General features: G+C 61.4%; 55 protein-coding genes (1 of these 55 cut by a window edge). 27 read left to right on the top strand and 28 right to left on the bottom strand.

The window, feature by feature from the left end; all coding sequences use genetic code 11:
- The 3 genes from LU682_RS00275 to prlC form a co-directional block, all read right to left on the bottom strand.
- On the bottom strand, nt 1–946 hold the 5' portion of the coding sequence (locus tag LU682_RS00275; protein ID WP_010951502.1) for a PA0069 family radical SAM protein. 113 nt of this gene lie to the left of the window's left edge; the window shows 946 of its 1,059 coding nt (coding positions 1–946); it begins with the start codon at nt 944–946; its stop codon lies beyond the left edge, outside the window.
- Between the two features lie 331 nt (nt 947–1,277).
- Nucleotides 1,278–1,559, bottom strand: a complete 282-nt coding sequence (locus tag LU682_RS00270) for a YheV family putative zinc ribbon protein (RefSeq protein ID WP_010951500.1) — start codon at nt 1,557–1,559, stop codon at nt 1,278–1,280.
- Complete coding sequence (gene prlC / locus LU682_RS00265; RefSeq protein ID WP_049588422.1) at nt 1,556–3,643, bottom strand: oligopeptidase A; 2,088 nt, start codon at nt 3,641–3,643, stop codon at nt 1,556–1,558. The genes LU682_RS00270 and prlC overlap by 4 nt, the downstream gene beginning before the upstream one ends.
- A gap of 66 nt (nt 3,644–3,709) precedes the next feature.
- Here prlC and LU682_RS00260 point away from each other — a divergent pair, with 66 nt between their 5' ends.
- Nucleotides 3,710–4,258 carry a gamma carbonic anhydrase family protein gene (locus LU682_RS00260; protein ID WP_004575263.1) on the top strand — a complete coding sequence of 183 codons (549 nt, stop codon included), beginning with the start codon at nt 3,710–3,712 and terminating at the stop codon, nt 4,256–4,258.
- A 121-nt stretch (nt 4,259–4,379) separates the two neighbouring features.
- A complete protein-coding gene (locus tag LU682_RS00255; RefSeq protein WP_010951498.1) occupies nt 4,380–5,030 on the top strand; it encodes an HAD family hydrolase in 651 nt (216 codons plus the stop codon).
- A gap of 106 nt (nt 5,031–5,136) precedes the next feature.
- Here LU682_RS00255 and LU682_RS00250 read toward each other — a convergent pair whose 3' ends face one another.
- Nucleotides 5,137–6,213, bottom strand: a complete 1,077-nt coding sequence (locus LU682_RS00250; protein ID WP_060489466.1) for an aminopeptidase — start codon at nt 6,211–6,213, stop codon at nt 5,137–5,139.
- Between the two features lie 85 nt (nt 6,214–6,298).
- Here LU682_RS00250 and LU682_RS00245 point away from each other — a divergent pair, with 85 nt between their 5' ends.
- Nucleotides 6,299–6,712, top strand: a complete 414-nt coding sequence (locus LU682_RS00245; RefSeq protein WP_010951496.1) for a lipoprotein — start codon at nt 6,299–6,301, stop codon at nt 6,710–6,712.
- 55 nt (nt 6,713–6,767) lie between these two features.
- The gene (locus tag LU682_RS00240) at nt 6,768–7,181 is read left to right on the top strand and encodes a lipoprotein (protein ID WP_010951495.1); all 414 of its coding nucleotides are present in this window, start codon (nt 6,768–6,770) and stop codon (nt 7,179–7,181) included.
- 35 nt (nt 7,182–7,216) lie between these two features.
- Here the strand turns inward: LU682_RS00240 and LU682_RS00235 are convergent, their stop codons facing one another.
- Both LU682_RS00235 and LU682_RS00230 read right to left on the bottom strand, forming a co-directional pair.
- Entirely contained in the window at nt 7,217–7,450 is a 234-nt protein-coding gene (locus LU682_RS00235) for a DUF1161 domain-containing protein (protein ID WP_020191563.1), read from the bottom strand.
- A gap of 75 nt (nt 7,451–7,525) precedes the next feature.
- Nucleotides 7,526–7,951 carry an OsmC family protein gene (locus tag LU682_RS00230; protein ID WP_003253070.1) on the bottom strand — a complete coding sequence of 142 codons (426 nt, stop codon included), beginning with the start codon at nt 7,949–7,951 and terminating at the stop codon, nt 7,526–7,528.
- A gap of 152 nt (nt 7,952–8,103) precedes the next feature.
- Here LU682_RS00230 and LU682_RS00225 point away from each other — a divergent pair, with 152 nt between their 5' ends.
- Complete coding sequence (locus tag LU682_RS00225; protein ID WP_010951493.1) at nt 8,104–9,108, top strand: LLM class flavin-dependent oxidoreductase; 1,005 nt, start codon at nt 8,104–8,106, stop codon at nt 9,106–9,108.
- Nucleotides 9,109–9,179: 71 nt separating this feature from the next.
- Here LU682_RS00225 and LU682_RS00220 read toward each other — a convergent pair whose 3' ends face one another.
- Together LU682_RS00220 and LU682_RS00215 are read right to left on the bottom strand one after the other, a co-directional pair.
- Nucleotides 9,180–9,401 carry a DUF1161 domain-containing protein gene (locus tag LU682_RS00220; protein WP_049588427.1) on the bottom strand — a complete coding sequence of 74 codons (222 nt, stop codon included), beginning with the start codon at nt 9,399–9,401 and terminating at the stop codon, nt 9,180–9,182.
- A gap of 100 nt (nt 9,402–9,501) precedes the next feature.
- Nucleotides 9,502–9,717: a dodecin gene (locus LU682_RS00215; RefSeq protein ID WP_003253076.1), complete on the bottom strand. Its 216-nt coding sequence runs from the start codon at nt 9,715–9,717 to the stop codon at nt 9,502–9,504.
- 150 nt (nt 9,718–9,867) lie between these two features.
- Here LU682_RS00215 and LU682_RS00210 point away from each other — a divergent pair, with 150 nt between their 5' ends.
- Nucleotides 9,868–10,191 (top strand): ElaB/YgaM/YqjD family protein, encoded by a 324-nt coding sequence (locus LU682_RS00210; RefSeq protein ID WP_014589231.1) that lies wholly within the window; start codon nt 9,868–9,870, stop codon nt 10,189–10,191.
- Here the strand turns inward: LU682_RS00210 and LU682_RS00205 are convergent.
- Nucleotides 10,188–11,084: a LysR family transcriptional regulator gene (locus tag LU682_RS00205; protein WP_010951490.1), complete on the bottom strand. Its 897-nt coding sequence runs from the start codon at nt 11,082–11,084 to the stop codon at nt 10,188–10,190. The genes LU682_RS00210 and LU682_RS00205 overlap by 4 nt on opposite strands.
- Before the next feature lie 110 nt (nt 11,085–11,194).
- Between LU682_RS00205 and trpB the strand changes: the two genes are divergently transcribed.
- Nucleotides 11,195–12,412, top strand: coding sequence for a tryptophan synthase subunit beta (gene trpB / locus LU682_RS00200; protein WP_010951489.1), 1,218 nt, complete (start codon nt 11,195–11,197; stop codon nt 12,410–12,412).
- Nucleotides 12,409–13,218 (top strand): tryptophan synthase subunit alpha, encoded by an 810-nt coding sequence (gene trpA, locus LU682_RS00195; protein WP_010951488.1) that lies wholly within the window; start codon nt 12,409–12,411, stop codon nt 13,216–13,218. The genes trpB and trpA overlap by 4 nt, the downstream gene beginning before the upstream one ends.
- A 120-nt stretch (nt 13,219–13,338) precedes the next feature.
- Here trpA and LU682_RS00190 read toward each other — a convergent pair whose 3' ends face one another.
- Nucleotides 13,339–13,671 (bottom strand): DOPA 4,5-dioxygenase family protein, encoded by a 333-nt coding sequence (locus tag LU682_RS00190; protein ID WP_020189868.1) that lies wholly within the window; start codon nt 13,669–13,671, stop codon nt 13,339–13,341.
- A 52-nt stretch (nt 13,672–13,723) separates the two neighbouring features.
- Between LU682_RS00190 and LU682_RS00185 the strand changes: the two genes are divergently transcribed.
- Nucleotides 13,724–14,341 (top strand): NAD(P)H-binding protein, encoded by a 618-nt coding sequence (locus LU682_RS00185; protein ID WP_010951486.1) that lies wholly within the window; start codon nt 13,724–13,726, stop codon nt 14,339–14,341.
- Nucleotides 14,342–14,462: 121 nt separating this feature from the next.
- On the opposite strand, the gene LU682_RS00180 is transcribed toward LU682_RS00185, so the two are convergent.
- Nucleotides 14,463–15,362 (bottom strand): choline sulfate utilization transcriptional regulator, encoded by a 900-nt coding sequence (locus tag LU682_RS00180; RefSeq protein WP_010951485.1) that lies wholly within the window; start codon nt 15,360–15,362, stop codon nt 14,463–14,465.
- A gap of 108 nt (nt 15,363–15,470) precedes the next feature.
- On the opposite strand from LU682_RS00180, the gene betC reads away from it, so the two are divergent.
- The 4 genes from betC to LU682_RS00160 all read left to right on the top strand — a co-directional run bounded on the left by betC (nt 15,471) and on the right by LU682_RS00160 (nt 21,043).
- Nucleotides 15,471–16,988 (top strand): choline-sulfatase, encoded by a 1,518-nt coding sequence (gene betC, locus LU682_RS00175; protein ID WP_010951483.1) that lies wholly within the window; start codon nt 15,471–15,473, stop codon nt 16,986–16,988.
- 14 nt (nt 16,989–17,002) lie between these two features.
- Nucleotides 17,003–17,926, top strand: coding sequence for a choline ABC transporter substrate-binding protein (gene choX / locus LU682_RS00170; protein ID WP_049588430.1), 924 nt, complete (start codon nt 17,003–17,005; stop codon nt 17,924–17,926).
- Between the two features lie 144 nt (nt 17,927–18,070).
- Nucleotides 18,071–19,636 (top strand): SulP family inorganic anion transporter, encoded by a 1,566-nt coding sequence (locus LU682_RS00165; RefSeq protein WP_010951481.1) that lies wholly within the window; start codon nt 18,071–18,073, stop codon nt 19,634–19,636.
- A 159-nt stretch (nt 19,637–19,795) separates the two neighbouring features.
- Nucleotides 19,796–21,043 (top strand): IS256 family transposase, encoded by a 1,248-nt coding sequence (locus tag LU682_RS00160; RefSeq protein WP_060489951.1) that lies wholly within the window; start codon nt 19,796–19,798, stop codon nt 21,041–21,043.
- 92 nt (nt 21,044–21,135) lie between these two features.
- Here LU682_RS00160 and aroE read toward each other — a convergent pair whose 3' ends face one another.
- Both aroE and hemF read right to left on the bottom strand, forming a co-directional pair.
- The gene (gene aroE / locus LU682_RS00155; protein ID WP_010951480.1) at nt 21,136–21,960 is read right to left on the bottom strand and encodes a shikimate dehydrogenase; all 825 of its coding nucleotides are present in this window, start codon (nt 21,958–21,960) and stop codon (nt 21,136–21,138) included.
- 25 nt (nt 21,961–21,985) lie between these two features.
- Complete coding sequence (hemF, locus tag LU682_RS00150; RefSeq protein ID WP_010951479.1) at nt 21,986–22,897, bottom strand: oxygen-dependent coproporphyrinogen oxidase; 912 nt, start codon at nt 22,895–22,897, stop codon at nt 21,986–21,988.
- A 132-nt stretch (nt 22,898–23,029) separates the two neighbouring features.
- Between hemF and LU682_RS00145 the strand changes: the two genes are divergently transcribed.
- Nucleotides 23,030–24,007, top strand: coding sequence for an NADPH:quinone reductase (locus LU682_RS00145; protein WP_010951478.1), 978 nt, complete (start codon nt 23,030–23,032; stop codon nt 24,005–24,007).
- A 127-nt stretch (nt 24,008–24,134) separates the two neighbouring features.
- Here LU682_RS00145 and LU682_RS00140 read toward each other — a convergent pair whose 3' ends face one another.
- From LU682_RS00140 to dprA, 4 genes are all read right to left on the bottom strand, one after another.
- Nucleotides 24,135–24,449: a hypothetical protein gene (locus LU682_RS00140; protein ID WP_172835044.1), complete on the bottom strand. Its 315-nt coding sequence runs from the start codon at nt 24,447–24,449 to the stop codon at nt 24,135–24,137.
- Between the two features lie 431 nt (nt 24,450–24,880).
- Entirely contained in the window at nt 24,881–25,081 is a 201-nt protein-coding gene (locus tag LU682_RS00135) for a hypothetical protein (protein ID WP_003253106.1), read from the bottom strand.
- 133 nt (nt 25,082–25,214) lie between these two features.
- The gene (tsaC, locus tag LU682_RS00130) at nt 25,215–25,772 is read right to left on the bottom strand and encodes an L-threonylcarbamoyladenylate synthase type 1 TsaC (protein WP_010951476.1); all 558 of its coding nucleotides are present in this window, start codon (nt 25,770–25,772) and stop codon (nt 25,215–25,217) included.
- Nucleotides 25,773–25,814: 42 nt separating this feature from the next.
- Nucleotides 25,815–26,912 (bottom strand): DNA-processing protein DprA, encoded by a 1,098-nt coding sequence (gene dprA, locus LU682_RS00125; protein WP_232914937.1) that lies wholly within the window; start codon nt 26,910–26,912, stop codon nt 25,815–25,817.
- A gap of 1,235 nt (nt 26,913–28,147) precedes the next feature.
- Between dprA and ltrA the strand changes: the two genes are divergently transcribed.
- From ltrA to LU682_RS00095, 6 genes are all read left to right on the top strand, one after another.
- Complete coding sequence (gene ltrA / locus LU682_RS00120; RefSeq protein WP_054925521.1) at nt 28,148–29,854, top strand: group II intron reverse transcriptase/maturase; 1,707 nt, start codon at nt 28,148–28,150, stop codon at nt 29,852–29,854.
- Between the two features lie 107 nt (nt 29,855–29,961).
- Nucleotides 29,962–30,468: a peptide deformylase gene (gene def, locus LU682_RS00115; RefSeq protein WP_003253111.1), complete on the top strand. Its 507-nt coding sequence runs from the start codon at nt 29,962–29,964 to the stop codon at nt 30,466–30,468.
- A gap of 60 nt (nt 30,469–30,528) precedes the next feature.
- Nucleotides 30,529–31,461 carry a methionyl-tRNA formyltransferase gene (fmt, locus tag LU682_RS00110; protein ID WP_010951474.1) on the top strand — a complete coding sequence of 311 codons (933 nt, stop codon included), beginning with the start codon at nt 30,529–30,531 and terminating at the stop codon, nt 31,459–31,461.
- Complete coding sequence (rsmB, locus tag LU682_RS00105) at nt 31,458–32,768, top strand: 16S rRNA (cytosine(967)-C(5))-methyltransferase RsmB (protein ID WP_010951473.1); 1,311 nt, start codon at nt 31,458–31,460, stop codon at nt 32,766–32,768. The genes fmt and rsmB overlap by 4 nt, the downstream gene beginning before the upstream one ends.
- Nucleotides 32,769–32,791: 23 nt before the next feature.
- Nucleotides 32,792–34,165 (top strand): Trk system potassium transporter TrkA, encoded by a 1,374-nt coding sequence (gene trkA, locus LU682_RS00100; protein WP_010951472.1) that lies wholly within the window; start codon nt 32,792–32,794, stop codon nt 34,163–34,165.
- An 11-nt stretch (nt 34,166–34,176) separates the two neighbouring features.
- Nucleotides 34,177–34,491, top strand: coding sequence for a tetratricopeptide repeat protein (locus LU682_RS00095; protein ID WP_010951471.1), 315 nt, complete (start codon nt 34,177–34,179; stop codon nt 34,489–34,491).
- A 97-nt stretch (nt 34,492–34,588) separates the two neighbouring features.
- On the opposite strand, the gene LU682_RS00090 is transcribed toward LU682_RS00095, so the two are convergent.
- Both LU682_RS00090 and LU682_RS00085 read right to left on the bottom strand, forming a co-directional pair.
- A complete protein-coding gene (locus LU682_RS00090; protein ID WP_010951470.1) occupies nt 34,589–35,476 on the bottom strand; it encodes a lysophospholipid acyltransferase in 888 nt (295 codons plus the stop codon).
- Nucleotides 35,477–35,517: 41 nt separating this feature from the next.
- Entirely contained in the window at nt 35,518–36,069 is a 552-nt protein-coding gene (locus LU682_RS00085) for a DNA-3-methyladenine glycosylase I (RefSeq protein WP_010951469.1), read from the bottom strand.
- Between the two features lie 83 nt (nt 36,070–36,152).
- On the opposite strand from LU682_RS00085, the gene glyQ reads away from it, so the two are divergent.
- The 4 genes from glyQ to LU682_RS00065 are packed head-to-tail and all read left to right on the top strand — an operon-like array spanning nt 36,153 to nt 40,514.
- Entirely contained in the window at nt 36,153–37,100 is a 948-nt protein-coding gene (gene glyQ, locus LU682_RS00080; RefSeq protein ID WP_003253126.1) for a glycine--tRNA ligase subunit alpha, read from the top strand.
- Entirely contained in the window at nt 37,097–39,151 is a 2,055-nt protein-coding gene (gene glyS, locus LU682_RS00075) for a glycine--tRNA ligase subunit beta (RefSeq protein ID WP_010951468.1), read from the top strand. Before glyQ ends, glyS begins: the two co-directional genes overlap by 4 nt.
- Nucleotides 39,152–39,154: 3 nt before the next feature.
- A complete protein-coding gene (gmhB, locus tag LU682_RS00070) occupies nt 39,155–39,682 on the top strand; it encodes a D-glycero-beta-D-manno-heptose 1,7-bisphosphate 7-phosphatase (RefSeq protein ID WP_003253129.1) in 528 nt (175 codons plus the stop codon).
- A 46-nt stretch (nt 39,683–39,728) separates the two neighbouring features.
- On the top strand, nt 39,729–40,514 hold the full coding sequence (locus LU682_RS00065) for a lysophospholipid acyltransferase family protein (RefSeq protein ID WP_010951467.1): 786 nt from the start codon (nt 39,729–39,731) through the stop codon (nt 40,512–40,514).
- A gap of 174 nt (nt 40,515–40,688) precedes the next feature.
- Here LU682_RS00065 and LU682_RS00060 read toward each other — a convergent pair whose 3' ends face one another.
- Nucleotides 40,689–42,308 carry an MFS transporter gene (locus LU682_RS00060; protein WP_010951466.1) on the bottom strand — a complete coding sequence of 540 codons (1,620 nt, stop codon included), beginning with the start codon at nt 42,306–42,308 and terminating at the stop codon, nt 40,689–40,691.
- Nucleotides 42,309–42,405: 97 nt separating this feature from the next.
- The gene (locus LU682_RS00055; protein ID WP_049588436.1) at nt 42,406–44,052 is read right to left on the bottom strand and encodes a GMC family oxidoreductase; all 1,647 of its coding nucleotides are present in this window, start codon (nt 44,050–44,052) and stop codon (nt 42,406–42,408) included.
- A 233-nt stretch (nt 44,053–44,285) separates the two neighbouring features.
- On the opposite strand from LU682_RS00055, the gene LU682_RS00050 reads away from it, so the two are divergent.
- Nucleotides 44,286–45,173 (top strand): LysR family transcriptional regulator, encoded by an 888-nt coding sequence (locus tag LU682_RS00050; protein WP_010951464.1) that lies wholly within the window; start codon nt 44,286–44,288, stop codon nt 45,171–45,173.
- On the opposite strand, the gene LU682_RS00045 is transcribed toward LU682_RS00050, so the two are convergent.
- From LU682_RS00045 to LU682_RS00035, 3 genes are read right to left on the bottom strand one after another with little or no spacing between them, the layout of a single operon-like run.
- Nucleotides 45,162–45,980, bottom strand: coding sequence for a sulfite exporter TauE/SafE family protein (locus LU682_RS00045; protein ID WP_049588437.1), 819 nt, complete (start codon nt 45,978–45,980; stop codon nt 45,162–45,164). The two genes, LU682_RS00050 and LU682_RS00045, sit on opposite strands and share 12 nt — an antisense overlap.
- On the bottom strand, nt 45,977–47,245 hold the full coding sequence (locus LU682_RS00040) for an NAD(P)/FAD-dependent oxidoreductase (protein WP_010951462.1): 1,269 nt from the start codon (nt 47,243–47,245) through the stop codon (nt 45,977–45,979). Before LU682_RS00040 ends, LU682_RS00045 begins: the two co-directional genes overlap by 4 nt.
- A gap of 40 nt (nt 47,246–47,285) precedes the next feature.
- Entirely contained in the window at nt 47,286–48,170 is an 885-nt protein-coding gene (locus tag LU682_RS00035; RefSeq protein ID WP_010951461.1) for an MBL fold metallo-hydrolase, read from the bottom strand.
- A 222-nt stretch (nt 48,171–48,392) separates the two neighbouring features.
- On the opposite strand from LU682_RS00035, the gene LU682_RS00030 reads away from it, so the two are divergent.
- Both LU682_RS00030 and LU682_RS00025 read left to right on the top strand, forming a co-directional pair.
- Nucleotides 48,393–49,685, top strand: a complete 1,293-nt coding sequence (locus LU682_RS00030) for a sigma-54 interaction domain-containing protein (protein ID WP_003253147.1) — start codon at nt 48,393–48,395, stop codon at nt 49,683–49,685.
- Nucleotides 49,686–49,816: 131 nt separating this feature from the next.
- The gene (locus LU682_RS00025; RefSeq protein WP_010951459.1) at nt 49,817–50,224 is read left to right on the top strand and encodes an RcnB family protein; all 408 of its coding nucleotides are present in this window, start codon (nt 49,817–49,819) and stop codon (nt 50,222–50,224) included.
- 64 nt (nt 50,225–50,288) lie between these two features.
- Here the strand turns inward: LU682_RS00025 and gyrB are convergent, their stop codons facing one another.
- Genes gyrB through dnaA form a run of 4 tightly spaced genes read right to left on the bottom strand, consistent with a single transcriptional unit; the run spans nt 50,289 to nt 56,497 of the window.
- Entirely contained in the window at nt 50,289–52,709 is a 2,421-nt protein-coding gene (gene gyrB / locus LU682_RS00020; RefSeq protein WP_060495152.1) for a DNA topoisomerase (ATP-hydrolyzing) subunit B, read from the bottom strand.
- 4 nt (nt 52,710–52,713) lie between these two features.
- Entirely contained in the window at nt 52,714–53,817 is a 1,104-nt protein-coding gene (gene recF / locus LU682_RS00015; RefSeq protein ID WP_003253154.1) for a DNA replication/repair protein RecF, read from the bottom strand.
- A 15-nt stretch (nt 53,818–53,832) separates the two neighbouring features.
- Complete coding sequence (gene dnaN / locus LU682_RS00010; RefSeq protein ID WP_003253156.1) at nt 53,833–54,936, bottom strand: DNA polymerase III subunit beta; 1,104 nt, start codon at nt 54,934–54,936, stop codon at nt 53,833–53,835.
- Between the two features lie 40 nt (nt 54,937–54,976).
- On the bottom strand, nt 54,977–56,497 hold the full coding sequence (dnaA, locus tag LU682_RS00005; protein WP_010951427.1) for a chromosomal replication initiator protein DnaA: 1,521 nt from the start codon (nt 56,495–56,497) through the stop codon (nt 54,977–54,979).

Below are 56,497 nucleotides of genomic sequence, written 5' to 3'. Positions count from 1 at the left end.
GCAACTCGGCAAATACTCCTTCACCACGCATGCGCACGCCGAACCGGCTGTCATACAGCTCGCCACCGCGGCTCTGGCGGATCAGGCTCAACACATGCGCCGCCCGCTGCGGGTAATGGTCCTGTAGCCACTGCTCGAACAGCGGCGCCACTTCCAGCGGCAGGCGCAGCATCATGTAGGCCGCACTCTGTGCGCCAGCCTCCTTGGCCGCCTCCAGCAGGCGTTCCAGTTCACTGTCGTTGATCATCGGAATCATCGGCGAACACAAAACACCCACCGGTACGCCCGCTTCACGCAATACCCGGATGGCCCTCAACCTCGCACCGGGTGAGGCTGCTCGGGGTTCGAGCACCCGTTTGAGGCCGTCGTCCAGCGTGGTCAGGCTGATCATCACCCGTGCCAGGCGCTGGCGGGCCATCTCGGCCAGCAGGTCGAGGTCGCGCAGCACCAGTGAACCCTTGGTGACAATGGTCACCGGGTGACGAAAACGCAGTAACACTTCGAGCAAGCGCCGGGTCAGTAACTGTTCGCGCTCGATCGGCTGGTACGGGTCGGTGTTGGAGCCCAGATTGATCGGCGCGCACACGTAGCCCGGTTTGCTCAATTGCTGTGCCAGCACCTCGGCGGCGTTGGTCTTGGCAATCAGTTTGGTCTCGAAATCCAGGCCGGGAGAAAGGTCCCAGTAGGCGTGTGAGGGGCGGGCATAGCAGTAGATGCAGCCATGCTCGCAGCCACGGTAAGGGTTGATGGAACGATCGAAAGGGAGGTCGGGTGAAGTGTTGCGGCTGATCACCGACTTGGCTGTCTCGATCCGCACCTCGGTACCCTGGGTTTGCGGCACTTCCTGGTACCAGCCATCATCTTCCGCCACCGAATGACCAGGGGCAAAGCGGTTGTGTGGATTGTGCGCCGTGCCACGGCCCTTTTGCGGTACTGGAGGAATCATGGCTCACCTGAATACTGTATTAATATACAGTATCGTGCACACCGGGATCTTACCAGCACCTCTGGTCTGACTACTTCAGGCCATGCCAGCGCACATACGCTGCCTGGCTCGATTGCCGCCCATCCCAGACAGACAGCGCTTAGGGCTGCAGCACTGCACCAAACAACGTCTGCGCCAATTGCTGCAACGCACTGACAACAGAATTCAGCGGGAAGTAATCGCGCAGCGCTTCGGCAGGAAAGTCGCTGCACGATGCACACCGCAGGTACTCGAAATCCCAGGGTACCTGTCCATGCCAGCCCGGGCATTGCACCCGGGCGGCATGACCGTATTACTCAGCCGGCTTTTTCAGCTTCGGATTTGGGAAGAACTGCACGGTCTGCACCTTGGCCGGCGCGGCTTTCGGCGCCAGGTGGTTGACCCGCGTGCCCAGTTCCTTCGGCACCGACAAGCCCTGCTCGTTGAGGGTGTCGGTAAAGCCGCAGGCCACACACTCGCGGTGCGGTACGCCGTCTTCGTTCCACATCATCAGCTTGTCGGGCTCGCTGCACGCCGGGCACACGGCACCGGCAATGAAGCGCTTCTTGGTCTTGTTCACAGCTACCTCACTCATGCTGCAGCGTCCTCGGTGAGACCACTGTGGCGCAGCAATGCATCGATGGAAGGCTCACGGCCACGGAAGTCGACGAACAGCTCCATCGGCTCGCGCGAACCACCACGGGCCAGGATCGCCTCGCGGAAGGCGCGGCCGGTCTCGGCGTTCAGCACGCCTTCTTCCTCGAAGCGCGAGAAGGCGTCAGCCGACAGCACTTCGGCCCACTTGTAGCTGTAGTAGCCCGCCGCGTAACCGCCCGCGAAAATGTGCGCAAAGCTGTTGGGGAAGCGGTTGTAAGCCGGCGGGCGCATGACCGACACCTCGTCACGCACACCTTCGAGCACCTGCAATACGCTGCGGCCGTCGCCATGGCTGGCGTGCAGCTCGAAATCGAACAGCGAGAACTCCAACTGGCGCACCATCATCATGCCCGACTGGAAGTTTTTTGCGGCCAGCATCTTGTCCAGCAGGTCCTGGGGCAGGGCGGCGCCGGTTTCGTAGTGACCAGAAATCAGTGCCAGGCCTTCCGGCTCCCAGCACCAGTTTTCCATGAACTGGCTGGGCAGCTCGACCGCATCCCAGGCCACGCCGTTGATGCCGGACACGCCGGCATGCTCAATGCGGGTCAGCATGTGGTGCAGGCCGTGACCGAATTCGTGGAACAGGGTGGTGACTTCATCGTGGGTCAGCAGCGCGGGCTTGCGGGGCGCGGCCGGGGTGAAGTTGCACACCAGGTTGGCCACCGGGCTTTGCAGCTGGCCGCCGGCGGTGCGGCGACGGTCACGGGCGCCGTCCATCCAGGCGCCGCCACGCTTGTTGGCGCGGGCGTACAGGTCGAAGAAGAAACGGCCAACGTGCTGACCGTTTTCCTTGATCTCGAACAGGCGTACGTCCGGGTGCCAGCTGTCGAAACCTTTGAGCTCGGCGATTTCGATGCCGTACAGGCGCTGCACGATGCTGAACAGGCCGCCCAGCACCTTGTCGATCGGGAAGTAGGCGCGCAGGGCTTCCTGCGACACACTGTAGCGCTGCTCGCGCAGCTTCTCGCCAAAGTAGCCGGCATCCCAGCTGGCCAGCTCGGGGCAGCCTTGTTCGGCAGCGTAGGCCTTGAGCTGTTGCAGATCCTGGGCGGCGAACGGCTTGGAACGCTTGGCCAAGTCACGCAGGAAGCTCAGCACCTGGTCGCTGGACTCAGCCATCTTGGTGGCCAGGCTCAGCTCGGCGTAGTTCTTGTAGCCCAGCAGTTCGGCCAGCTCCTGGCGCAGGTCGAGGATTTCGCGCATCACCGGGCCATTGTCGAACTGGCCGGCATTCGGGCCCTGGTCGGAGGCGCGGGTGCAGTAGGCGGCGTATAGCTCTTCGCGCAGGGCGCGGTCGCTGGCGTAGGTCATCACCGCGTAGTAGCTGGGGAATTCAAGGGTGATCAACCAGCCGTCCAGGCCCTTGGCCTGGGCTGCAGCGGCCATCTGCGCCTTGGCCGAATCGGTCAGGCCGGCCAGCGCAGCTTCGTCGGTAACATGCTTGGTCCAGGCCTGGGTGGCGTCCAGCAGCTGATTGGAGAAACGGCTGCCCAGCTCGCTGAGCTTGCTCTGCACTTCGGCGTAACGCTGCTGCTTGTCCGCCGGCAGGTCGATACCCGACAGGCGGAAGTCACGCAAGGCGTGCTCGAGGATAGTCTTTTGCGCCACGTCGAAACCGGCAGCCTCAGGGCTGTCGATCAGCGCCTGGTAGGCTTCGAACAGCGCGCGGTTCTGGCCCAGTTCGGTAGAGTAGGCGCTCAACGCCGGCAGGCACGACTCGTAGGCCTCACGCAACTCGGCACTGTTGCACACCGCATTGAGGTGGCTGACCGGGCTCCAGGCGGCGCCCAGGCGGTCGTTCAGTTCGTCCATGGCCAGCACCAGGCCGGCCCATGTAGGGTTCTTGCCCTGCTTTTCGAGGATCTCGGCAATGGCTTTACGGTTGTCGGCCAGGATCGCTTCGATCGCCGGCAACACGTGTTCGGCACGAATTTGCGAGAAGGGCGGCAGATCGTGGGATTGCAGAAGCGGGTTGTTCGCAGTCACGGTTTGGATACCTTGGCAGAAGAAACACTGCCCCATCTTAATTACAATCGACGCCGACCGCAGCAGGCAGCCTGCCTATCGGCACAGATGAGAGACGCTATCATGGCCATTCGCAGCTTCCAGCAACACACTCCGAAAGTTGGGCCCAGGGCCTTCGTCGACCGTTCGGCGGTGGTGCTGGGCGACGTGGAGATCGGTGAAGACAGTTCGGTCTGGCCGTTGACCGTGGTGCGCGGCGACATGCACCGCATCCGCATTGGCGCGCGCACCAGCGTGCAGGACGGCAGCGTGCTGCACATTACCCACGCCGGGCCTTTCAACCCGGACGGTTTCCCGCTGATCATCGGCGACGAAGTGACCATCGGGCACAAGGTGATGCTGCATGGCTGCACCCTGGGCAACCGTATCCTGGTGGGTATGGGCAGCACCATCATGGATGGTGCCATCGTCGAGGACGAAGTAATCATTGGCGCTGGCAGCCTGGTGCCGCCGGGCAAACGCCTGGTCAGTGGCTACCTGTACATGGGCAGTCCGGTGAAACAGGCCCGGCTGCTGAACGACAAGGAGCGCGCATTTTTCTCCTACAGCGCCGGCAACTACGTGAAGCTCAAGGACCAGCACCTGGCCGAAGGCTACGATCAACCTGAATGACCGCATTCGCGGGCATGCCCGCCCCCGCAGGTTGAGTGGCCCCTTCAAGGCCTGCGCTTTACCTGTGGGAGCGGGCATGCCCGCGAAGAAGGCCACGCAGCACTCAAGTGGAACCCTGTACATGCACCAGCAAAACATCCTCTTCGACCTCGACGGCACCCTGACCGACCCACGCCTGGGCATCACTCGCTCGATCCAGTACGCCCTGGCCAAGCTGGGCATCGACGAACCGGACCTGGCCCGCCTCGAACACTTCATCGGCCCACCCCTGCTGCAGGCTTTCATGCAGTTCTACAGCTTCGACGAAGCCAAGGCCTGGGATGCGGTGAACTTCTACCGCGAGCGCTTCCGCGTGACCGGTCTTTACGAAAACCTCGTGTTCGAAGGTGTGCCGGAGTTGCTTGAGGCCCTGAACGGGCAGGGCCGCACGCTGTACATTGCCACCTCCAAACCATGGGAGTTCGCCCGCGAAATCGCTCGGCACTTTGCGTTCGATCATCACTTCAAGGTGATCTACGGCAGTGAACTGGACGGCACGCGCACCAACAAGGTCGAGCTGATTCGCCATTTGCTGGATGAAGAAGGGCTGGACCCGGCGCAAACCCTGATGATCGGGGACCGCAAGCATGACCTGATCGGCGCGCGCAGCAACGGGCTGCAGGCCGTCGCGGTGGGGTACGGGTTTGGGAGCCGGGAAGAGCTGATGGCAGAAGAACCCGCTTTCCACTTCGCCACGGTAGCCGATTTGCATCAGGCTTTTATCAAGGCTTGAGCGCCAGCAGGGCTGCTTTGCAACCGGCCCTCCCACCTCGATCGGCGTACGCAGGGCCTTTGTGGGGGCCTTGTGTCGCGATGGGCCGCAAAGCGGCCCCAAAATCTCAAAGGCTAACCATCAGACGCTGCAACGCCGCTTTCCTTTCTTCAATCGGCAACCGCCCCAAATGCTCGACCCGCGCGTAAAACCGAACCCAATCCCCACCCACCTCACGAAACAGCGCCGCAAACGCCGGCACCCACTGGTCATAGAGCCCGAACGGCAACAACTTGGCATTATTCATCGGCCCATACATCCACGCGTCATAGCGCTTGTCACCACCCCACTGGCCATCACGCACCTGCCGGTATTCACGCCTCAAACGCTCAAACTCGGCCTGCTTGGCCCGGCGCTTGTGCGCATCATCCAAAGGCCCGGCATAAATGGCCTGCAACCGCTCACGACAGGCCAGCACCAGGCGGATGAACTGGTCACGCTGCTGCTGCCTCTGCCCTGCGCCAACCGCCGCCAGCCCACGCGCCGCCCGCCATTGCCGCGTGCCTTCCTGCTCGACGAACGAGGCAAACGATTCATTGAACTCGGTATCGTCCTGCACATAGAAGCGCTGGTGGGCCAGTTCATGAAAGATCAACGTAGCCAGGCGCTCATCGCCCCAGCCCACCATCGACGACAAAATCGGGTCATCGAACCAACCCAGGGTCGAATAAGCTTCCACGCCGCCCACGTACACATCCAGCCCGTCCTGACGCATCAACGCCGCCGCGCCTCGCGCCGCGCCTTGCTGGTAGTAGCCGCGGTACGCCACGCACCCGGCAATCGGAAAGCAGTGCGTTACCGGTTGCAACGACAACTCGGGCGTGGCGAACACATTCCACACCACGTAGGGGCGGCCAAGGTCGGCATACACCCGGTAGCTGCGGTTGTCTGGCAGTTTCAATTGCTGGCTGGCAAACACCCGCGCCTGTTCGGCCTGTTGCAGGTGCGCGCGCAAGGGTGCAGGGGTAGCAGGGTCGGCCAATACCTGCTCTACAGGCTGCCGCGCCCGCAGCAACTGCCAGTGGCCCTGGGCCAGCTGCCCATAGTAGGCGACATTGCTGCAACCGTTCAGCAGGAGCGCCGCAAACAGCGGAACCAAACGGGTGAAAATGCGGTCGAGTGCCCCAAGGCCTGAGCGCTGCATAAGAAAAAGTCGAAGCATCCGGGACTGTCTGACTCGCTCAAGACCATTTCGCTCCAAGACTATCTCGCCAAGGGGGAGTTTCGCCATGCGTGCATTATTGGTCGCCGGCTCAGTGTTGTTGATCTCTGCCTGTTCAACATTGCCAGACCCAGACCCGAATCAGGCCTGGATCGACCTCACCCGCTACGACAATACTTCGCTAGACGCCGTGCAGGTCGATGAGCGTGACTGGGCTGACAGCCGCTATTTCGAGGTTCAACCCGGCAGCCACGAACTGACCGTGCGCTATCAGTTTCCGGTTAACCCCAGCAATATCGGCCCCGTCGAGGAGCCACTGTGGCGCGATTGCCAGGTCAAGCTGACCTTCAAGGACTTCAGCGCCGGGCAGCGTTATCAGCTGCAGGCTGGCAGCATTGGCTTCCGCCCTTGGATAAAACTCTACGACCACCAGCAAAAACTGCTGGGTCAAGGGCTGCCGGCGGGTTGTCAGCGCACCTGAACCGCACAAACGGCGCTATGCTTGTTACTTGTAAATCGCAAGTGGGAGTTTTGCCATGCGCCAGCCCATGATGCTGATCGCCCTCAGTACACTGGGGGCTTGCGCCAGCCCCTTGCCGCCCGTCGACCCCAAGCAGGCCTGGGTCGATCTGTACACCATGACCCCCGGTCGGGTGATCATGGCCGACCGCCTCGACGGCAAGCGCCTGGACGATGGCCGGTACTTTCAGGTGACACCGGGCAAGCATGAACTGGTGGTGCGCTTCGATTATGAAATCTACTCGGGCGGCCTCATGTCACAACCCAGGGACCGAACCTGCTACCTGACCGTCCGCTTTGACAACTTCAAGGCCGGCGAGCGCTATCGCCTGGAAGCGCGGGCGCCGGTGATGGAGCCGCAGGTGCTGCTATATGACGCCAACCGCAAGGTGGTGGTGAACGAGCCTAGCGAAGTGTTCTGCATCCCGTGAGTGTGGGGCTGCTTCGCAGCCCCGGGCCCTGATGCTTATCGATCGTTCTTCTGATAGATGATCTTCTTCGTCCCGCCATCGCAGGTCCCGACGACCATGTTCTGGTCCTTGACCTCGCTGTTGGGCACGATCTCCAGCGTGTAGGACGAAACCCCTTGGGCCTGGATCTTGGCCTCGATCTCGGCTTTCAGCTCCTCGCATGGCTTGACGGCCGCCAGCGCAGACGTGGCGACAAGGGAAGCCAACACAGCGATAGCTACGCGAATCATGGAACGGCTCCTGGAAAGGGCAGTGGCGCTGCCGACGTCCTTTAGACTACAGCAAACCACCACCGTTGCACCGTTTCACCCCACCAGCGCCGCATCCAGGCTGATCTTTGCATTCAAAACCTTGGACACCGGGCAGCCTTCCTTCGCCTTGTTGGCAATCTCCAGGAACTGAGCCTCGCTGGCCCCAGGTACCTTGGCCCTGAGCACCAGATGCACCGCGGTAATGGCAAAACCGTCAGCTTGCTTGTCGAGCGTCACCTCTGCAGCCGTGTCGATCCGCTCTGCGGTAAGCCCCGCCTCGCCGAGCATCATGGATAGCGCCATCGAGAAGCAACCGGCATGGGCCGCGCCAATCAGCTCCTCCGGGTTGGTGCCGGGCGTGCCCTCGAAACGTGTGTTGAAGCCATAAGGGTTCTGCTTGAGTGCGCCGCTTTCGGTAGAAAGCAGACCTTTTCCATCCTTCAGGCCACCTTGCCAGATCGCCGATGCTGTCTTTTTCATGATGCCTCCTGGTCACTGGGTTGCTTACCTAGGGTTCAGAGGCCTGCCGCCCGCCGCAAGTTCAGAGCAATATGCTTGCAGGCATTGAATCCAACGAACGCGCCCATACAGAGTCAAAAAGGCCTCTGGCCAATCACTTTTGCGGAGGCTCCATGACGCAGCTGCGTGACCTGAAGATTTCCACCCTGGACCTGGTGCCCGTACGCGCCGACGCTGGCCCCGCGCAATCGCTGCGCAACTCGCTGGACCTGGCGCAGCATGTCGAGCGCTTTGGCTATAACCGCTTCTGGGTGGCCGAGCACCACAACATGGACGGCATCGCCAGTTCGGCGACTGCGGTGCTGATCGGCTACCTGGCCGGGGGGACCTCACGTATTCGCGTGGGCTCTGGCGGGGTGATGCTGCCCAACCATGCGCCACTGGTGATCGCCGAGCAGTTCGGCACCTTGGCCAGCCTGTATCCGGGGCGTATCGACCTTGGCCTGGGCCGTGCACCGGGTTCGGACCAGATGACGGCCTATGCCCTGCGACGCGACCGTGCCGGCGGCCCGGACGACTTCCCAGACGATGTCGAGGAGCTTTCGCGCTACCTCGGGCCACGCACTGATGATCAAAAAGTGATCGCCGTACCGGGGTACGACACCGACGTGCCGATGTGGTTGCTGGGATCCAGCCTGTTCAGTGCCCAGCTGGCGGGCATGCGCGGCATGCCCTACGCCTTCGCCTCGCATTTCGCGCCACGCTACATGCACGAGGCCATTCGCGTGTACCGCAACCATTTCAAGCCCTCGACCACGCTGGACAAGCCGTATGTGATGCTGGGCATTCCCATGGTGGTGGCGCAGACCGACGAGAAGGCCGAATACCTGGCCACCTCGGTCTACCAGCGCATCCTGGCGCTGATTCGCGGCCAGAGCCTGATGCAGAAGCCACCCGTGGAAAGCATGGATGGGCTGTGGTTGCCCCATGAGCGAGAGACGGTGGGCAGCTTCCTGGGGCTGGCCATGATCGGCAGCCCGCGGAAGGTAAAGGCCAAGGTAGAAGTGCTGCTGGAACAGACGGGTGCGGATGAGCTGATCTTTACCTGTGACCTGTATGAGCATGCGGACCGCATTCGGTCATATGAGCTGATGGCGCAGGCCCTCAAGACCGAGTGACCCTCGTCGCGGGCTCGCCCGCTCCCATAGGTTGACTTGGGAGCGAGCAAGCCCGCGAATTAGCAAACACATTAGCCGCGGCGGTAAACAATCTCTTTGGTACCGGCCTCGCAGCTACCAATCACCTTGCCCGCCGGCTCGCCTTTCTTGACGATCTCCAGCTTGTAGCCAGTGACGCCCTTGGCATCCAGCTTGGCCGCAATTTCCGCCCTCAGTTCCTCGCACGGTTTGCCCGCTGCCAGCGCACCACCGGCCAGGGTCATCAGGCCCAGCGCCAGAATCAGTTTGTTCATCACTCGCGTTCCTTGTGCAGATGAAATCAGAAGGGGCCCCACCAAGGCGCCCCTTTTCTGAATACCTCATCACGCCGGGATCATACAACCCAACGTTGTTTCAGCTATTGGCGATACGGAAGCCGACCTTCAGCGTGACCTGGAAGTGCGCCGCTTTGTTGTCGCGGATATGGCCGCGGGTATCGACCACTTCGAACCATTCCAGGTGCTTGATGCTTTTACCGGCTTCGGCCAGAGCATTGTTAATTGCCTCTTCGATACTGGTGGGCGAAGACCCGACCAGTTCGATTTTCTTGTAGGTGTGATGATCGGTCATGAGTGCTCTCCATGGTTGACAGTGAGATTCAGCCTAGCAGCGCAGGCCTGGTTTACCTGCGAGCGGTCACTGTCTGCGAAAGTTCGATCGCACTTTCACGCAGCCCAAGGGTCGCAATCCTTACAGCCCATACTGCAAAGGAGAGTCAACATGCACCGCAACTCGCTGCGTAAAACGTCCCTGGAAAGCATGGAAGCGGAGATCGAGAGCCTTCTGAAAAGCTTGGAAAACCTCAAGCATGATGCGTCGGAAGAGTCCCAGAAGTCGGTGAAGGCAATCCGCAGCAACGCTGAAAGCGCACTGCGTCATTCGCGCAGCCTACTGAGCGATGCGTACGAGGAAGTGAAGCAGCGCACCCGCCAGACCGGCAAAGCCACCCGGGACTACGCCCAGGAACACCCCTACACCACCGCCGGTGTGGCCATTGGTGCGCTGGGCCTGCTGGCGGCCTACCTGATATGCAAGCGAAACTAAGCGCTCTGCCGCGCAAGTTCCGCCCTTAACCACTGCGCCAACTGCTCGGCGCGCCCGTCTGCGGCGCGCCGTGGCACCCACAATGCCAGCGCCGCCTGGGTAGGTGAAAAGCCCCAAGGCGCACTCAATCGGCCCGCCCGCAGGTCATCGGCGACCAGCGGCTGCGGTGCTATCGCCACGCCCAATCCGGCCACGGCAGCCTCCAGCAGGTAATACAGGTGCTCGAAGGCCTGGCCATAGTGAATGGCCGCCGGCTCCAGGCCCTGTTGCACCACCCAGGTCGGCCAGGCTTGTGGGCGTGACGTGGTGTGCAGCAAGGCTTCGCCCAGCAGTGCCTTGGCGGGCGCGCCCTGCAAGCGCTGGAAACCTGCGAAATGCGGGCTGAGCACCGGCCCGATGCATTCCTCGGCCAGCACATGCACCTGCATGTCCGCTGGCCACGGTGGCTCGGCATACACCAGCAACGCATCCAGCCCGGGCCGCCGCGGGTCAAGGTCGCCCTCACCCGCCGACAGGTGCAAGCGCAGCTCAGGCAAATCCGCCTGCAACCGCCCCAGCCGCGGAATAAACCACCGCGCCAGCAGGCTGCCCGAGCAGCCCAGCACGAATGGCGCCTCGCTCACATCACGGCTGAGCTCGGAACACACGCTGCGCAGCCGGTCGAAGGCCTCACCGCTGGCATCGCGCAGACGCATACCGGCATCTGTGAGTTTGATGCCACGCCCGTCCTTGACGAACAGGGCTACGCCCAGATGCTCCTCAAGCACCTTGATCTGCCGGCTGACAGCGCCGTGGGTGACGTGCAGCGCTTCCGCCGCCTGGCTGACACTGTTCAGCCTGGCTGTAGCCTCGAAGGCGCGCAGGGCATTGAGGGGAGGGAGGTCGTGGGCCATTTTACCTGTGAGTTTTTCTGACAAGTTTACGCAATCTTATCGGTTTTCAGCCGAGCTTGCCGTGGTTAGAGTAAAGCCCATCACTCATTCACTACGCCTTGGAGCGCCCCATGACCCAGTCCCAATACCGCCCCGGCCCCGACGCCAATGGCCTGTTCGGCTCGTTCGGCGGCCGCTACGTGGCCGAAACCCTGATGCCACTGGTGCTGGACCTGGCCCGCGAATACGAAGCGGCCAAGGCAGACCCCAAGTTTCTTGAAGAGCTGGCTTACTTTCAGCGCGACTACATCGGCCGCCCCAACCCGCTGTACTTCGCCGAGCGCCTGACCGAGCATTGCGGCGGAGCGAAGATTTTCTTCAAGCGTGAAGAGCTCAACCATACCGGCGCGCACAAGGTGAACAACTGCATCGGCCAAGTGCTGCTGGCCAAGCGCATGGGCAAAAAGCGCCTGATCGCCGAAACCGGCGCCGGCATGCACGGTGTCGCCACCGCCACTGTCGCCGCGCGCTTCGGCCTGCCTTGCGTGATCTACATGGGTGCCACCGACATCGAGCGCCAGCAGGCGAACGTGTTCCGCATGAAGCTGCTGGGCGCCGAGATCGTGCCAGTTACCGCCGGCACCGGTACCCTGAAAGACGCCATGAACGAAGCCCTGCGTGACTGGGTTACCAACGTCGAAGACACCTTCTACCTGATCGGCACCGTGGCTGGCCCACACCCGTACCCCGCCATGGTGCGCGACTTCCAGTCGATCATCGGCAAAGAGACCCGTGCCCAGTTGCAAGAGAAGGAAGGCCGTCTGCCAGACAGCCTGGTTGCCTGCGTCGGCGGCGGCTCCAATGCCATGGGCCTGTTTCATGAGTTCCTCGAAGAGCCGAGCGTGCAGATCATCGGCGTTGAAGCCGGTGGCCACGGCGTACACACCGACAAGCATGCCGCCAGCCTGAACGGCGGCGTACCGGGCGTGTTGCACGGCAACCGCACCTACCTGCTGCAGGACCAAGACGGCCAGATCACCGATGCCCACTCGATTTCCGCAGGCCTGGACTACCCGGGCATCGGCCCGGAGCACGCCTATCTGCATGAGGTGAAGCGCGTCGAGTACGTCAGCATCACCGATGACGAAGCATTGGATGCGTTCCACGCAACCTGCCGTCTGGAAGGCATCATTCCAGCCCTGGAAAGCTCCCACGCCTTGGCCGAAGCGATCAAGCGCGCACCGAAGCTGCCCAAGGACCACCTGATGGTCGTGTGCCTGTCGGGCCGCGGCGACAAAGATATGCAAACCGTCATGAACCACATGGCCGCCCAGGAGAAACAGGCATGAGCCGTCTTGAACAACGCTTCGCCGAGCTGAAGGCCGAAGGCCGCTCGGCACTGGTCACCTTCGTCACAGCTGGCGACCCGGGCTACGACGCCTCGTTGCAGATCCTCAAGGGCCTGCCGGCTGCTGGCGCCGACGTGATCGAGCTGGGCATGCCGTTCACCGACCCGATGGCCGATGGCGTGGCCATCCAGCTGGCCACCCTGCGCGCCCTTGAAGCTGGCCAGACCTTGGTCAAGACCCTGCAGATGGTTCGCGAATTCCGTGTGGATAACCAGACCACGCCGATCGTGCTGATGGGCTACTACAACCCTATCCACCGCTTTGGCGTGGACACGTTCGTGACTCAAGCCAAGGAAGCGGGCGTCGATGGCCTGATCATCGTCGACCTTCCGCCAGAGCACGACGCCGAACTGGCTACCCCGGCCCAGGCCGCAGGCATCGACTTCATCCGCCTGACCACCCCGACCACCGACGACGCGCGCCTGCCGCGCGTGCTGGAGCGCAGCTCCGGGTTCGTCTACTACGTGTCGGTGGCTGGTGTGACCGGTGCCGGTTCGGCGACCACCGAGCATGTGACCGAAGCCATTGCCCGCCTGCGCCGGCATACCGATCTGCCGATCAGCGTTGGCTTCGGCATTCGCACGCCGGAACAGGCTGCGAACATTGCCCGCTTGGCGGATGGTGTGGTGGTGGGCTCGGCACTGGTCGACAAGATCGCCCAGGCCAAAAGCGCCGATCAGGCGGTGACCGATGTATTGAGCCTGTGCTCGGCATTGGCTGAAGGGGTGCGTGGCGCACGCCGCTAAACCGCGTCGTCTGCTTCGCGGGTAATCCCGCTCCTACGGGGCCAGCGCCACCCTCTGGCTCTGCGATATCGTTGTAGGAGCGGGTTCACCCGCGAAGAGGCCAGCACAGGCAACCCCCGCCTAGCCCCCAAAAACCGATAGATTCAATGGCCGCACGGCCCCCATCCAGATCGCATGATCCCGGTGATCCGCCAGTTCATCCCCGGTTTCCGGATGCATGAATACCACCAGGCCCTTGCGGTACAGCGCCAACCAAGGCAAAACCACCCCCACCACTTCCGGCCCGAACGCCAGCTGGCAACTCCAGTCTGGATGCGGCCCAACCGGTTTCTGGTGCATGCGCCCCATGGTCACGGGGAACAGCCGCGCCGCCTCCTCGCACAGTTCGCGGGCCTGCTCCATGGTGGCTGCGTCGTAATAAACGTGGGCGTGGTAACCCTTGATCCTCTGCACGATAACTCCTGATTGCGGTCCAACCATCACCACCTGCAACGGGAGTGATGCAGTGAAAAACGCCGAAACCCCAGTGTTCAAACTGGTCCTGTTCGGGCCTGAAAGCAGCCTGGGCAATGCCCTGATGGTCGAGCTGCTGTCGCGCCAGCACGAAGTCATCGCCGTGGTCGACGACCTCAACCGCCATTCGCCGCGCCCGGGCCTGCACTTCAAGATAGGGGGGCTGGGTGATGCCCACCAGGCGGAGCAGGGCGCAGCGGGCGGCTCGGCGGTGATCGCCCTGTTACCAGCGCTGGCGCCGGGTGACCTGCCGGGGCAGGCACGCTTGAGCGAGGCGCTGGTGGCGGGGCTTGCGCGTACGACTATACGCCGGCTGCTGCTTGTGGGCGATTTCGATGTGCTGGATGAACCGGGCAAGTACAGCGAGGTGGAGCGGGAATGCGTGGCCCAGGTGGTTGATGGGTTGCAGCGCAGTGCCTTGCACTGGACGCTGATCAATGCACCGCAGGAACTGGCCGGGTTAGGCATGGAGCATTTTCGCAGTACCGAAGGCACGCTGGAGCCTGGGCTGGCTGAGCCGTTGCGGCGCTTGTCCAGGATCGCAGCGGGGATGGTGGACATGCTGGAGCTGGACTTGCACCGGAGCGAGCACCTGAACTTCGTGGTCTAGATTGCCGGGGCTGCTGCGCAGCCCATCGCGACGCAAGGCCGCTCCCACATGGGCCGGCGTGTGCAGTGCCACTGTGGGAGCGGCCTTGTGTCGCGATGGGCCGCAAAGCGGCCCCAAAATCTCAAAGGCTGCGCTCCTGCTCCAACCAATCCACAAACCGCTCGATCAACGCCCCACGCCGCTTGCGCGGCGGTAAGACTACGTAATAGCCGCGTTCCGAGCGCAAACTCCCCTCCAGCGGCCGGCACAGCAACCCTTGCTCCACCAACCCGTCCACCAGGTGCGCCCAGCCAATCGCCACCCCTTGCCCGGCAATCGCTGCCTGAATCAGCAAGGTATAGTTATCAAACCGCAGCTGCCCCGCCGGCGGTGAGCTTTCCACACCAAACCCACGAAATACCCCCGCCCAGTCAAACCAGCGGCTGGCCTGCTCGCCCTTCAAATGCAGCAGCGGCAATCGTTGCAAAGCCACAGCTGACAAGGCTTTGCCATGAATCAGATGGGGGCTGCACACCGGGAACACTTCCTCATCGAATAGCCAGCGGCTTTCTCCTTGGTGAAAGCGTCCATCGCCAAACAGCACCGCCACATCAATGTCCGGGCGCAACATGCCCTGGCTGCGCTCACCCGTCACCAGGCTCACATCCACCTGTGGATAAGCCTCATGAAAGCGCTGCAGCCTTGGCATCAGCCAGAACGCCGCAAAGGCAAAGTCGGTGGCGACCTGCAGCACTTCGCGCTGGCCGCGCCCGCCGGCCTGGGCAATACCGTCATCCATGGACTGCAGCCCCTGATGCACCTGTTCGAACAGCAACTGGCCAGCCTCGGTCAGCTCGATGCCCCGGTAAATGCGGTCAAACAGGCGCGTGCCCAACTGTGCCTCCAGGCGCTTCACCTGCTGGCTCACTGCCGGCTGCGTGGTACCCAACTCCAGCGCCGCAGCGGTAAAGCCACGCAGGCGCGCAGCAGCCTCGAATACGCGCAAGGTATCCAGCGACAACCCGGCAAGGTGCTCAAACATAAGCTTGGCTAATCCCAGTCATTGCCCGCCATGGGCTTTACCCATGTTATCCACAGTCGCATCTTGGTAGGCAAGCGGTTCGCATAACCCTCAACGATGGAAGCCACCATGACGCGTCCGAATATCCTGTTCATCATGGCCGACCAGATGGCCGCGCCCTTGCTGCCGATCTACGGCCCTTCGCCCATCAAGATGCCGCACCTCGGCCGTCTGGCCGAGCAAGCCGTGGTGTTCGACTCGGCCTACTGCAACAGCCCACTGTGCGCGCCATCACGCTTCACCCTGGTCAGCGGTCAGTTGCCCAGCCGCATTGGCGCCTACGACAACGCGGCCGACTTCCCTGCCGATGTGCCGACCTACGCCCATTACCTGCGTCGCCTGGGCTACCGCACCGCGCTGTCGGGCAAGATGCACTTCTGCGGCCCGGACCAGTTGCACGGCTATGAAGAACGCCTGACCAGCGACATCTACCCGGCCGACTACGGTTGGGCGGTGAACTGGGACGAACCCGATGTGCGTCCAAGCTGGTACCACAACATGTCCTCGGTGCTGCAGGCGGGTCCGTGCGTGCGCACCAATCAGCTGGATTTCGACGAGGAGGTGGTGTTCAAGGCGCGCCAGTACCTGTACGACCATGTGCGCGAAAACGATGGCCGGCCATTTTGCCTGACCGTTTCGATGACCCACCCGCATGACCCCTACACCATTGCCAAACGCTACTGGGACCGCTACGAAGGTGTGGATATCCCCATGCCCCGTGCCGAGTTCAGCCAGGCAGAACTCGACCCGCATTCACAGCGCCTGCTGAAGGTCTACGACCTTTGGAACAAGCCACTGCCTGTGGATAAGGTTCGCGATGCCCGCCGCGCCTACTTCGGCGCGTGCAGCTATATCGATGACAACATCGGCCAATTGCTGCAGACCCTGGAGGAATGCAACCTGGCCGATGACACACTGATCGTGTTTTCCGGCGACCACGGCGACATGCTTGGCGAGCGTGGCCTCTGGTACAAAATGCACTGGTTCGAAATGTCGGCGCGGGTGCCGCTGCTGATCCACGCGCCGAAGCGCTTCGCGGCGGGGCGGGTCACTGCCTCGGTGTCGACCTGCGACCTGTTGCCAACCTTGGTCGAACTGGCTGGCGGCGCTGTGGATAAAGACCTGCAGCTGGACGGCCGCTCACTTCTGGGCCATCTGCAAGGGCAGGGCGGTCACGACGAGGTGATCGGCGAGTATATGGCCGAAGGCACCGTCGGCCCGCTGATGATGATTCGCCGCGGGCCCTACAAGTTCGTGTACAGCGAAGACGACCCATGCCTACTCTATGACCTGAGCCGCGACCCGCACGAGCGGGAGAACCTCACCGGCAGCCCGGACCACCAGGTGCTGCTGCAGGCATTTGTCGATGAAGCGCAACAGCGCTGGGACATCACCAGCCTGCGCCAGCAGGTACTGGCCAGCCAGCGCCGCCGCCGGCTGGTGGCCGAAGCGCTGGCCATCGGCAAGCTGAAAAGCTGGGACCACCAACCACTGGTGGACGCCAGCCAACAGTACATGCGCAACCACATCGATCTCGATGACCTCGAACGCAAGGCACGTTATCCACAGCCCGCCCCCCTGGATTGAGAAGAGAGGCCGCCATGCACAAGTTCTCCGCCGCCGTGTTCGCCCTGGCCCTGAGTGCCACCACGGCCCACGCCGCAGACAGCGATGCGCAATGCAGTACCGTGAAAATGGCCGACCCCGGCTGGAGTGATATTGCCTCGACCAATGCCGTGGCACGCCTGTTACTGGAAAGCCTGGGTTACCAGGTGAAGATCGACAGCCTGGCCGTACCGATCATCTACGGCGGCCTCAAGGACGGCCAGGTCGACGCCTTCCTCGGAAACTGGATGCCGGCGCAGCAAGGCTTCCATGACAAGTTCATCGCCAATGGCGATGTGCAGCAGCTGTCGCGCAACCTGGAGGGAACCGAGTTCACCCTCGCAGTGCCCGACTATGTGTGGAATGCCGGGGTGAAGGACTTCGCTGACCTGCAAAAACACGCCGGGCAGTTCGACAAAAAACTGTACGGAATCGGCTCCGGCGCCCCGGCTAACCTGTCGCTCAAGGCAATCATCGACAAGAATGAATTCAACCTCGGCCAGTGGAAGCTGGTGGAGTCCAGCGAGCAGGCGATGCTGGCCCAGGTCGACCGGGCGGTGAAGAAGCAGCAATTCATCACCTTCCTTGGCTGGACCCCGCACCCGATGAACGTGAAGCTGAAAATGCATTACCTGACCGGCGGGGAAAAGTGGTTCGGCAGCAAGGGCGAGGTATACACGCTGACGCGCAAGGGTTATCCACAAGCCTGCCCGAATGCCGCGAAGCTGCTGGGTAACCTCAAGTTCACACTGGACATGGAAAACAGCATCATGGCCGAGGTGGTAGACAAGAAGATCAGCTTCGATGAAGCGGCCAAGGCCTGGGTGAAAGCGCATCCTGAACGGTTGGATGGGTGGTTGGCCGGAGTTACCACTAAGGCCGATGGGGATGCCCTGGAGGCCGTCAAAGCCAAACTGTAATCTCACAAAGCAACACACCAACCCTGTGGGAGCGGGCGCGCCCGCGAACACCGGCAAAGCCGGTGCCAAGCAACGCGTTGGCTTTTTCGCGGGCATGCCCGCTCCCACAGGGCTTGGCGACCCCTTAAGGATTGTGGATAACCCATGCATCGCCTCTCTTTACTGCTGCCCTTCCTCACCTGGCTTCCCCGCCAATCGGGCCGCAGCCTGCGCCAGGACCTGCTGGTAGGCCTGAGCGGCGCCATCCTCGCCCTGCCGCAATCCATCGCCTACGCCCTGATCGCCGGCCTGCCCGCCGAATACGGGCTTTACGCCGCCATCGTGCCGGTACTGATCGCCTGCCTGTGGGGTTCTTCCTGGTACCTGATCTGCGGCCCGACCGCTGCCATTTCCATCGTGCTCTACGCCAGCATCAGCCCGCTGGCCGTGGCCGGCAGCGCTGACTACATCACGCTGGTGTTGCTGCTGACCTTCCTCGGCGGCATTTTCCAGCTGCTGCTCGGGCTATTGCGCTTCGGCGCGCTGGTCAACTTCGTCTCCCATTCCGTGGTGCTCGGCTTCACGCTGGGTGCCGCCATCGTCATTGCCTTGGGCCAGCTACCCAACCTGCTGGGCATGGCCCTGCCCAGCCAGGCCACCGCGCTGATGACCGTGCAGGACCTGGCCAGCCACGCAGGCGAGGTCGACCTACCTTCCTTGCTGCTGGGCCTGGCCACCGTCGTGATCGGTGCGGCCTTCAAACTCTGGCGCCCACGCTGGCCGAGCCTGTTGATAAGCCTGATCCTGGTCAGCTTGCTGGCCTGGCTGCTGCCGGGCTTCTTTGGCCATGTACCGCGGGTGGCAGCGTTCACCGGGCAACTCCCGCCTTTCAGCCCGCTGCCTTTGCTGGACATGGAGCTCATGTTGCGTCTGCTGCCCAGCGCCGTTGCGGTAGGCATGCTGGGGTTGGTCACCAGCCTGTCGATTGCCCGCTCGCTATCGGCACGTTCAGAACAACTGATCGACCCGGACCAGGAAATACGCGCACAGGGCCTGTCGAATATTGCCGGTGCATTTTTCTCTGGTTACCTGTCTGCCGGTTCCTTCACCCGCTCGGGCCTGAGCTACGAGGCGGGCGCCCGTTCACCGATGGCCGGGGTGTTTTCAGCGCTGTGGGTGGCGTTGTTCGCCGTGACCGGCGCCGGCCTGATCGCGCACCTGCCGATACCGGCCATGGCCGGCAGCATTCTGCTGATCTGCTGGGGGTTGGTGGACCACCGAGGGATCCGTGCATTGTTCCGGGTCAGCCGCTCGGAGTTTCTGGTGATGGCGCTGACGGCTGCAGCGACATTGCTGCTGGAGCTGCAGACAGCCATCTATGCCGGCGTGCTGGCTTCGCTGTTCTTCTATTTGAAGCGCACCTCACGACCACGGATCCAACAAAGCCGTGAAGGGGACGCGGATGTATTGCGGGTAGGTGGGTCGATTTTCTTTGGTGCGGCGCATTACCTGCAGGTGCGCTTGCAGCGCTGCCAAGGGCCGCATGTAGTGATCGATGCCCGGCAGGTGAATTTCATCGATTACTCGGGTGTGGACATGTTGCACCGCGAGGCGCGGCGGTTGCGGCGATTGGGGGGGAGTTTGACCTTGCACCGGGCCAGGCCGCAGGTGATCGAGGAGTTGCAGAAGCTGGAAGGGGTGGAGTTGTGCCCGATCCGGTTTGAGGAATGAGGTTGGGATTCTGGGTCTGCTTTGCAGCCCATCGCGACGCAAGGCCGCTCCCACAGAGGATCGGCGTACGACGTACTTTGTGGGAACGGCCTTGCGTCGCGATAGGGGAGGGTGTCAGAAATTTTGTGTTCGGGCATAACATGAGTAAGAGGTGCATGTATGCCAACCAAAAAGAAACCCTTGCGTGACCTGCCCAAAATCCCCAAAGAGCTGCTGGAGCAGTTCGGTGAGGGCCTGATGACCGCAGAGGCTATCGAGGATGCCTCTGCGGCGTTCAAGAAGGCCTTGATCGAACGCGCTCTGCACGCCGAACTTGGCCACCACCTGGGTTATCCGCCGGGCGCGCAGCGCCCAGAGGATGAAACCAACCAGCGTAACGGCAAGAGTGGCAAGACGGTTTTGACCGGCGATGGCCCGCTGCGGCTGGAAATTCCTCGTGACCGAGACGGCAGTTTTGCGCCCATTCTCATCCCCAAGCATGAGCGGCGGTACACCGGTTTCGATGACAAGATCATCGCCATGTACGCCCGTGGCATGACGGTCAGAGAGATCCGAGCCTTTCTGTCCGAGCAGTATGGAACAGAGGTCTCACCCGACTTCATCAGCTCTGTGACAGACGAGGTCATGGAAGAAATTGGCGCGTGGCAGCAGCGGCCACTAGAGCCCATGTACCCGGTCATTTTCTTCGATGCACTGCGGGTGAAGATCCGCGAAGAAGGCTTGGTGCGCAACAAGGCCATTTACTTGGCGCTGGGCGTTCTACCCGACGGGACGCGCGATATCTTGGGCATCTGGATCGAGAACACCGAGGGTGCGAAGTTCTGGATGAAGGTCTTTAACGATCTCAAGACACGTGGTGTCGAGGATGTGCTGATTGCCGTGACCGATGGCCTCAAAGGCATGCCAGAGGCTCTCAGCGCCGTGTTTCCAGAGACGACTCTGCAGACGTGCATCGTGCACCTGATCCGCAACAGCCTGGACTTTGCAGCCTGGGACAAGCGGCGGGCACTGGCCAAGGCGCTCAAGCCGATCTACCAGGCCATCAACGCCGAAGCGGCTGAGCAGGCACTCGATGAGTTTGAAAACGGGCCCTGGGGCAAGCAGTATCCAACGGTCGTTGCGGCCTGGAGACGCGCCTGGGATCGAGTGATTCCCTTCTTTGTCTTCCCACCAGCCATCCGGAAAGTGATCTACACCACCAACGCCATCGAGAGTATCAATGCCCAGCTGCGCAAGATCATCAAGACCCGAGGCCATTTCCCGAACGATGACGCAGCTACCAAGCTGATCTGGCTGGGGCTGCGAAACATCACGGCAAACTGGGGCTCAGCGGCGCATGATTGGAAAAGTGCGATGAATCAATTCGCGATTTTGTACGGAGATCGGTTCATCAGGCCGACCTGGTGAAAGTCAGGGCCTGCCTGACGGCAGGCCGTTACCGGCCCGCACACAAAAAATCTGACACTTCCCGATAGGGCCGCCAAGCGGCCCCGGCCAGCTCAGCCCCGAGCGAGTTGCCGGCGCAGTTCAGCCAACACCGGCGCCGTATCCGGCCTCACGCCACGCCAGATAAAGAAGGCTTCAGCTGCCTGCTCAGCCAGCATCCCCAACCCATCCAGTACCTTGGCAGCCCCCAGCTTGGTAGCCCACTGGCAAAACGGCGTCGGCTCCTTGCCATACATCATGTCGTAGCAAACCGTACGACCCGCCTCGACCAGGCTGTCGGCAATCGGTGGCAACTCCCCGGCCAGGCTCGCCGAGGTGGCGTTGATGATTACATCCACAGGCTCCTGCAACCAGGCAAACCCGCTGGCCACAACCGGCCCCAGTTCATCGAACTCGCGCGCCAGCTGTTCGGCCTTTTCCACGGTACGGTTGGCAATCACCAGCGACTGCGGCTTGTGCGCCAGAATAGGCTCCAGCACGCCGCGCACGGCGCCACCGGCACCGAGGATGAGAATGCGCTTGCCCGCCAGCTCGACCCCGGCATTCACCGTCAGGTCGCGCACCAGGCCAGCGCCGTCGGTGTTGTCGCCCTGCAGGGTGCCATCAGCCAGCTTGCTCAGCGTGTTCACTGCGCCTGCGCGCCGGGCACGTGGGGTCAGGCTGTCGCACAGGCGGAAGGCCTCTTCCTTGAACGGCACGGTGACATTGCCGCCACTGCCTTGCTTGAAGAAGCCGCGCGCGCAGTCGCTGAACTCGTCCAGCGGCGCCAGCAGCGTGGCATATTCCAGGTCCTGACCGGTCTGCTCGGCGAACAGGCGGTGGATCAGCGGCGACTTGCTGTGGCCGATGGGGTTACCAAAAACGACGTACTGGTCCATGACGGCTCCTTGTTTATCCACAGGCTTACTGGCCGAGCCAGTCGCGGTCTTGCAGGAAGTACTCTGTCAGGCGCGCTTCTTCACTGCCGGGCGCGGCCTTCCAGTCATAACCCCAACGCACCTGCGGTGGCAGCGACATGAGGATGGATTCGGTGCGGCCACCGGACTGCAGACCGAACAGGGTGCCGCGGTCATAGACCAGGTTGAACTCCACGTACCGGCCACGGCGGTATTCCTGGAACTCGCGCTGCTGCGGGGTGTAGGGCGTGTTCTTGCGGCGCTGGACGATTGGCAGGTAGGCGTCGACGAAGGCATCGCCAATGGCGCGGATGAAGGCGAAGCAAGTGTCGAAGTCCCACTCGTTCAGGTCATCGAAGAACAAGCCGCCGATACCGCGTGGCTCGCCACGGTGCTTGAGGTGGAAGTAGCGATCGCACCAGGCTTTGTAGCGCGGGTACACGTCGGCGCCAAACGGCGCGCAAGCCTGCTCGGCCACTCGGTGCCAGTGAATGCAGTCTTCTTCGTTGCCATAGTATGGCGTCAGGTCAAAGCCGCCGCCAAACCACCATACGGCCTCTTCACCTTCCTTTTCGGCGATGAAGAAGCGAACGTTGGCGTGGGAAGTGGGCACATGCGGGTTGTGCGGGTGTATCACCAGCGACACACCCAAGGCTTCGAAGCCACGGCCTGCCAGTTCGGGACGGTGGGCACTGGCCGACGGCGGCAGGCCGCTACCAAACACATGGGAGAAGTTGACCCCGCCTTTTTCGATCACGTTGCCCTCACCGATAACCCGCGTGCGGCCCCCGCCACCGGCTTCGCGCACCCAGGCGTCCTCGACGAAGCGGGCACCGCCGTCTTCTGTTTCGAGGGCAGAGCAGATGCGGTCTTGCAGGTCGAGCAGGTAGGCTTTCACGGCCTCGGTGCGGCTAGTCATCGGGTCACCAGGAACGGGCAGGGAAGAATTCGCCGCGTAGCATACCACCGCCAGCGCGCGCCGCAGTTGACGACGACCAAGCAAAGGCGTCCGATAGAAGGCCTTTCCCGATCCCGACTACAGGAGTGCGAGATGGCCAAGCGTATCCAGTTCAGCCAGCATGGCGGCCCGGAAGTGCTGCAGTTTGTGGAATTCGAACCCACCCCGCCCGGGCCACAGCAGGTGCGTGTGCGTAACCATGCGATCGGCCTGAACTTCATCGATACCTACTTCCGAAGCGGGCTGTATGCGCCGCCGTCCCTGCCTTCTGGCCTGGGTACCGAAGCGGCAGGTGTGGTAGAGGCCGTGGGCGAAGGCGTGTCCCGGCTGAAGGTAGGAGACCGTGTGGCACATGCCGGCGGCCCGCTGGGCGCCTACAGCGAGGTGCATACGCTACCGGAAGCCAACCTGGTCAAGCTGCCGGACACCATCAGCTTCGAGCAGGCGGCAGCGGTGATGCTCAAGGGTTTGACCGTACAGTACCTGCTGAAGCAGACCTATGAGGTGAAGGCGGGTGATGTGATCCTGTTCCATGCCGCAGCCGGTGGTGTAGGGTCGCTGGCTTGCCAATGGGCCAAGGCCCTGGGCGCCAAGCTGATCGGCACCGTGAGCTCTGCCGAGAAGGCCGAACGGGCCAAGGCGCTGGGGGCTTGGGCGACCATCGACTACAGCCGTGAAGACGTGGCCAAGCGCGTACTGGAGCTGACCGACGGCAAGAAATGCCCGGTGGTGTATGACGGCGTGGGTGCCGACACCTGGCTGACCTCGCTGGACTGCCTGCGCCCGCGTGGGTTGATGGTGAGCTTTGGCAACGCTTCCGGTGCGGTGAGCGGGGTGAACCTGGGGATTCTGGCGCAGAAGGGCTCGCTGTATGTCACCCGGCCGACCTTGGCCACCTATGCCAACAATGCCGAGAACACCCAGGCCATGGCCGATGACCTGTTTGCGATGATTGGCAGTGGCAAGCTGGCTGTGGATATCCAGCAGCGGTATCCGCTGAGTGAGGCGGCCAAGGCGCAGGCGGAGTTGTCGGCGCGCAGGACTGTGGGGTCGACCGTACTGATTCCTTGAGCCACACACATTCCCTGTAGGAGCGGGTTTACCCGCGAAGAAGCCACCGCGATGGATGGCACCGGCTTTGCCGGTGTTCGCGGGCACGCCCGCTCCCACAGGTACTGAGTCGGCCTCGATAGCAGCGCTATGCCTTGGAGGCTGGGCGTGACGGCGATGGCGTCGACTCGATGCCATCGAGTATCGCCTCGATCACACCCTCTGCCATCTCAATCGCATGCAGGTTCGACCAGAACATGCCACGGCCTTCTTCACGCATGTAGTCCAAAGCTTTGTAGCCGGTTTCGTAAGCGCTGCGCAGGTATAGGGCTACGTGGACCAGAGCGTCCTCGGCAGAAATGTTTGGGTTGACGGTGAAGAGTGGATCGTGGCCGGCATCGCAGCGGCCGAAGGGGCGGGTGGAGGTGCAGGGTAGGGGTGGATCAGGAACAATCTTCTTCATCACTAGATCTCGCTTCATGGCCCCACCCAGTCCGTTACCACACGAATGGGTGGCAGCTGTACGCAGGGTGGTAAACCGGGTGGGAGATCTAAAACCCAGCAGGCACGAAGCCTCCTGCGAACAGCCGCCATGGACTGCCAAGATCACCCAGAACCCGGGTTACCACACCCGATCGCCAAGTTGTTCGGCGACGGTTTGAGCCTAGGGGCAGAGGTTCCCACTGAGAAGGTGATGGCAGAGGACGCGGGTCGTAGGATATTTCCGAAGTGCCCAGCTGGACAGACATTTTGGCAATAATCAGAAAACCCTGATCACCTAGAAAGCCACAGAAGGCCCATCTACAGCACGCGAGAAAAAGATCCCGGCTTGACCGTACAGATTCGGAAACGTAGCATTTCTGCTTGAGGAAGTGCTGGTGCGCCGGTTGAGTTTCAAGTTATCCGGGCGAGTGCATCCCCGCCATTTAGGCCGCTTAAGCGGCCTTTATTTTTTGGCTTGTTTCTATCCCCTTTCGGGATGATGGAATAGAGCTCTGCCTTGGGCTTGCGGGCCGTCAGTTCAAAAATCGCCTCATCGAAGACCTCGTTACCATAGCCATCATCGCGACCAAACGTGCTGCGAAGGGCAGTCATGTGCGTGACACTTTCGGGAGCGGGCATGCCCGCGAACACGGGCGAAGCCCGTGCCTGGCACCGAGTTGTATTCTTCGCGGGCGCGCCCGCTCCCACAGGGGCCCGAGTCCCGAGCCAGGCCTGTGGATTGGTATCAACCCGGGCGAACGACTTCGCCGGTTGCCAGGTCGCGAATCACACTCGGGTTCTTCCGCCCGCCCAGCGCCCCGCCAAGCACCAGGTCCAACTGGCCATGGAAGTACTGCTCAACCCGCAAGCGGGTCTTCGCCGCCGGGCGCCCGCCGGGGTTGCACGAGGTGGAAATCAGCGGCCCCACCAGTGCGCACAGTTCACGCACCACCGGGTGATCACTGACCCGCAGCGCCACCGTGTCATGCTGCCCGGTCACCCACTCGGGCAACAGGTCCTGATGCGGCACCAGCCAGGTGTTCGGCCCCGGCCAGGTGCTGCTCATGCGGTCGATCCAGTCCTCGGGGAAGTCCTCGAACAGGAAGTCGAACTGACGGATATTGTCAGCGATCAGAATCAGCCCTTTATCCACAGGACGCGACTTCAGCGCCAACAGGCGATACACCGCGTCCTCGTTCCATGGGTCGCAGCCCAGGCCCCAGACCGCTTCCGTCGGGTAGGCGATCACCGCGCCCGCCCGGATCTCACGTGCGGCTTGTTGCACACGAAAACTGCTCACCATTGCTGTTTCTCCGCCTGAATACCTTGCTTGTGCGCAGTGTACTTAGCCCGCGCGGGCAAACCAACGCCCGGCTTCATTGCTGACCCGGCCTTCCAGCTCCAGCTCGGTCAACTGCGCCAGCACGTCGGCCAGCGGCTGCTCGCTGCAGTGGGCCAGGCTTTCACTGGTCTGGGGTGCGGCATGCAGCAGGGCGAGCAGGGGGTGGTCGAATTTGTCCACAACCGCAGGCGGCAGGTTCTGCCAACCCTGCAAGCTTTCCAGGATCTGTTCCACAGTTTCCACCAGCAGCGCCCCATCACGAATCAGCTGGTGGCAGCCCTTGGCCCCCGGGTGATGAATGGAGCCCGGAATGGCGTACACCTCGCGGCCTTGTTCCGCCGCCAGACGCGCCGTGATCAGCGAGCCGCTGGCGAGGCTTGCCTCGGCCACCAGCACACCGAGCGACAGCCCACTGATGATGCGGTTGCGCCGGGGGAAGTTGCCAGGCAGCGGCCCGGCATCCAGGGGATACTCGGAAACCAGCGCACTGCCGTTGTCGATCATCGCCTGCGCAAGGTCCCGATGGCGCTGTGGATAAAGTTTTTGCAAGCCCGTACCGAGCACGGCAATCGTGCCGCCGCCAGCCTGCAACGCGGCCCGATGAGCGGCACCGTCGACACCTACCGCCAGCCCGCTGGTAATGGTGAAACCAGCCTGCGCGAGGTAGCGGGAAAATGCCCGGGCGGTGTCGAGCGCCAGGGGTGTGGCACGTCTGCTGCCCACGATGGCCAGCTGAGGACGATCGAGCAAGGCTGGTTCGACAGCGACGAAAAGCAGCGGCGGGGCATCGTCGATTTCTGCCAGCAAAGCTGGGTAGCCTGGGCCGTCCCACATCAGCAAATGCTGGCCAGGGCGCTCCAGCCAAGCCATAGCAGCCAGTGCGCCATCGCGTACCTCGGCACTGCGCCGGGCATCGATGGTGGCTTGGGGAATGCCCAACGCTCGCCAGGCCGAAGCGGGAGCACTGAGCGCGGAGGAGGCACTGCCGAAGGCTTCGAGCAACGTTCGAAAGCGTCGCAGTCCAGCATCGGGGAGGCGATGCAGGCGTAAGCGTGCCTCCAGTTCGGCAGGCGGGCAGGGCGACGAATGGTGACTGGGCATTGAGATCATCCTTGATCGAAACGGGGCCAATTACGTGGCACAACCTGTGGATAACTCTGTGAGTAACACTTTGAAAAGCTGTCCATTGATTGGGGGCTATCAAGCCCATAGTCACCCTAGACGAGCTTGCCAGGTGCCGAAATCCCCGTTTCCCTTTATTATGTGTGCTCAGGTGCGACACGCGTAGCGTGTCTCCTCCACCAAGCTGTATGGCCAGCTTGATGGGATTTCTGCAAGGAAATCGAATACTTGGGTATCCATCCCCAAGAAACAAAACCAACCCAGAAGTCCAATGCCTTCAAGGACTTACCGCTGCGGCGGATGGCAAAACCCAAGGTCGTTCAGCTCTCGGTAGCACGACCGCAGAACCGGCACTCCCGGTTTTGGAGGGCCTCTTAGACTTAACCCACGCGGGAGTGTAGATCCCCGCAGGGGTCACCTCCTGCTCGTTTTCATTGCAGGAGGTAACAAATAACCGACCAACGGTCATTACCGTCTTGGCTCGGCTTTTCCTCAGGAGACATGAGCGGAAGCTCTGTCTGTCATTGTCCAACTGCCGCCCACACGGAGCAGTAGCGGACTCGTTGTGCGACCAACGGTAGCCTACGACGGCATGCATTACTGGCAACGGTGGTGTGTGAAGCCCGTCTGACAATGTAGCCCCCATCTCGGGTGCATTCTCTCCGCGAGGAGGGGTGCAGAGACTCGGAGCAGTGCCGGGTTAAGGCGCTAGGCTGACTGGTATGGGCAACATATGTGAACTACTGATAAACACCGTAAACATAGCCAAGCCAAAGCTGCTGACAGGCTTGAACCAAAAGGTACGTGATCGGATATCCCCGTCTGAGCTGGGGATACGTCGTCTTCCAAGATCCCCGGTGAAAAAGGTAGGTCCTAACCCAGTCGTGTGACAGACAGGGAACGTGGTAAGCCCGTATCGCTGCCCTTTGGGCAGGTGAACCGTAAGGAACACTGTTGGCGGTGCGGGTATGGGATCGCAGAGAAAGCGAACGCCAGGCTGTAATGGCTTGGATAGGGGTTGGAACATCACCCCACGGGAAACCGGGCAGACTTCTGCGTGGTCTTCTGTCGCAATGACTCTGACTGAGACCGTCTCATCAACTTCAGGGCTGGCTTCATTGGCCCTTGATCATCCAACCCTGACGGGGTGCACGCGCCCCTCAGGGGTACGTGCGCCTTCCGCTCGGGTGGTATCACTTTGAGAGGAAAGCAGCATGAAAGAGCTCAGCCAGCAAGGTGAGTCTGCGCTTTCCGGCACTCCGCAGCAGTGGCATGACGTCGATTGGCGTCGAGTTCAGCGGAATGTCCGGGGAATGCAGGTGCGAATTGCGAAGGCTTGTCGGGAAGGCAAATGGCGCAGGGTTAAATCCCTGCAACGAATGCTTACTCGCTCGAAGTCGGCCAGGTACTTGGCTGTACGGAGAGTCACGGAAAATCAGGGAAGCCGCACGGCGGGAGTCGATAAGCAACTCTGGGACACACCCATCGCGAAATGGAACGCGGTTGGTCAGTTGAAGACGCGGGGTTACCGGGCTCGGCCACTACGGCGAGTCTACATCCCGAAGTCGGATGGACGGGAACGCCCATTGGGCATACCGACCATGACGGATAGGGCTATGCAAGCGCTGTACATGCTAGCCCTGTCTCCCATCGCCGAAACCCATGGCGATCCTAATAGCTACGGCTTCAGGATCGAACGTTGTACGGCGGATGCGATGGCGCAGCTCTTCCTGTGTCTTTCCAAACAGGCTTCCGCCTGTTGGGTTCTGGACGCAGACATCGAAGGGTTCTTCGACAACATCAACCACGAATGGCTGCTAAGGAACGCCCCTACGGATACCCGGATGCTTCAGCAGTGGTTAAAGGCTGGAGTCATCCACAAGGGGCAGTTGCACGCAACGGACGCAGGCACGCCACAAGGGGGAATTATCTCCCCGGTGTTGGCAAATCTGGCACTGGATGGTCTGGAAACACTCCTCAAGCAATACCTAGGAGTGACAAGGGCGAAGAAACTGAAGGTGAATGTGGTGCGATACGCAGATGACTTCGTAATTACTGGCACCTCCTCGGAGGTGCTGGAGAACGAAGTAAAACCTTGGGTAGAACAGTTCCTCGCGACGCGAGGATTGCGGTTGTCACTCAAGAAAACGCGTGTTGCTCACATCGACGAAGGCTTCGACTTCCTTGGATGGAGTTTCCGGAAATACGAAGGAACGTTACTGATCAAGCCGAGCAAGAAGAACGTTAAGGCGTTCTATAGCAAGGTTCGAGAAGTGATCGACTCTCACAAGACGGTGAGGCAGGGCGACTTGATCCGAATGCTAAACCCAATGCTGAGAGGGTGGGCTCTGTACCACCAGCCAGTAGTTGCTAAACAAGCGTACAGCCGTATGGACAACAGAGTGTTTATCAAACTCTGGCGGTGGGCAAAGAGGCGGCACCCAAACAAGTCCCTCGACTGGGTCAGGAAGAAGTATTTTCGGGCCTCAGGGGACAGGAAATGGGTGTTCGCGACCACAGTGTTGGAGGAAAATGGGACGAAACGGGAGTTCGAGTTGTACTCGCTTGCGAGTACTCCGATCGAGCGGCACAAAAAGGTGAGTGGGGAATACAATCCCTACGATCCAGCCATGGAGGCCATGGGCGAAAAACTCCGGATGGACCGGATGCTGAATAAGCTGAAATACCGGAAACAAATCGGAAATCTATTCGCCAGCCAGAACGGCCTGTGTCTGCTTTGCAAACAACCGATCACCAAGGAAACAGGGTGGCACGACCACCACATCATCCACCGGGCCGTTGACGGTGGTGACGCTTTGGCCAATCGGGTACTCTTGCATCCTAATTGTCACAACCAGCTCCACACGCGTGGTCTGCACGTGAGCAAACCGGCTTCCATTGGAAGCTTAGTGAAGGCTTGAGCCGTATGCGCTGAAAGGCGCACGTACGGTTCTTAGGGGGGAGCTGGCCAGCAATGGCCGGTTCCCACCCGACTTTTCAACCGAACGCACAGTGACTGCCTGACCTTATGGCCATCTTGAACATTCTCGAATTCCCGGACCCGCGCCTGCGCACCCTCGCCAAACCGGTGACGGAGTTCGACGACGCCCTGCGTCAGCTGATCGACGACATGTTTGAAACCATGTACGAAGCCCCTGGCATCGGCCTGGCCGCTACCCAGGTGAACGTGCACAAGCAGGTTGTGGTCATGGACCTCAGCGAAGACCGCAGCGAACCGCGCGTCTTCATCAACCCGTCGGTCGAAGAGCTCACCCATGACATGGGCCAGTACCAGGAGGGCTGCCTTTCGGTACCGGGCTTCTACGAGAACGTCGACCGTCCGCTGCGTGTCCGGGTCAAGGCCCAGGACCGCGACGGCAAGCCTTTCGAACTGGAATGCGAAGGCCTGCTGGCGGTGTGCGTACAGCACGAATTCGATCACCTCAACGGCAAGCTGTTCGTCGACTACCTGTCGCAGCTCAAGCGCGACCGGATCAAGAAGAAGCTGGAAAAGCAGCATCGCCAGCAAGCCTGATCCCCACCTTCCTGAAGGCTTGCTCCGGCAAGCCTTTTTCTTTTTTGAAGCGAGAACTCCATGCGCATCGTCTTTGCAGGCACTCCAGAGTTTGCCGCCGAACACCTCAAGGCCCTGCTCGACAGCCCCTACGAGATCGTGGCCGTCTACACCCAGCCCGACCGCCCGGCCGGCCGTGGCCAGAAGCTGATGCCAAGTGCGGTCAAGGCACTGGCCGTGGCCCATGACATCCCGGTGTTCCAGCCGCAGACCCTGCGCAATGCCGATGCGCAGGCCGAACTGGCCGCACTGAAACCAGACCTGATGGTAGTGGTCGCCTACGGCCTGATCCTGCCGCAGGTGGTGCTGGATATCCCGCGCCTGGGTTGCATCAACAGCCACGCTTCCCTGCTGCCACGCTGGCGCGGTGCCGCGCCGATCCAGCGTGCCGTGGAAGCTGGCGACGCCGAAAGCGGCGTGACCGTGATGCGCATGGAGGCCGGCCTGGACACCGGCCCGATGCTGCTCAAGGTAGTCACCCCGATCAGCGCCGAGGACACCGGCGGCACCTTGCACGATCGCCTGGCCGAAATGGGCCCGCCCGCAGTGGTTCAGGCCATCGCCGGCCTGGCTGACGGTTCGCTGCAAGGCGAAATACAGGACGATGCCCTGGCCACCTACGCGCACAAACTGAACAAGGACGAAGCGCGTATCGACTGGACCCACCCGGCTGTCGAGCTGGAACGCCTGATCCGCGCCTTCAACCCATGGCCGGTGTGTCACAGCACTCTGGATGGTGAAAGCGTCAAGGTGCTGGCCGCCAACCTGTCCACAGGCCAAGGCGCCCCAGGCGAGATACTTTCCGCCAGCAAGGACGGCCTCGTAGTTGCGTGCGGTGACCAAGCCCTGAGCCTGACCCGCCTGCAACTGCCTGGCGGCAAGGCATTGAGCTTCAGTGACCTGTTCAACAGCCGCCGCGAGAAGTTCGCCGCCGGCAAGGTGCTGGGCCAATGAACCCACGCCTCGCCGCCGCCCGTGCGCTGGCCGCTGTGCTCAGCGGCAAGGCTTCGCTGAACAGCTCGCTGCCGGCGCAACTGGACAAGGTAGATGAACGCGACCGCGGCCTGACCCAGGACCTGGCGTTCGGTACCGCACGCTGGCAGCCACGCCTCGACCTGCTGGCCGCACAGCTGCTGCAAAAGCCCTTCAAGGCAGCCGATGCCGATGTTCAGGCGCTGCTGCTGGTCGGCCTGTACCAGCTGTTCTACACGCGCATTCCGGCCCATGCCGCCATCGGCGAGACCGTGGGCTGTGCCGACAAACTGAAGAAGCCGTGGGCCAAGGGCCTGCTCAATGCCGTGCTGCGCCGTGCCCAGCGCGAAGGCGAGGAGCTGCTCGCCGGCATGGAGCGCGACCCGGTGGTGCGTACCGCGCACCCGCGCTGGCTGCAGAAGGCGCTGAAAGCCTTCTGGCCAGAGCAGTGGGAGGCCATCTGCGCCGCCAACAATGCCCACCCTCCGATGATTCTGCGGGTCAACCGCCGTCACCATAGCCGCGATGCCTACCTGGCACTGCTGGCCGAAGCCGGCATCGGCGCCAGCGCATGCCAGTACAGCCGGGATGGCATCGTGCTGGCCGAAGCCTGCGACGTGCGCGGCCTGCCAGGCTTCGCCGAAGGCTGGGTGAGCGTGCAGGACGAAGCTGCGCAGCTATCTGCCGACCTGCTGGAACTGGCCCCCGGCCAACGCGTGCTCGATGCTTGCTGCGCACCGGGCGGCAAGACCTGCCACCTGCTGGAGGCCGAGGCTGGCCTGGCGAACATGGTGGCCATCGACCTCGAAGCCAAGCGCCTGACCCGCGTGCGAGAAAACCTCGACCGCCTGCAACTGGACGCCGAGCTGATCGCCTGCGATGCCCGCGACACTGCCAGCTGGTGGGACGGCAAGCCATTCCAGCGCATTCTGCTCGACGCGCCGTGCTCGGCCACCGGCGTGATTCGCCGCCACCCGGACATCAAGATGACCCGCCAAGCCGACGACATCCCGGCTTTGGCCACGCTGCAAGGCGAGCTGCTCGATGCCCTGTGGCCGACCCTGGAAGTGGGCGGCATGCTGCTATACGCCACCTGCTCCACATTGCCGACCGAGAACACTGAAGTGATCAAAGCCTTCCTCGCGCGCACCCCGGGCGCTCGTGAGCTGGACCTGGCGACCGAAGCCGGCCTGCGCCAGCCCCACGGCCGTCAGTTGCTGGCCCAGGAAGGCGGCCACGACGGTTTCTACTATGCCAAGCTGATCAAGATCGCCGCCTCGCGCGGATAAGAACAAAGGATAGGGAGTAGCGCATGAAGATCATCATCCTCGGCGCAGGGCAGGTAGGCGGTACGCTGGCTGAACACCTGGCCAGCGAAGCCAACGACATTACCGTGGTCGACACCGACGGCGACCGCCTGCGCGACCTCGGCGACCGCCTGGACATCCGCACCGTCCAGGGCCGTGGCTCACTGCCGACGGTACTGCGTCAGGCCGGTGCCGACGACGCCGACATGCTGGTGGCGGTAACCAACAGTGACGAGACCAACATGGTTGCCTGCCAGGTGGCCTATTCGCTGTTCCATACCCCGACCAAGATTGCACGGGTGCGCGAATCGTCCTACCTGACCCGCGAAGAGCTGTTCGACAACGACCATATCCCGGTCGACGTTCTGATCAGCCCCGAGCAGGTGGTGACCAATTACATCAAGCGCCTGATCGAACACCCAGGCTCGCTGCAGGTGATCGATTTCGCCGAGGGCAAGGCCCAGCTCGTGGCAGTGAAGGCCTACTACGGCGGCCCGCTGGTCGGCCAGCAATTGCGCCAGATCCGCGCGCACATGCCCAACGTCGACACCCGCGTGGCGGCCATCTTCCGCCGCGACCGGCCGATCACCCCGCGTGGCGACACGGTGATCGAAGCCGACGACGAGGTGTTCTTCATTGCCGCGAAGAAGGATATCCGTGCGGTGATGGGCGAACTGCGCCGCATCGACGAAACCAATAAACGCATTGTCATCGCCGGCGGCGGGCAGATCGGCGAGCGCCTGGCGGAGGCCATCGAAAGCCGATATCAGGTGAAGATCATCGAGATGAGCCCGGCGCGTTGCCGGCACCTCTCCGATACCCTGGAAAGCACTGTGGTGCTGCAGGGCAGCGCCTCGGACAAAGACCTGATGCTCGAAGAGAACATCGCCGACGCCGATATTTTCCTGGCCCTGACCAACGATGACGAAGCCAACATCATGTCGTCCTTGCTGGCCAAGCGCCTGGGCGCAGGCAAGGTGATGACCATCATCAACAACCCGGCTTATGTCGACCTGGTACAGGGTGGCGATATCGACATTGCCATCAGCCCGCAGCTCGCCACCATCGGCACACTGCTGGCGCACGTCCGTCGTGGCGACATCGTCAGTGTGCACTCGCTGCGCCGCGGTGCGGCCGAAGCGATCGAGGCGGTGGCACATGGCGATTCGAAGTCGAGCAAGGTGGTCGGCAAGGCAATCGAGGACATCACGCTGCCACCGGGCACCACTATTGGTGCGATCATCCGTGACGAAGAAGTGATGATTGCCCATGACGACACCATGATCGAATCAGGGGACCATGTGATCCTCTTCGTTGTGGATAAAAAGCATATTCGCGATGTGGAGAAGCTGTTCCACGTCGGCTTGAGTTTCTTCTAGGAGAAAAGAGCATGCGCGAATCGCTGGAGAAGATGCTGGCCAAAGGTGTGGATAACCCGCTGCTGAGGTTTGGCCTGGGCAAGGCCTGGCTGGATGAAGGCAACGGCGCTGAAGCAGCGGTGCACCTGGCACGCTGTGTAGAGCAGGATCCGAAATACTCGGCAGCATGGAAGCTGCTGGGTAAGGCCTATCAGCTGCAGGGCGAGCTGGCGGCGGCGCGCAAAGCGTGGGAAGACGGGATCGTGGCGGCGCAGGCCCATGGTGACAAGCAGGCCGAAAAAGAAATGACCGTTTTTCTCAAGAAGCTGAACAAGACATCGGCTTGACGCGGTCCCTGTAGGAGCGGGTTTACCCGCGAATACGTCGGTGAATCCAACATCGCATTCGCGGGTAAACCCGTTCCTACAGAGGACGGTGAATGGCTTAATACCAGCGCGGCTCGCCAGCCGGGCGCTTCTTGAAGCGCTTCATGCTCCACATGTACTGGCTGGGGTACTCGCGCACATAGCGTTCGACCACCTTGCTCATCGCCGCCGCCGACACATTCACATCGGTGCTGTACATCTCTTCCGGCGCAGCTTCGAGGAACACCTTGAAGCCCGAGCCATCCGGCAACCGCAGCGCATGCAGGAACACACCTACCGCCTTGCCACCGGCCAGCATGTTCGGCACGAACTTGCTGGTCAGCGCCTGGGTGCCGAGGAACGGTACGAACACGCCCGCCGATTCCGCCGGCTCCGGGTCGGCAGGAATACCCACCTGGCCACCACGGCGCACTTCCTTGATCACGCTGAGGATGCCTTCCTTGGTCGACGGTGCCACGCGATTGCCCATCTGCACGCGCTGCTCGCGCAGCAGGTCATCCACCGCCTTCAGCTTCGGCGGGCGGTAGAAGATGATCGGTTTGCACTGGTTGCAGTAGAAGTGGTTCAACACTTCCCAGTTGCCCAGGTGGCTGGTGATGCCGACCACGCCTTTACCCGAGGCCAGGGCCTGCTCCAGCACTTCCAGGCCATGCACTTCCTTGACCAGCTCCAGCGAGCGTTGCGGCGGCCAGATCCAGGCACAGGCACTTTCGACAAAGGATTTACCGATATCCCGCAGCGCCTGGCCCACCAGTTGCTCACGGGCAACCGGGTCCATCTCCGGGAAGCATTTGGCCAGGTTGATCCGTACCACGTTGCGCGAACTGTTGGGGATTTTCCACATCAGCCAGCCAATACCGGTGCCGACACGCTGCACAGCGCCCCAGGGCAGCTTGGCAAACAGGCGCAGCACCCCGACCATCAGGGCGCCCTTGAACTTTTCCACAGGCGAATTCCTTATTTCAGCAAGGCGCGCATTGTAACCCCTCAGCGCAACAAGGCGGCGTAGCGATCGCAGTCGGTGGTGTGGTCCATGACCATGCCGGTGGCCTGCATGAAGGCGTAGCAGATGGTCGGACCGACGAACGTGAAGCCAGCTTTCTGCAGGGCCTTGCTCATTGCCTTGGCTTCATCGGTGACCGCCGGCACGTCGCTGCGCTGCTTGAAGTGGTTGATCTTCGGTGAGCCGCCGACGAACGACCACAGCCATTCGGCAGGGTTATCCACAGCCAGCCAGGCCTGGGCGTTGCGCCTTGCGGCCTTGAGCTTGAGGCGATTGCGGATGATGCCTGCATCCTGCATCAATTCTTCGATGCGTTCGTCGCTCATGGCCGCCAGCTTTACCGGGTCGAAGCCGTACATCACCTGGCGATAACGCTCGCGTTTGCGCAAAACGGTAATCCACGAAAGCCCCGCCTGGAACCCTTCGAGCAAAAGCATCTCGAAGAGCAACGCCGGGTCGCGCTGTGGCATTCCCCATTCCTGGTCGTGGTAGGCCTGGTACAACGGATCGTCGGTACACCAAAAGCAGCGTGGCATAAGGCTCCAATGAGTAGAGGGCGAGGCGAATCAGGTTATACTCCCGCTCTTTACATCCGCATCCCCAGATACAGGTGAATTTCGTGAGCCAGCCTACGCCAGCCGTGCGTACCTTCCAAGACCTGATCCTCGCCCTGCAGAACTACTGGGCAGCTCAAGGTTGTGTGGTACTTCAGCCCTACGATATGGAAGTAGGCGCCGGCACTTTCCACACCGCTACATTCCTGCGCGCCGTGGGTCCAGAAACCTGGAACGCCGCCTATGTGCAGCCTAGCCGTCGTCCTGCCGACGGGCGGTATGGCGAAAACCCCAACCGCCTGCAGCACTACTACCAGTTCCAGGTGGTGCTCAAACCGAACCCGGCCAACTTCCAGGAGCTGTACCTCGGCTCGCTGAAAGCCATCGGCCTGGATCCGCTGGTGCACGACATTCGTTTCGTCGAAGACAACTGGGAATCGCCGACCCTCGGCGCCTGGGGTCTGGGCTGGGAAATCTGGCTCAACGGCATGGAAGTCACCCAGTTCACCTACTTCCAGCAGGTTGGCGGCATCGAGTGCTACCCGGTCACCGGTGAAATCACCTACGGCCTGGAGCGCCTGGCCATGTACATCCAGGGCGTCGATTCGGTGTACGACCTGGTGTGGGCCGACGGCCCGTTCGGCAAGGTCACCTATGGCGACGTGTTCCACCAGAACGAGGTGGAGCAGTCGACCTACAACTTTGAACATGCAAACGTCGACAAACTGTTCGAACTGTTCGATTTCTACGAAAGCGAAGCCAACCGCCTGATCAAGCTGGAGCTGCCGCTGCCGACCTATGAAATGGTCCTGAAGGCATCGCATACCTTCAACCTGCTGGACGCCCGCCGCGCCATCTCGGTAACCGAGCGCCAGCGTTACATCCTGCGTGTACGTACCCTGGCCCGGGACGTGGCGCAAAGCTATCTGCAAGCCCGCGCACGCCTGGGCTTCCCGATGGCCACCCCTGAACTGCGTGACGAAGTGTTGGCTAAGCTGGAGGCTGCACAATGAGTGCTCAAGATTTCCTGGTAGAACTGGGCACCGAAGAGCTGCCACCCAAGGCCCTCGCCAGCCTTGGCGACGCCTTCCTGGCCGGTATCGAAAAAGGCCTGCAGGCTGCTGGCCTGAACTACACCGGCAAGCAGGTGTACGCCGCGCCGCGTCGTCTGGCCGTGCTGATTCGCCAGCTGGACGTGCAGCAACCTGACCGCAGCATCAACATCGACGGCCCGCCCCTGCAGGCTGCCTTCAACGCCGAAGGCGAGCCGACCCAGGCTGCGCTGGGCTTCGCCAAGAAGTGCGGTGTGGAACTGGCCGAGATCGACCAGAGCGGCCCCAAGCTGCGCTTCTCCCAGCACATCCCGGGCAAGGCTACCGTTGGGCTGCTGCCGACCATCGTCGAAGATTCGCTGAACGACCTGCCGATTCCCAAGCGCATGCGCTGGGCGGCCAGCCGTGAAGAGTTCGTGCGCCCGACCCAATGGCTGGTGATGCTGCTGGGCGATCAGGTGGTCGATTGCACCATCCTGTCGCAGAAGGCCGGGCGTGAATCCCGTGGCCACCGCTTCCACCATCCGGAAAACGTGCTCATCACCACCCCGGCCAACTACGTCGAAGACCTGCGCAAGGCCTACGTCCTGGCCGACTTCGCCGAGCGCCGCGAGCTGATCAGCAAGCGTACCGCAGAGCTGGCCATGCAGCAGGAAGGCACGGCCATCGTGCCACCGGCGCTGCTGGACGAAGTGACCGCTCTGGTCGAGTGGCCGGTGCCGCTGGTGTGCTCGTTCGAGGAGCGTTTCCTCGAGGTGCCGCAAGAAGCCCTGATCACCACCATGCAGGACAACCAGAAGTACTTCTGCCTGCTGGACAGCGAAGGCAAGCTGCTGCCGCGCTTCATTACCGTGGCCAACGTCGAAAGCCGCGACCCGAAGCAGATCGTGCAAGGCAACGAAAAAGTCGTGCGCCCGCGCCTGACCGACGCCGAGTTCTTCTTCAAGCAGGACAAGAAGCAGCCACTGGAAACCTTCAACGAGCGCCTCAAGAACGTGGTGTTCCAGGCTCAGCTCGGCACCGTGTACGACAAGGCCGAACGTGTTTCCAGGCTGGCCGCCTTCATTGCTCCGCTGATCGGCGGCGACGCCCAGCGCGCTGGCCGTGCCGGCCTGCTGTCGAAGTGCGACCTGGCCACCGAGATGGTCGGCGAATTCCCTGAAATGCAGGGTGTTGCCGGTTACTACTACGCGCTCAACGACGGTGAGCCGGAAGACGTAGCCCTGGCCCTGAACGAGCAGTACATGCCGCGCGGTGCAGGCGCCGAGCTGCCGCAGACCCTGACCGGTGCTGCCGTGGCCATCGCCGACAAGCTCGACACCCTGGTGGGTATCTTTGGCATCGGCATGCTGCCTACCGGCAGCAAGGACCCGTACGCCCTGCGCCGTGCTGCTCTGGGCGTGCTGCGTATCCTGATCGAGAAGCAACTGGACCTGGACCTGACCGGCGCGGTTGAGTTTGCGGTCAAGCAGTTCGGCGCCAAGATCAAGGCCCCCGGCCTGGCCGAGCAAGTACTGGAGTTCATTTTCGACCGCCTGCGCGCGCGTTACGAAGACGAAGGCATCGACGTCGCCACGTACCTGTCGGTACGCGCACTGCAGCCAGGCTCCGCCCTGGACTTCGACCAGCGCGTACAAGCCGTGCAGGCGTTCCGCAAACTGCCGGAAGCCGAGGCCCTGGCCGCGGTGAACAAGCGCGTGTCGAACCTGCTGAGCAAGGCCGAAGGAGCCATCGCCGAGCAGGTCGAGCCGAAGTACTTCGACAATGCCAACGAGTTCTCCCTGTACTCGGCCATCCAGCAGGCCGACCAGGCCGTGCAACCGATGGCTGCAGCACGTCAGTACAGCGAATCGCTGGCCCGCCTGGCGGCCCTGCGTGACCCGGTCGATGCCTTCTTCGAGGCGGTCATGGTCAACGCCGAAGACGCCAAGGTACGTGCCAACCGTTATGCCCTGCTCAGCCGTCTGCGCGGCCTGTTCCTGGGCGTGGCTGACATTTCGCTGCTGGGGTAAGCCTTGAAACTGCTGATTCTCGACCGTGACGGGGTGATCAACTACGACTCCGATGCGTACATCAAGACGCTGGAAGAATGGGTGCCGATCCCCGGTTCGGTCGATGCGATCGCGCAGTTGAGCAAGGCGGGCTGGACGGTGGCCGTGGCCACCAACCAGTCCGGCATTGCCCGTGGCTACTATCCGCTGGCAACCCTTGAGGCCATGCATGCGCGCCTGCGCGCGCTGGTGGCCGAGCAGGGCGGTGAGGTGGGCCATATCGTGTATTGCCCGCATGGGCCGGACGAAGGGTGCGATTGCCGCAAGCCCAAGCCCGGCATGTTGCGGGCGATCGCCGAGCATTACCAGATCGGCCTTGAAGGCGTCTGGTTCGTCGGCGACAGCAAAGGTGACCTGGAGGCCGCCCTGGCCGTCGGTGCACAACCCGTGCTGGTGAAGACCGGCAAGGGCGAGCGGACCCTGGAAAAAGGCGTCCCGGAAACTACACTGATTTTCGACGATCTGGCAGCTATCGCCAGAGAACTAATTTAAACAGTGCGCCTTCTGGCGCATTTTTCTCAGGCGGGCATGCCCCGCAATGGTACAAGCCACTATGTCGATCCTGCAGGCGATCAGAATCTTTCTTTTTTACCTGCTGCTGGGCACCAGTTCGCTGCTGTGGTGCTCGCTGAGCTTCTTCGTCGCGCCGTTCCTGTCGTTCCCCAAGCGCTACAAGTTCATCAACGTGTACTGGTGCCGCTGCGCGCTGTTTCTGGTGCGCACCATCCTGGGCATCGACTACAAGATCACTGGCGCCGAGAACGTGCCAGCTGAGCCTTGCGTGATTTTGTCCAATCACCAGAGCACCTGGGAAACCTTCTTCCTGTCCCAGTACTTCTCGCCGCTTAGCCAGGTGCTCAAGCGCGAGCTGCTGTATGTACCGTTCTTCGGCTGGGCCATGGCCATGCTGCGGCCCATCGCGATCAACCGCGACAACCCAAAGGAAGCGCTACGGCAGGTAGCGAGCAAGGGTGACGAACTGCTCAAGCAGAAGACGTGGGTGCTGATTTTCCCAGAAGGCACCCGTGTACCGTTCGGCACCATCGGCAAGTTCTCGCGCGGCGGTACCGCCCTGGCCGTGAATGCCGGGCTGCCGGTGCTGCCGATTGCCCACAACGCCGGCAAGTTCTGGCCCAAGACCGGTTGGGGCAAGCGTGCCGGTACAATCGAAGTGGTAATTGGTGAGCCGATGTACGCCAACGGCACGGGGCCACGTGCCATTGCCGAACTCAACGACCGCGCTGCAGCTTGGAACGAAGCGACCCAGCGGGCCATGGGATCGCTGCCGCCAGCTGCGGAAAAACCTCAGGAGCAGATGGCTTGACCTTCTGTGGATAACTTGTGTGCAGTTTTTGGATTAAATGCTTGAATTGATATCTAAGTGTATGAATTTGCTAGTTATTTCTTTGTATGAATTTTTTCTGAAAATCGTGCATAAGTTTTTTTGAGGCATAAAAAAACCGGCTTTTACAGCCGGTTTTTTTATGGCATGTGGACATCAGACTTTGTCGATATCTACATCCTTGGTTTCTCTCAGACAGAAGATCCCAACCACCAGGCTGATCCCGGTCACCAGCACCGGGTACCACAGCCCGTAGAAGATATCCCCGGTATAGACCACCAGCGCAAACGATACGGTAGGCAGGAAACCACCAAACCAGCCATTACCAATGTGATAGGGCAGCGACATCGAGGTGTAGCGGATGCGGGTCGGGAACAGCTCGACCATCACCGCCGCCAACGGGCCATAGGTCATGGTCGCGATCAGGATCATCGCCACGATCAGTACCACCACCATTACCTGGTTGACCTGCGCAGGGTCCGCCTTGGCCGGGTAACCAGCCTGCTCGATTGCAGCACGCATGGCGGTTTCGTCAAAGCCGTTGATGGTCTTGTCACCGATGTTGACCACCACTTCACTGCCGGCCACGCTAACCGAGCTGTACGGCAGGCCCTGCTTGACCAGGAAGGTCTTGACCTTGTCGCACGGGCTGTCAAAACGAGCCTTGCCCACGGGGTCGAACTGGAATGTGCAGCCTTGCGGGTCGGCGGTGACCACGATCGGCGCCTGACGGCTGGCAGCGTCGATCTGCGGGTTGGCGTAGTGGCTCAGCGCCTTGAACAGTGGGAAGTACAGTACCGTGGCCAGCAACAGGCCGAGCATCAGGATCGGCTTGCGGCCGATACGGTCGGACAACCAGCCGAAGAACACGAAGAACGGCGCGCCAATCACAACGCTGATGATGAGCAGGGTGTTGGCCTGAGCCGAGTCCATTTTCAGCATCTGGGTCATGAAGAACAGAACGTAGAACTGCGCCGTGTAGAAGGTCACAGCCTGCCCCGCGTTGATGCTGAACAGGGCGGTAAGCACCACTTTCAGGTTTGGCCAGGAGGTGAATGACTCACGGATGGGCGACTTGCTGACCTTGCCCTGAGCCTTCATTTTCACAAAGGCCGGCGACTCGTGCATGCTCATGCGAATCCAGGTGGAGATCGCCAACAGCACGATCGACAGCAGGAACGGCAAGCGCCAGCCCCAGGTTTCGAACTGGTCGCCACTGATATACCGGCTACCCAGCACCACCAAGAGCGACAACAACAGGCCCAGCGTTGCGGTGGACTGGATGAAACCAGTGTGCAAGCCACGCTTGCCAGGCGGCGCATGCTCGGCCACGTAAGTGGCTGCACCGCCATACTCGCCGCCCAGCGCCAGCCCTTGAAGCATGCGCAGGATCACCAGGATGATCGGTGCGGCGATGCCGATGCTGGCGTAGGTGGGCAACAACCCCACAGCGAAAGTGGACAGGCCCATCAGCACGATGGTGACCAGGAAGGTGTACTTGCGCCCGATCATGTCACCCAGGCGGCCGAACACCAGCGCGCCAAACGGCCGCACCAGAAAGCCCGCAGCGAAGGCCATCAGGGCGAAGATGAAAGCGGTGGTATCGTTCACGCCAGCGAAGAACTGCTTGCTGATGACCGCTGCCAGCGCACCATAGAGAAAAAAGTCATACCACTCGAAAACCGTCCCGAGGGATGACGCGAAAATGATCTTGCGTTCTTCACGGCGGCTGGAGCTACTGGCCGCCGCCCCCTGCTCTTGGATGTAATCCGACATCGTTGCTGTCCTCGGCCCTTAGGCCACAGTGATTATTCTTGTTGTTCCACTGTCGGCGACTTCTGACCGCAAGCCGCCGGTACTGCACGCACCCGGGTCAGGGCGTCGGTAACGCGTCTTGGTTCAGGTAGGTCTGGGTAGCAGCTCCTTTGAGGATCAGTTGCGCCGCCTTTTCGGCGATCATCAGGGTGGGGGAACACGTATTGCCGGAAGTTATCTGCGGCATGATCGAAGCATCGGCTACACGTAGACCGGGGATGCCATGCACGCGCAGCTGGTTATCCACAACGTCCATGGCACCGTTGCCCATGCGACAGGTACCGACCGGGTGGAAGATGGTGGTGCCGATCTTGCCAGCGGCCTCGAACAGGTCTTCCTCGCTTTGCAGCGCCGGGCCCGGCAAATATTCCTTGGGCTCGAAAGCGGCGAGGGCAGGGGCCTGGACGATGCGCCGGGTAAGGCGAATGGCATCGGCAGCAACCCGCAAGTCCTGCGGAGCACTGAGGTAATTGGGGTCGATCCGCGGCGTGCTGTTCATGTCGGTGCTGCAGATGTCGATGCGCCCGCGGCTGGCCGGGCGCAGGTTGCACACCGAGGCAGTAAAGGCCGGGAACTGATGCAACGGCTCACCGAAGCGTTCCAGTGACAGCGGCTGCACGTGATACTGAAGGTTGGCGGTGGCCTGTTCGGGGCTTGAACGCACGAACGCGCCTAACTGGCTCGGCGCCATGGCCAGCGGCCCGCTACGGTCGTAGAGGTAACGCAGGCCCATGCCCATCTTGCCCCACAGGCTGTTGGCCATCTGGTTCAAGGTACGGGTGTTGCGGATCTGGTAGATCAGGCGCAGTTGCAGGTGGTCCTGCAAGTTGCCACCAACGCCTGGCATGTCGTGGCGAACACCAATACCCAAGCTTTCCAGCAACTGGCGCGGGCCGATGCCGGAGCGCTGGAGGATGCCCGGTGAACCTACCGCCCCAGCACAGAGGATGATCTCGCGGCGCGCCGCAAACTCATGCCAGGCCCCTTGCCAGAGCGCCTTCACCGCCCTTGCGCGGGTGTTGTCGAGCAGTACTTGGTCAACCTGCACGCCGGTCAGCACAGTGAGGTTGGCGCGATCCTTGATCGGCCGCAGGAAAGCTTTGGAAGCATTCCAGCGCACACCACTGCGCTGGTTGACCTGAAAATATCCACAACCCTGGTTGTCGCCGGTGTTGAAATCGTCGACCTTGCCAATACCGCTCTGCTCGGCGGCATCTCGGAAAGCATCAAGGATCGGCCAGCTGTAGCGTTGCCGCTCGACCCGCCATTCGCCCTCCGCGCCGTGGTGCTCGCTGGCGCCTGCAAAGTGGTTTTCGCTGGCCTTGAACAGCGGTAACACATCTTTCCACGCCCAGCCGTCGTTGCCTTGCGCGGCCCAATGGTCGTAGTCGGCGGCTTGGCCCCGCATGTAGATCATGCCGTTGATCGACGAACAGCCACCTAGCACCTTGCCCCTTGGATAACCCAAAGCGCGACCGCCGAGGCCAGGTTGTGCCTCGGTCTTGAAGCACCAGTCTGTGCGCGGGTTGCCGATGCAGTAGAGGTAACCAACGGGGATGTGGATCCAGGGATAATTGTCACGGCCACCCGCCTCCAGCAGCAGCACGCGGCAGGAAGGGTCGGCGGACAAACGATTGGCCAGCAGGCATCCGGCGGGGCCGGCCCCTACGACCACGTAGTCGAAGACAGAATCGGCTGATGGCATGTGCAACCTCGCGCCTGTTTTTTATTCTTGTCCCGATCCATCTTAGTGAGTAATTTCGTGGATGAAACACGAGATTTCGCGCAGCCGCTGTGCGTTTTAGCACAGGGGCAAGCCTGTACCGACCTCTTCACGGGCTCGCCCGCAGCTCAGGGATCACGTTACCTTCAGGGTGTTCACCGCACCTGTGGGCATGCCCGTTAAGAGGCCGGAACGAACTGCCATAAAGGACAAGCATGTTCGACTGGAATGATCTGCGGTTTTTCCTCGAGTTGCAGCGCAGCGGCCGCTTGCTGACCGCCGCCAAGCGCCTGAACACTACCCACAGCACCGTGGCCCGGCATATCGAGAGCATCGAGCAGAGCCTGGGGACCGCGCTGTTCGTGCAACATGCCCAGGGGTACGAGCTGACCCCCTCGGGTCAAGCCCTGCTCAAGCATGCCGAAGCCATGGAGAACGTCGCCCTGCTGGCACAGGAGGAAATCACCCAGGCCATCACCCCGCTGGGCAAGATTCGCCTGGGGGTAACCGAAGGCATCGGCATCATGTTCTTCACCCCACGCATGAACGCGTTGTTCGAGCGCTACCCCGGCCTGGAGGTGGAATTGGTAGCGGTGCCGCGCTTCGTCAGCATCCTCAACCGCGAGGCAGAAATCAGCATCCATCTGGAGCGGCCCAACGCCGATCTGCTGATCACCCGCAAACTCACCGACTACCGCCTGGCGCTATACGCCAGCCAGGCCTACCTGGACCGCGCGCCGCCACTGCGCCACCGCGAAGACCTGGCCCGGCACAGCTGGATCGGCTACGTTGACGATTTGCTGTTCAGCCAGGAACTGCTGTTTCTCAACAGTTTCTGCCGAGTACCCAACGTGGTGTTTCGAAGCACCAGCGTGATCGCCCAGCAAGCCGCCGCCCGCGCCGGGCTGGGCATCGCCGTGCTGCCCAACTACATGGCCCGCCACGACCCGACACTGGTGCGCGTGCTGCCGGGAGAAACCATCCAGCGCAGCTACTGGATCTGCACCCGCCGCGAGCTGCACAAGTCTGTGCGCCTGCGGGTGGTGTGGGACTACCTGCTGGCGTTGTGCGCGGCCGAACAAAGCGAGTTGCTAGCCGAGTAGAGCCTTGCCGGCCAACAACAGGGCAGCGGCCCAACCTGCCACGGCAAACATCTGCTGCAGACGCGGCCCGGCCAATCTGGCTGCCAAAGGCCGCGCCAGCAGCAGACCGAGCACTGCGCCGACGGCAAACGGGGCGCCAACCTGCCAGTGCATGACGCCCGCAAGGCTGGCGCTGACCACACTGCCGGTAGAGACCAGGGCAATCACCGCCAGCGAGGTGGAGACGATGCTGGCCATGCGCAGGTTGGTGTAGCGGTTCAGGGCAGGGATGATGACGAACCCCCCACCCACGCCCAGCAAGCCGGACAACAACCCGGACAAGGCACCCGTGAATGCCAGTGCGCGCGCGCAGGGCAGGGTCCAGCGCAAACGACCCTGCAGCGGGTTCAGCACACACGGCTCGATAAAGCGATGAGCGCCATTGGCTTCGCCACACAGTTCTTTGGCCGCCTTGCGCCAGATGCGCAGGCAGGCATAAACCAGCACGCCGGCGAATACCACCTGCAACGGTGCATTCGGCAGGCGGTGCGCCAGCATCAGCCCGAACGGCGCTGCTGCAACACCAACCAACGCGATGAACAGCGCAGCCCGATAACGCACCAGCCCTTGGCGCAAGCCCAGCACCGCACCAACCGCTGATGCCAAACCTACAGCCAACAGGCCCACCGGTGCCGCTTCGACCATCGATAGCCCCAGGCCGAACACCAGCAAGGGTACTGCGAGAATGCCACCGCCTGCGCCGGTCAGCGCCAGCACCGCGCCGATGATTGCGCCCAGACCCGCCCCTAACAGTTGATGCTCGATCACTGCCCACCCTCGGCTACCAGCTGCGGGCGTGCCAACCACTCGCGCCCCTTGAGCATGCCTTGCCAGTACAGCGGTGGCAGCGCCTGTGCCTTGAGCAGCCAGGCCAGACGGGTCGGCTTGCGGCCATCCAGTAACCAGTTGGGGAAGCTCGGGGCCAGCTTGCCGCCATAGGTGAACTCGGCCAGGACGATCTTGCCGCGCTCGACGGTAAGCGGGCACGAGCCATAGCCGTCGTACTGGGCCAAGGTCGCCAGCCTGCCCAGCGCCACCAGCACATTGTTGGCGACCACCGGTGCCTGCTTGCGCGCCGCAGCGGCGGTCTTGGCATTGCTGGTGTTAGCCACGTCACCTAGGGCATGAACGTTGGTGTATTTGCGATGGCGCAGGGTATGCGGATCGACGTCAACCCAGCCGGAGCTATCCGCCAAGGGGCTTTCGCGAATGAAGTCTGGCGCCACCTGTGGCGGTACCACGTGCAGCATGTCGAAGGCCTCGATGCGCGTTTCGCTGCTGCCATCGGGCAGGGTACGCAAGAATGTAGCGCGCTTTCCCGGGCCGTCTACTGCTACCAACCTGTGGGAGAAGTTGAGGTCGACGGCGTATTTCTCGATGTACTTCATCAGCGCGGGCACATAGTCGGCGACACCGAACAGTACGGCACCCGCATTGTAGAAGCTGGCTTTCACCGCCCCCAAATGGCCATGGCGCAGCCAGTGGTCGCAAGACAGATACAGCGCCTTCTGTGGTGCACCGGCGCACTTGATCGGCATGGGCGGCTGGCTGAACAACGCGCGTCCTTGCTTGAGCTTTTGCACCAGCTCCCAGGTATAGGGTGCCAGGTCGTAGCGATAGTTGGAGGTGACACCGTTGCGGCCCAGGGTCTCGCTGAGCCCATCAATGGCCGCCCAGTCCAGCTTGAGGCCGGGGCAGACGATCAGCTGTTCATAGCTGATGGCGCGACCATCATCGAGGATGACCAACTGGGCCAATGGGTCGAATCCCTTTACCCGCGCCTTGACCCAGCGCACACCGCGAGGAATGGTCGACGCCATGGTGCGGGCAGTGCTTGGTGCCTTGAACACACCGGCACCGACCATGGTCCAGCCGGGTTGGTAGTAGTGCACTTCGGCAGGGTCGATCAAGGCGACGTCCAACGATGGGTCGCGGCTGATCAGGCTGGAAGCAGTGGCGATTCCGGCGGCACCGGCACCGACGATGACCACCTTGTGGTGGTCGGTATTGGCAGGGGACAACAAGGCAGGCATGGCGGTAAATCCTGGAAATCTGATTATGGGGGCAGGGCGCTTACAGCTTGTTCAGCGGGATCTTCAGATAGCTCACACCGTTCGCCTCCGGTGGGGGCAGTTGGCCGCTACGCATGTTCACCTGCACTGAAGGCAGGATCAGCACAGGCATTTCGAGCGTCTTGTCGCGCGCTTCGCGCATGGCAACGAAGCTGTCCTCATCGATACCCTGATGGATGTGAATGTTGTGGGCGCGCTGCTCGGCGACAGTTGTGACGTACTGCATGTCGCGGCCACCTGGCAGGTAGTCGTGGCACATGAACAACCGCGTCTGATCGGGGAAAGCCAGCAGGCGACGGATTGAGCGGTACAAGGTGCGGGCATCGGCCCCGGGGAAGTCGCAGCGGGCGGTGCCATAGTCGGGCATGAACAAGGTGTCTCCAACGAACACCGCGATCTCGCCGGCATCTTCGATCATGAAACTCATGCACGCGGGTGTGTGCCCAGGCGTGTGCAACGCACGGGCCTGCAGGTTGCCAATCCGGAAACCTTCCTCGTCTTCGAGCAGCACATCGAACTGGCTGCCATCACGGGCGAAGCCGGGCTCTGCGTTGAACAAGGCGCCAAACACTTTCTGCACCTGGGTAATGTGCGCGCCAATTGCGGTATGGCCGCCCAGCTTTTCCTTCAAATAGGCAGCGGCTGAAAGGTGGTCGGCGTGTACATGAGTTTCCAGCACCCACCGCACACTGGCATTCAGCTCGTTCACACGCTCGATCAGGCGATCAGCCGAAGCGCTGCAGGTGCGCCCGGACTTGGGGTCATAATCCAGCACGCTGTCGATCAATGCGCATTGTCGGGTTTCACGGTCCATGACCAGGTAGCTGATGGTCGAGGTCGCCTCGTCGTAGAAGGCGTCCACGTGAAGGTTGTTGCCGATGATCATCACGTTCTCCAATTTATCCGCCCCGCCTTGTACAGGCGTAGGCAGTGACAGGAGCTTTATCAAGATGCATGCCAGGCTTTTTGCCACTCACTGGCCAGTAAAACCGGCCAGTTGCAGACAGCTGCGGGCAAAACTGGCAGCCCAGGTGGCAGTCGACTGACAGCCAATGGCAGTGTTTGGCAGTCCTTGTTACCCTGCGTCGGTCATCCATACGGTGCCGACATGCCTGAAGCCCATCCTCTCATCCTAGCTCTGGTTTCCTACCTCGAGCACGATGCCCTCCCGACCATCGTGTTGGACACCGACTACAACATCCTCGCCGCCAATGCGGCCTATCGCCGTCAGTTTGGCCGGCATGATCAGGCCCCACTGGGCGAGAAGTGCCACAGGGTTTCGCACCACTACGCGGTGCCGTGCGACCAGGCTGGCGAACATTGCCCGATGCGCAAGGCGTGGGACAGCAAGGTACCGGAGCGGGTATTGCACATTCATCACACACCACGCGGCCCGGAGCATGTGGATGTGGAGTTGCGGCCGATCCTGGATGAGCAGGGCAAGGTAGTGGCCTTTGTCGAACGCCTCACCACCATCACCCTCGCCTCGGCGCAGCCTCAGGAGCAAGGGTTGGTCGGCCGCGCGCCAACCTTCAAGGCCGCGCTGGCCAGCCTGCAGCGTGCGGCACCGGCGCAGATCCCGGTGTTGCTGCAGGGGGAGTCGGGGACCGGCAAGGAGCTGTTCGCCCGTGCAGTGCACATGGGCAGCCCCAGGGCCAACGGCCCACTGGTGGTGGTCGACTGCACCGGCCTGACCGAGTCGTTGTTCGAGAGTGAACTGTTCGGCTATGAGAAGGGTGCGTTCACCGGGGCGAATCAGCGCAAGATCGGCTTGGCCGAGGCGGCGCATGGCGGCACCCTGTTCCTCGATGAAATTGGTGAAGTGCCGCTGGCGATGCAGGTGAAGTTGCTGCGCCTGATAGAGTCCGGGAGTTTCCGTCCCGTGGGCAGCCTGCGCACTGTGCATTCGGATTTCCGCCTGATATCGGCCACCCATAAACCACTTAAACAAATGGTCGCGGATGGCTCCTTCCGTGAAGACCTGTATTACCGCATCAGCGGCTTCCCGATTCGTCTGCCTGCATTGCGCGAACGGGTGGAAGATCTGCCGCTGCTCGCACAGAGCCTGCTGCAGCGCATGGCCGGCCAGCCGACGCCCAGGCTGAGTGAAGATGCCTTGCAGCAACTTGCATTGCATCCGTTTCCGGGCAATATCCGCGAGCTGCGCAACATTCTGGAACGCGCGCGTTTGTTTGCCGATGACGGTGTGATCAGGCCAGAGCATTTACCGGAAGACACCGGGCTGACTGGCGCGGCTAAAGGAAGCGGCCGTCGCAATGACTTGGGTGAGCTGGCGCAGGCGCTGGAGCAGTTCAAAGGCTCGCGCAGTGAACTGGCCAGTCATCTTGGCATGAGTGAACGCACGCTGTATCGCCGCTTGAAAGCGCTCGGGCTGAACTGAAAGAACGCCAGACTTTACCGGACCTTTACCTGCGCCCTGACATTGAAAGGGAAAAATCGTGGTCTGATCAGTTAACCGAACCTGGCAATCAATACTTGCCAGGCGATTAACAGGCAGAGGACCGCATCAAAATGAAGAAAGCCCTAACCGTGATCTGCGCCGCGCTCATGCTCAGCACACCGCTGGCAAGCTTCGCGCAACCGGGCCCGCCTGATCGGCATGATGGCGGCCCATCGCACCAAGGCAACCCGCCACATGGTCAACCACAGCACCAGGGCCGACATGACAATGGCCGCGGACCTGCTTACCGTGATCCAAACTTCCGCCCACAACAAGGCATGCCGATACCTCATAAGCAGTGGCAGCGTGGTCATGCCGTTGATCCTCATTACCGTGGGGACCGTTACTGGGTAACTGACTGGAAAGCGCGCCACCTGTATGCGCCACCTCGTGATCATCGTTGGCTGTATGTGAATGGCGACTATGTTCTGGTGGCCATTGCCAGCGGTGTGATCGTGAACATTCTCACCGGCTACTGATTGTTTGCAGGCACTAAAAAGCCCGCAGCAGCGGGCTTTTTAGTGTCTGGCGAATTACACCTGATCAGAAGTCCAGGTTCGACACCGACAGCGCGTTACTTTCGATGAAGTCACGACGCGGCTCGACCGCATCACCCATCAGGGTGTTGAAGATCTGGTCAGCGGCGATAGCATCTTCGATCGTGACCTTGAGCATACGGCGAACGGTCGGGTCCATGGTGGTTTCCCACAGTTGATCCGGGTTCATCTCACCCAGCCCTTTGTATCGCTGAATCGTATGGCGCTTGGTGGTCTCGTTCATCAGCCAATCCAGGCCCTCTTTGAACTCGACGATTGCCTTGCGGCGTTCACCGCGCTGCACGTACGCACCTTCACCCAACAGGCTCGAAAGCTTGGCACCAATGTTGACTACGGTACGGTAGTCATTGCTGCCGAAGAAATCGCGGTTGAAGGTGATGTAGCTGGCCAGACCGTGAGAGGTAATTTCCACTTCAGGCAGCCATACGTTGCGCTCTTTGTCTTCACGCAGGCTGGCGTTGTAAGCCAGGCCAGACTTCTGGCTGGAGTTCAGACGCGCCTGGAACTGGGCCAGCCAGGCCTGCATCACTGCGTGGTCACCCAACTGCTCCAGGGTCACCTCAGGCAGGTAGACGAAGTGCTCGGTCAGCTCTTCCGGGTACAAGCGCGACAGGCGCTTGAGAGTCTTCATGACACTACGGAACTCATTCACCAGCGCTTCCAGCTGCACGCCGGAAACTGCTGGCGCCGATTCGTCCAGGTGCAGGCTGGCATCTTCCAGAGCCGACTGGGTCATGTACTCTTCCATGGCCTCATCGTCCTTGATGTACTGCTCCTGCTTGCCTCGTTTCACCTTGTACAGCGGCGGCTGGGCAATATAGATGTAGCCACGCTCGACCAGCTCCGGCAGCTGACGGAAGAAGAAGGTCAGCAGCAGCGTACGGATGTGCGAACCGTCAACGTCAGCATCGGTCATGATGATGATGTTGTGATAACGCAGTTTGTCGATGTTGTACTCTTCGCGGCCGATGCCACAGCCCAGCGCAGTGATCAGCGTGCCCACATCCTGGGACGAAATCATCTTGTCGAAGCGCGCTTTCTCGACGTTGAGGATTTTACCCTTCAGCGGCAAGATCGCCTGGGTACGACGGTTGCGGCCTTGCTTGGCCGAGCCACCCGCGGAGTCACCCTCCACCAGGTACAGTTCGGAGAGAGCAGGATCCTTCTCTTGGCAGTCGGCCAGCTTGCCCGGCAGACCCGCGATATCCAGCGCACCTTTACGGCGGGTCATCTCACGGGCTTTACGGGCGGCTTCACGGGCGCGAGCGGCGTCGATCATCTTGCCAACGACGGCCTTCGCCTCGTTCGGGTTTTCCAGGAGGAAATCGGCGAAGTACTTGTTCATCTCCTGTTCCACGGCGGTTTTCACCTCCGAGGAGACCAGCTTGTCCTTGGTCTGCGAGCTGAACTTCGGGTCCGGTACCTTCACCGAGATGATCGCGGTCAGGCCTTCACGGGCGTCGTCGCCAGTGGTTGCCACCTTGTTCTTCTTGGCCAGGCCTTCCTGCTCGATGTAGCTGTTAAGGCTACGGGTCAGCGAGGAACGGAAACCCACCAGGTGGGTACCGCCATCACGCTGCGGAATATTGTTGGTAAAGCACAGCAGGTTTTCGTTGAAGCTGTCGTTCCATTGCAGGGCGACTTCAACACCCACGCCATCGTCACGCTGAACGTTGAAGTGGAACACCTGGGAGTTGACCGGCGTCTTGTTGGTGTTCAAGTACTCGACGAACGCACGCAGACCGCCTTCGTACTTGAAGAACTCTTCCTTACCGCTGCGCTCATCCTTCAGCAGAATGCCAACGCCCGAGTTGAGGAACGACAGCTCGCGGATGCGCTTGGCCAGGATGTCCCAGCTGAAGTGAATGTTCTTGAAGGTTTCAGCCGATGGCTTGAAGTGGATGTGGGTACCCGTGGTTTCACTGTCACCGACAACCGCCATGGGCGCTTGTGGAACACCGTGAACGTAAGTCTGTTCCCAGATCTTGCCGCTACGGCGAACAGTCAAAACCAGCTTCTCGGACAGGGCGTTCACAACCGACACACCTACACCGTGCAGACCGCCGGATACTTTGTAGGAGTTGTCGTCAAACTTACCGCCGGCGTGCAGCACAGTCATGATGACCTCGGCTGCGGAAACGCCTTCTTCCTTATGCACATCGACCGGAATGCCGCGACCGTTGTCGCGCACACTGATAGATTCGTCCGGGTGGATGATGACGGTAATGTCATCGCAGTGACCGGCGAGGGCTTCGTCGATCGAGTTGTCGACCACCTCGAAGACCATGTGGTGCAGGCCACTACCATCATCGGTGTCGCCAATGTACATGCCGGGACGCTTGCGTACGGCATCCAAACCTTTCAGCACCTTGATGCTGGAGGAGTCGTACGTTTGATTTTCGCTCATGCCTTCACTCCCGATGGTCGTGGGTCTGGGTGATACGGCCTTGTTCCACGTGGAACAAAGCAACTGGCGTTTCCGTCTGCCAGCCTTCCCTCAGTAATTCGTGATCTACACAGGTGATGAACACCTGGCAGCGTAATTCTTCAAGCAAGCGGCACAGTGCGCGGCGATGCTGGTCATCCAGTTCGGACGGCAAGTCATCCACGAGATAAATACAGTGACCGCGGCGAGCCTGACTAACGAGGTGGCCTTGGGCAATGCGCAATGCGCATACCACCAACTTTTGCTGACCACGCGACAGGATGTCGGCTGCGTTGTTGCCAGCCAACCGCAAACGCAGATCAGCACGCTGCGGACCGGCTTGGGTATGGCCCATCTGCTGATCGCGAAGGAGGGAGGAGGCGAGCACTTCTTGCAGTTCCCGGTCCTTGTCCCAGCCTCGGTAGTAGCTCAGGGTCAACCCGTCCAGCTCGACCAGTTCGCTCAGGGTTCGCTCGAAGACGGGCTTCAAGGCCTTGATGTAGTTGCGACGGTATTCATCTATTTCCGCGCTAGCCAGGCACAATTCCCGGTCCCAGGCGGCTTGCGAAGCTGGGTCAAGTGTACCATGACGCAACCATGAGTTCCGCTGCCGCAGCGCCTTCTGAAGGCGTTGCCAGGCTGGCAGAAAACGAGGTTCCACGTGGAACACCCCCCAGTCCAGAAACTGGCGGCGTATTTTGGGGGCACCTTCCAGCAGCCGGAAACTGTCTGGGTTGATGAGCTGAAGCGGCAGTAACTCAGCCAATTGCGCGGCGCTGCGCGCATTTTGCCCATCGATGCGGATAGTAAACTCCCCTTGTCGCTCACGGGACACACCCAGGTTACTCGTACCACCCTCCGTCAGCTGAACCTCGCCGAACACAGTACAGGCAGCCTGTTCGTACTGAATAACCGGATTCAGGCGGGTGCTGCGAAATGAACGGGCCAGCCCGAGCAAATGCACGGCTTCAAGCACGCTGGTCTTGCCGCTGCCGTTGGCGCCGTAAAGGATGTTGATGCGGGGGGAGGGTAAGAGTGTCACCGGGTGCAAGTTGCGCACCGCGGTGACCATGATACGTCGAAGGGACATTTCGCCTGCTACAGGTTACAGGCGCATCGGCATGACAACGTAGGAAGAATCGTCATTGCCAGCTTCCTGCAGCAGCGCACTGCTGTTTGAATCGGACAAGATCAGACGAACTTGCTCAGTAGTCATCACGCCCAGCACGTCCAGCAAGTAGCTGACGTTGAAACCAATCTCCAGCGAGCTACCTTCGTAGTCCACGCTGATTTCTTCTTCGGCTTCTTCCTGCTCGGGGTTGTTAGCCTGGATCTTCAGTTGACCGGCTGCCAGCTGCAGGCGAATACCGCGGTACTTTTCGTTGGAAAGAATCGCTGTACGGCTGAAGGCTTCACGCAGCGCCTGGCGGTCTCCGACGACCAGCTTGTCACCGCCTTTGGGCAGTACGCGCTCGTAGTCCGGGAATTTGCCGTCCACCAGCTTGGAGGTAAAGGTGAACTCACCAGTAGTGGCGCGGATGTGATGCTGGCCCAGCACGATGCTGACCATACCTTCAGGATCGGTCAGCAGGCGCGCCAACTCCAGGATACCTTTACGCGGCACGATGACCTGGTGTCGATCCTCCTGCTCGATCGGCGCGCTCATCGAGCAAAGCGCCAGGCGGTGACCGTCGGTGGATACAGCGCGCAACGTGTTGCGGGAAACCTCAAGCAGCATGCCGTTGAGGTAATAGCGCACATCCTGCTGGGCCATGGCGAAGCTGGTTCGCTCGATCAGGCGGCGCAGCTTGCTCTGCTCCAGGTTGCAGGTCAGCGAACCCGGGCCTTCTTCCACAGTCGGGAAGTCATTGGCAGGCAGGGTCGACAGGGTGAAGCGGCTGCGGCCGGCCTTTACCAACAATTTCTGCTCATCGACCTTGATATCGATCAGGGCGTCGTTAGGCAGGCTTTTGCAGATGTCCATCAGCTTGCGCGCAGGAACAGTGATCTCGCCAGGCTCGGCCGGCTCTTCCAGTTGCACGCGGCCTACCAGCTCGACTTCCAGGTCGGTACCGGTCAACGACAGTTGCTGGCCTTGTACGACCAGCAATACGTTGGACAGGACCGGCAAGGTCTGACGGCGCTCGACGACACCGGCGACCAGTTGCAGGGGTTTCAACAGGGCTTCGCGTTGAATGGTGAAATGCATGGTCTAGTCCCTTGCCTTCAATTAGCTGCGCAGACGGCCATCAGGTCGTCAGCGTCCGCAGCAGGTTCTTGTAGTCCTCGCGGATGTCCGCGTCGGATTCCTTCAGTTCATTGATTTTGCGGCAGGCGTGCAGCACGGTCGTATGGTCGCGACCACCGAACATGTCGCCGATTTCGGGCAGACTGTGGTTGGTCAACTCCTTGGACAGGGCCATGGCTACCTGACGCGGGCGCGCGACAGAACGCGAACGACGCTTGGACAACAGATCGGAGATCTTGATCTTGTAGTACTCAGCGACGGTACGCTGAATGTTATCCACACTGACCAGTTTGTCTTGCAGCGCCAACAGATCCTTGAGCGATTCACGAATCAGCTCGATGGTGATGTCACGCCCCATGAAGTGCGAGTGAGCGATAACCCGCTTCAGTGCACCTTCCAGCTCACGGACGTTGGACCGGATGCGCTGAGCGATGAAAAAGGCTGCGTCATGCGGGAGCTCGACTTTGGCCTGGTCGGCCTTCTTCATCAGGATCGCTACGCGGGTCTCTAGCTCTGGTGGCTCGACAGCCACCGTCAGGCCCCAACCAAAGCGCGACTTCAGACGCTCTTCCAGGCCTTCGATTTCCTTGGGATAGCGGTCAGAGGTAAGGATTACCTGCTGGCCACCCTCGAGCAAGGCGTTGAAGGTGTGGAAAAACTCTTCTTGCGAGCGCTCTTTGCGAGCGAAGAACTGGATATCGTCGATCAGCAAAGCATCCACCGAGCGGTAGAAGCGCTTGAATTCGTTGATGGCATTGAGTTGCAGCGCTTTGACCATGTCCGCGACGAAACGCTCCGAATGCAGGTACACCACCTTGGCGTTCGGATTTTTCTTCAGCAGATGGTTACCCACAGCATGCATAAGGTGGGTTTTACCCAAACCCACACCACCATAAAGGAACAGTGGGTTGTAGCCATGCTTAGGGTTGTCCGCAACCTGCCAGGCAGCCGCGCGGGCGAGCTGGTTCGACTTACCTTCGACGAAGGTGTCAAAGGTAAAGGTCCGGTTCAGGTAACTGGTGTGCTTGAGCGCACCTTCAACCTGCACGGTGCGTTGTTCAGCCCGGCCACCACCACTGGGCGGCGCCGCAGCGGGCTCGGCCATGGCATCAAAGCTGTCACGCGAAGACGTCTCGACCAGTACAGGCTCGGCTGCAGCCACGGCAACGGGTTCAACCGCTGCTGCCGGGGCCGTCTTGTGTGCCTGAGTCTGCGCCAGCGAAGCCGCAACGGCAGCGCTGACCGGCGCGTTGGGCGCAGCCCTTGGGGCCGAGCTGCGACGGCTACCTATTAATAAGGAAAGGGCTGGTGCAATGCCGCTACCGTTCTCACCCAACAGCTCGAGCAAGCGCCCCAGGTACTTTTCATTGACCCAATCGAGAACGAAACGGTTAGGCGCATAGACGCGCAACTCGTCGCCTTCGGCTTCGACCTGTAGCGGACGGATCCAGGTGTTGAATTGCTGGGCAGGCAGTTCATCGCGCAGAAGCTCCACGCACTGCTGCCAAAGTTCCACTGACAC

The sequence above is a fragment of the Pseudomonas alloputida genome (assembly GCF_021283545.2).
GTDB classification, from domain to species: domain Bacteria; phylum Pseudomonadota; class Gammaproteobacteria; order Pseudomonadales; family Pseudomonadaceae; genus Aquipseudomonas; species Aquipseudomonas alloputida.
This window is presented reverse-complemented; position numbering and strand designations above follow the sequence as displayed.

Bases quoted from the DNA above. Each gene is read 5' to 3' on its own strand.
- LU682_RS00270 (WP_010951500.1), bottom strand. From the start codon at position 1,559: ATGAGTGAGGTAGCTGTGAACAAGACCAAGAAGCGCTTCATTGCCGGT.
- prlC (WP_049588422.1), bottom strand. From the start codon at position 3,643: ATGGGGCAGTGTTTCTTCTGCCAAGGTATCCAAACCGTGACTGCGAAC.
- LU682_RS00260 (WP_004575263.1), top strand. From the start codon at position 3,710: ATGGCCATTCGCAGCTTCCAGCAACACACTCCGAAAGTTGGGCCCAGG.
- LU682_RS00255 (WP_010951498.1), top strand. From the start codon at position 4,380: ATGCACCAGCAAAACATCCTCTTCGACCTCGACGGCACCCTGACCGAC.
- LU682_RS00250 (WP_060489466.1), bottom strand. From the start codon at position 6,213: ATGCAGCGCTCAGGCCTTGGGGCACTCGACCGCATTTTCACCCGTTTG.
- LU682_RS00245 (WP_010951496.1), top strand. From the start codon at position 6,299: ATGCGTGCATTATTGGTCGCCGGCTCAGTGTTGTTGATCTCTGCCTGT.
- LU682_RS00240 (WP_010951495.1), top strand. From the start codon at position 6,768: ATGCGCCAGCCCATGATGCTGATCGCCCTCAGTACACTGGGGGCTTGC.
- LU682_RS00235 (WP_020191563.1), bottom strand. From the start codon at position 7,450: ATGATTCGCGTAGCTATCGCTGTGTTGGCTTCCCTTGTCGCCACGTCT.
- LU682_RS00230 (WP_003253070.1), bottom strand. From the start codon at position 7,951: ATGAAAAAGACAGCATCGGCGATCTGGCAAGGTGGCCTGAAGGATGGA.
- LU682_RS00225 (WP_010951493.1), top strand. From the start codon at position 8,104: ATGACGCAGCTGCGTGACCTGAAGATTTCCACCCTGGACCTGGTGCCC.
- LU682_RS00220 (WP_049588427.1), bottom strand. From the start codon at position 9,401: ATGAACAAACTGATTCTGGCGCTGGGCCTGATGACCCTGGCCGGTGGT.
- LU682_RS00215 (WP_003253076.1), bottom strand. From the start codon at position 9,717: ATGACCGATCATCACACCTACAAGAAAATCGAACTGGTCGGGTCTTCG.
- LU682_RS00210 (WP_014589231.1), top strand. From the start codon at position 9,868: ATGCACCGCAACTCGCTGCGTAAAACGTCCCTGGAAAGCATGGAAGCG.
- LU682_RS00205 (WP_010951490.1), bottom strand. From the start codon at position 11,084: ATGGCCCACGACCTCCCTCCCCTCAATGCCCTGCGCGCCTTCGAGGCT.
- trpB (WP_010951489.1), top strand. From the start codon at position 11,195: ATGACCCAGTCCCAATACCGCCCCGGCCCCGACGCCAATGGCCTGTTC.
- trpA (WP_010951488.1), top strand. From the start codon at position 12,409: ATGAGCCGTCTTGAACAACGCTTCGCCGAGCTGAAGGCCGAAGGCCGC.
- LU682_RS00180 (WP_010951485.1), bottom strand. From the start codon at position 15,362: ATGTTTGAGCACCTTGCCGGGTTGTCGCTGGATACCTTGCGCGTATTC.
- betC (WP_010951483.1), top strand. From the start codon at position 15,471: ATGACGCGTCCGAATATCCTGTTCATCATGGCCGACCAGATGGCCGCG.
- choX (WP_049588430.1), top strand. From the start codon at position 17,003: ATGCACAAGTTCTCCGCCGCCGTGTTCGCCCTGGCCCTGAGTGCCACC.
- LU682_RS00165 (WP_010951481.1), top strand. From the start codon at position 18,071: ATGCATCGCCTCTCTTTACTGCTGCCCTTCCTCACCTGGCTTCCCCGC.
- LU682_RS00160 (WP_060489951.1), top strand. From the start codon at position 19,796: ATGCCAACCAAAAAGAAACCCTTGCGTGACCTGCCCAAAATCCCCAAA.
- aroE (WP_010951480.1), bottom strand. From the start codon at position 21,960: ATGGACCAGTACGTCGTTTTTGGTAACCCCATCGGCCACAGCAAGTCG.
- hemF (WP_010951479.1), bottom strand. From the start codon at position 22,897: ATGACTAGCCGCACCGAGGCCGTGAAAGCCTACCTGCTCGACCTGCAA.
- LU682_RS00145 (WP_010951478.1), top strand. From the start codon at position 23,030: ATGGCCAAGCGTATCCAGTTCAGCCAGCATGGCGGCCCGGAAGTGCTG.
- LU682_RS00140 (WP_172835044.1), bottom strand. From the start codon at position 24,449: ATGAAGAAGATTGTTCCTGATCCACCCCTACCCTGCACCTCCACCCGC.
- LU682_RS00135 (WP_003253106.1), bottom strand. From the start codon at position 25,081: ATGACTGCCCTTCGCAGCACGTTTGGTCGCGATGATGGCTATGGTAAC.
- tsaC (WP_010951476.1), bottom strand. From the start codon at position 25,772: ATGGTGAGCAGTTTTCGTGTGCAACAAGCCGCACGTGAGATCCGGGCG.
- dprA (WP_232914937.1), bottom strand. From the start codon at position 26,912: ATGCCCAGTCACCATTCGTCGCCCTGCCCGCCTGCCGAACTGGAGGCA.
- ltrA (WP_054925521.1), top strand. From the start codon at position 28,148: ATGAAAGAGCTCAGCCAGCAAGGTGAGTCTGCGCTTTCCGGCACTCCG.
- def (WP_003253111.1), top strand. From the start codon at position 29,962: ATGGCCATCTTGAACATTCTCGAATTCCCGGACCCGCGCCTGCGCACC.
- fmt (WP_010951474.1), top strand. From the start codon at position 30,529: ATGCGCATCGTCTTTGCAGGCACTCCAGAGTTTGCCGCCGAACACCTC.
- rsmB (WP_010951473.1), top strand. From the start codon at position 31,458: ATGAACCCACGCCTCGCCGCCGCCCGTGCGCTGGCCGCTGTGCTCAGC.
- trkA (WP_010951472.1), top strand. From the start codon at position 32,792: ATGAAGATCATCATCCTCGGCGCAGGGCAGGTAGGCGGTACGCTGGCT.
- LU682_RS00095 (WP_010951471.1), top strand. From the start codon at position 34,177: ATGCGCGAATCGCTGGAGAAGATGCTGGCCAAAGGTGTGGATAACCCG.
- LU682_RS00085 (WP_010951469.1), bottom strand. From the start codon at position 36,069: ATGCCACGCTGCTTTTGGTGTACCGACGATCCGTTGTACCAGGCCTAC.
- glyS (WP_010951468.1), top strand. From the start codon at position 37,097: ATGAGTGCTCAAGATTTCCTGGTAGAACTGGGCACCGAAGAGCTGCCA.
- LU682_RS00065 (WP_010951467.1), top strand. From the start codon at position 39,729: ATGGTACAAGCCACTATGTCGATCCTGCAGGCGATCAGAATCTTTCTT.
- LU682_RS00060 (WP_010951466.1), bottom strand. From the start codon at position 42,308: ATGTCGGATTACATCCAAGAGCAGGGGGCGGCGGCCAGTAGCTCCAGC.
- LU682_RS00055 (WP_049588436.1), bottom strand. From the start codon at position 44,052: ATGCCATCAGCCGATTCTGTCTTCGACTACGTGGTCGTAGGGGCCGGC.
- LU682_RS00050 (WP_010951464.1), top strand. From the start codon at position 44,286: ATGTTCGACTGGAATGATCTGCGGTTTTTCCTCGAGTTGCAGCGCAGC.
- LU682_RS00040 (WP_010951462.1), bottom strand. From the start codon at position 47,245: ATGCCTGCCTTGTTGTCCCCTGCCAATACCGACCACCACAAGGTGGTC.
- LU682_RS00035 (WP_010951461.1), bottom strand. From the start codon at position 48,170: ATGATCATCGGCAACAACCTTCACGTGGACGCCTTCTACGACGAGGCG.
- LU682_RS00030 (WP_003253147.1), top strand. From the start codon at position 48,393: ATGCCTGAAGCCCATCCTCTCATCCTAGCTCTGGTTTCCTACCTCGAG.
- LU682_RS00025 (WP_010951459.1), top strand. From the start codon at position 49,817: ATGAAGAAAGCCCTAACCGTGATCTGCGCCGCGCTCATGCTCAGCACA.
- gyrB (WP_060495152.1), bottom strand. From the start codon at position 52,709: ATGAGCGAAAATCAAACGTACGACTCCTCCAGCATCAAGGTGCTGAAA.
- recF (WP_003253154.1), bottom strand. From the start codon at position 53,817: ATGTCCCTTCGACGTATCATGGTCACCGCGGTGCGCAACTTGCACCCG.
- dnaN (WP_003253156.1), bottom strand. From the start codon at position 54,936: ATGCATTTCACCATTCAACGCGAAGCCCTGTTGAAACCCCTGCAACTG.